This window comes from uncultured Pluralibacter sp. (assembly GCF_913775985.1).
GTDB lineage: Bacteria > Pseudomonadota > Gammaproteobacteria > Enterobacterales > Enterobacteriaceae > Pluralibacter.
Genome location: NZ_CAJYMB010000147.1, coordinates 517624 through 575294, shown reverse-complemented (window position 1 = coordinate 575294; position 57671 = coordinate 517624). Strand labels below are relative to the sequence as shown.

General features: G+C 58.4%; 51 protein-coding genes and 1 pseudogene (2 of these 52 only partly in view). 25 read left to right on the top strand and 27 right to left on the bottom strand.

The features are described from left to right. The 9 genes from bamA to rpsB all read right to left on the bottom strand — a co-directional run. Positions 1–663, bottom strand: partial view of an outer membrane protein assembly factor BamA gene (gene bamA / locus QZ766_RS20065; RefSeq protein ID WP_297206395.1) — the 5' end (the start) only. Its footprint begins 1743 nt before the window's first position; the window shows 663 of its 2406 coding nt (coding positions 1–663); its start codon is at positions 661–663; its stop codon lies off the left edge, out of view. A gap of 31 nt (positions 664–694) precedes the next feature. Then, entirely contained in the window at positions 695–2047 is a 1353-nt protein-coding gene (rseP, locus tag QZ766_RS20060) for a sigma E protease regulator RseP (RefSeq protein WP_297206393.1), read from the bottom strand. An 11-nt stretch (positions 2048–2058) separates the two neighbouring features. Further along, entirely contained in the window at positions 2059–2916 is an 858-nt protein-coding gene (gene cdsA / locus QZ766_RS20055; RefSeq protein WP_297206391.1) for a phosphatidate cytidylyltransferase, read from the bottom strand. A 12-nt stretch (positions 2917–2928) separates the two neighbouring features. Continuing rightward, positions 2929–3687: a (2E,6E)-farnesyl-diphosphate-specific ditrans,polycis-undecaprenyl-diphosphate synthase gene (gene ispU, locus QZ766_RS20050; RefSeq protein ID WP_297206388.1), complete on the bottom strand. Its 759-nt coding sequence runs from the start codon at positions 3685–3687 to the stop codon at positions 2929–2931. A gap of 186 nt (positions 3688–3873) precedes the next feature. Next, positions 3874–5070 carry a 1-deoxy-D-xylulose-5-phosphate reductoisomerase gene (gene ispC, locus QZ766_RS20045; protein ID WP_297206384.1) on the bottom strand — a complete coding sequence of 399 codons (1197 nt, stop codon included), beginning with the start codon at positions 5068–5070 and terminating at the stop codon, positions 3874–3876. A gap of 90 nt (positions 5071–5160) precedes the next feature. Next, a complete protein-coding gene (gene frr, locus QZ766_RS20040; protein WP_297206382.1) occupies positions 5161–5718 on the bottom strand; it encodes a ribosome recycling factor in 558 nt (185 codons plus the stop codon). A gap of 151 nt (positions 5719–5869) precedes the next feature. Continuing rightward, positions 5870–6595 carry a UMP kinase gene (gene pyrH / locus QZ766_RS20035; protein WP_297206379.1) on the bottom strand — a complete coding sequence of 242 codons (726 nt, stop codon included), beginning with the start codon at positions 6593–6595 and terminating at the stop codon, positions 5870–5872. Between the two features lie 169 nt (positions 6596–6764). Continuing rightward, on the bottom strand, positions 6765–7616 hold the full coding sequence (tsf, locus tag QZ766_RS20030; RefSeq protein WP_297206377.1) for a translation elongation factor Ts: 852 nt from the start codon (positions 7614–7616) through the stop codon (positions 6765–6767). 115 nt (positions 7617–7731) lie between these two features. Beyond that, positions 7732–8457, bottom strand: a complete 726-nt coding sequence (gene rpsB / locus QZ766_RS20025; protein ID WP_297206375.1) for a 30S ribosomal protein S2 — start codon at positions 8455–8457, stop codon at positions 7732–7734. Between the two features lie 313 nt (positions 8458–8770). Here rpsB and map point away from each other — a divergent pair, with 313 nt between their 5' ends. The 4 genes from map to QZ766_RS20005 all read left to right on the top strand — a co-directional run bounded on the left by map (position 8771) and on the right by QZ766_RS20005 (position 13650). Then, on the top strand, positions 8771–9565 hold the full coding sequence (gene map / locus QZ766_RS20020) for a type I methionyl aminopeptidase (protein WP_297206373.1): 795 nt from the start codon (positions 8771–8773) through the stop codon (positions 9563–9565). A 60-nt stretch (positions 9566–9625) separates the two neighbouring features. Next, the gene (gene glnD, locus QZ766_RS20015) at positions 9626–12289 is read left to right on the top strand and encodes a bifunctional uridylyltransferase/uridylyl-removing protein GlnD (RefSeq protein ID WP_297206370.1); all 2664 of its coding nucleotides are present in this window, start codon (positions 9626–9628) and stop codon (positions 12287–12289) included. 35 nt (positions 12290–12324) lie between these two features. Further along, complete coding sequence (gene dapD, locus QZ766_RS20010; RefSeq protein ID WP_297206368.1) at positions 12325–13149, top strand: 2,3,4,5-tetrahydropyridine-2,6-dicarboxylate N-succinyltransferase; 825 nt, start codon at positions 12325–12327, stop codon at positions 13147–13149. A 111-nt stretch (positions 13150–13260) separates the two neighbouring features. Beyond that, positions 13261–13650 carry a DUF3461 family protein gene (locus tag QZ766_RS20005; RefSeq protein ID WP_297206366.1) on the top strand — a complete coding sequence of 130 codons (390 nt, stop codon included), beginning with the start codon at positions 13261–13263 and terminating at the stop codon, positions 13648–13650. Positions 13651–13694: 44 nt separating this feature from the next. On the opposite strand, the gene degP is transcribed toward QZ766_RS20005, so the two are convergent. Then, positions 13695–15125, bottom strand: coding sequence for a serine endoprotease DegP (degP, locus tag QZ766_RS20000; protein WP_297206364.1), 1431 nt, complete (start codon positions 15123–15125; stop codon positions 13695–13697). Between the two features lie 226 nt (positions 15126–15351). Beyond that, positions 15352–16866, bottom strand: coding sequence for a dGTPase (dgt, locus tag QZ766_RS19995; RefSeq protein ID WP_297206362.1), 1515 nt, complete (start codon positions 16864–16866; stop codon positions 15352–15354). Positions 16867–16948: 82 nt separating this feature from the next. On the opposite strand from dgt, the gene mtnN reads away from it, so the two are divergent. Genes mtnN through QZ766_RS19980 form a run of 3 tightly spaced genes read left to right on the top strand, consistent with a single transcriptional unit; the run spans position 16949 to position 19078 of the window. Continuing rightward, a complete protein-coding gene (gene mtnN, locus QZ766_RS19990; RefSeq protein WP_297206359.1) occupies positions 16949–17647 on the top strand; it encodes a 5'-methylthioadenosine/S-adenosylhomocysteine nucleosidase in 699 nt (232 codons plus the stop codon). After that, positions 17640–18440, top strand: a complete 801-nt coding sequence (gene btuF, locus QZ766_RS19985) for a vitamin B12 ABC transporter substrate-binding protein BtuF (protein ID WP_297206356.1) — start codon at positions 17640–17642, stop codon at positions 18438–18440. Before mtnN ends, btuF begins: the two co-directional genes overlap by 8 nt. A gap of 14 nt (positions 18441–18454) precedes the next feature. Beyond that, entirely contained in the window at positions 18455–19078 is a 624-nt protein-coding gene (locus QZ766_RS19980) for a TRIC cation channel family protein (RefSeq protein ID WP_297206353.1), read from the top strand. 61 nt (positions 19079–19139) lie between these two features. On the opposite strand, the gene erpA is transcribed toward QZ766_RS19980, so the two are convergent. Continuing rightward, positions 19140–19484, bottom strand: a complete 345-nt coding sequence (gene erpA / locus QZ766_RS19975) for an iron-sulfur cluster insertion protein ErpA (RefSeq protein ID WP_297206352.1) — start codon at positions 19482–19484, stop codon at positions 19140–19142. Positions 19485–19564: 80 nt separating this feature from the next. After that, entirely contained in the window at positions 19565–20977 is a 1413-nt protein-coding gene (gene clcA, locus QZ766_RS19970) for a H(+)/Cl(-) exchange transporter ClcA (RefSeq protein ID WP_297206350.1), read from the bottom strand. Positions 20978–21158: 181 nt separating this feature from the next. Here clcA and hemL point away from each other — a divergent pair, with 181 nt between their 5' ends. Continuing rightward, positions 21159–22439 (top strand): glutamate-1-semialdehyde 2,1-aminomutase, encoded by a 1281-nt coding sequence (gene hemL, locus QZ766_RS19965; protein WP_297206348.1) that lies wholly within the window; start codon positions 21159–21161, stop codon positions 22437–22439. Between the two features lie 38 nt (positions 22440–22477). Here the strand turns inward: hemL and fhuB are convergent, their stop codons facing one another. The 6 genes from fhuB to hrpB all read right to left on the bottom strand — a co-directional run bounded on the left by fhuB (position 22478) and on the right by hrpB (position 33682). Further along, on the bottom strand, positions 22478–24454 hold the full coding sequence (gene fhuB / locus QZ766_RS19960; protein WP_297206345.1) for a Fe(3+)-hydroxamate ABC transporter permease FhuB: 1977 nt from the start codon (positions 24452–24454) through the stop codon (positions 22478–22480). Then, positions 24451–25341 (bottom strand): Fe(3+)-hydroxamate ABC transporter substrate-binding protein FhuD, encoded by an 891-nt coding sequence (gene fhuD / locus QZ766_RS19955; protein ID WP_297206494.1) that lies wholly within the window; start codon positions 25339–25341, stop codon positions 24451–24453. Before fhuD ends, fhuB begins: the two co-directional genes overlap by 4 nt. Then, on the bottom strand, positions 25341–26138 hold the full coding sequence (fhuC, locus tag QZ766_RS19950) for a Fe3+-hydroxamate ABC transporter ATP-binding protein FhuC (RefSeq protein WP_297206344.1): 798 nt from the start codon (positions 26136–26138) through the stop codon (positions 25341–25343). Before fhuC ends, fhuD begins: the two co-directional genes overlap by 1 nt. A gap of 50 nt (positions 26139–26188) precedes the next feature. Further along, the gene (gene fhuA / locus QZ766_RS19945) at positions 26189–28384 is read right to left on the bottom strand and encodes a ferrichrome porin FhuA (protein ID WP_297206341.1); all 2196 of its coding nucleotides are present in this window, start codon (positions 28382–28384) and stop codon (positions 26189–26191) included. 235 nt (positions 28385–28619) lie between these two features. After that, a complete protein-coding gene (gene mrcB, locus QZ766_RS19940; protein WP_297206338.1) occupies positions 28620–31154 on the bottom strand; it encodes a bifunctional glycosyl transferase/transpeptidase in 2535 nt (844 codons plus the stop codon). 98 nt (positions 31155–31252) lie between these two features. Next, positions 31253–33682, bottom strand: a complete 2430-nt coding sequence (hrpB, locus tag QZ766_RS19935) for an ATP-dependent helicase HrpB (protein ID WP_297206335.1) — start codon at positions 33680–33682, stop codon at positions 31253–31255. A 72-nt stretch (positions 33683–33754) separates the two neighbouring features. Between hrpB and thpR the strand changes: the two genes are divergently transcribed. The 9 genes and pseudogenes from thpR (at position 33755) to panD (ending at position 40733) form a co-directional block, all read left to right on the top strand. After that, on the top strand, positions 33755–34285 hold the full coding sequence (gene thpR / locus QZ766_RS19930) for an RNA 2',3'-cyclic phosphodiesterase (RefSeq protein WP_297206332.1): 531 nt from the start codon (positions 33755–33757) through the stop codon (positions 34283–34285). A gap of 10 nt (positions 34286–34295) precedes the next feature. After that, on the top strand, positions 34296–35000 hold the full coding sequence (gene sfsA / locus QZ766_RS19925) for a DNA/RNA nuclease SfsA (RefSeq protein WP_297206329.1): 705 nt from the start codon (positions 34296–34298) through the stop codon (positions 34998–35000). 176 nt (positions 35001–35176) lie between these two features. Further along, positions 35177–35632, top strand: a complete 456-nt coding sequence (dksA, locus tag QZ766_RS19920; RefSeq protein ID WP_297206326.1) for an RNA polymerase-binding protein DksA — start codon at positions 35177–35179, stop codon at positions 35630–35632. Positions 35633–35696: 64 nt separating this feature from the next. Further along, positions 35697–36576 (top strand): annotated as a pseudogene (gene gluQRS / locus QZ766_RS19915) (tRNA glutamyl-Q(34) synthetase GluQRS). 57 nt (positions 36577–36633) lie between these two features. Continuing rightward, entirely contained in the window at positions 36634–38031 is a 1398-nt protein-coding gene (pcnB, locus tag QZ766_RS19910) for a polynucleotide adenylyltransferase PcnB (RefSeq protein WP_297206492.1), read from the top strand. Continuing rightward, on the top strand, positions 38028–38507 hold the full coding sequence (gene folK / locus QZ766_RS19905; protein ID WP_297206324.1) for a 2-amino-4-hydroxy-6-hydroxymethyldihydropteridine diphosphokinase: 480 nt from the start codon (positions 38028–38030) through the stop codon (positions 38505–38507). The genes pcnB and folK overlap by 4 nt, the downstream gene beginning before the upstream one ends. Before the next feature lie 75 nt (positions 38508–38582). Next, positions 38583–39374 (top strand): 3-methyl-2-oxobutanoate hydroxymethyltransferase, encoded by a 792-nt coding sequence (gene panB / locus QZ766_RS19900; RefSeq protein ID WP_297206322.1) that lies wholly within the window; start codon positions 38583–38585, stop codon positions 39372–39374. A 10-nt stretch (positions 39375–39384) separates the two neighbouring features. Then, the gene (gene panC, locus QZ766_RS19895; RefSeq protein ID WP_297206320.1) at positions 39385–40245 is read left to right on the top strand and encodes a pantoate--beta-alanine ligase; all 861 of its coding nucleotides are present in this window, start codon (positions 39385–39387) and stop codon (positions 40243–40245) included. Between the two features lie 107 nt (positions 40246–40352). Then, positions 40353–40733: an aspartate 1-decarboxylase gene (panD, locus tag QZ766_RS19890; RefSeq protein WP_297206318.1), complete on the top strand. Its 381-nt coding sequence runs from the start codon at positions 40353–40355 to the stop codon at positions 40731–40733. 60 nt (positions 40734–40793) lie between these two features. Here panD and QZ766_RS19885 read toward each other — a convergent pair whose 3' ends face one another. The 3 genes from QZ766_RS19885 to QZ766_RS19875 form a co-directional block, all read right to left on the bottom strand. Beyond that, positions 40794–41234, bottom strand: coding sequence for a PTS sugar transporter subunit IIA (locus QZ766_RS19885; protein ID WP_297206316.1), 441 nt, complete (start codon positions 41232–41234; stop codon positions 40794–40796). Between the two features lie 100 nt (positions 41235–41334). Beyond that, entirely contained in the window at positions 41335–42105 is a 771-nt protein-coding gene (locus tag QZ766_RS19880; protein WP_297206314.1) for an ABC transporter permease, read from the bottom strand. Further along, positions 42102–43028, bottom strand: coding sequence for an ABC transporter ATP-binding protein (locus tag QZ766_RS19875; RefSeq protein ID WP_297206312.1), 927 nt, complete (start codon positions 43026–43028; stop codon positions 42102–42104). The genes QZ766_RS19880 and QZ766_RS19875 overlap by 4 nt, the downstream gene beginning before the upstream one ends. A gap of 105 nt (positions 43029–43133) precedes the next feature. Here QZ766_RS19875 and can point away from each other — a divergent pair, with 105 nt between their 5' ends. Beyond that, positions 43134–43796: a carbonate dehydratase gene (can, locus tag QZ766_RS19870; protein ID WP_297206310.1), complete on the top strand. Its 663-nt coding sequence runs from the start codon at positions 43134–43136 to the stop codon at positions 43794–43796. A 53-nt stretch (positions 43797–43849) separates the two neighbouring features. On the opposite strand, the gene hpt is transcribed toward can, so the two are convergent. After that, complete coding sequence (hpt, locus tag QZ766_RS19865; protein ID WP_297206307.1) at positions 43850–44389, bottom strand: hypoxanthine phosphoribosyltransferase; 540 nt, start codon at positions 44387–44389, stop codon at positions 43850–43852. A gap of 265 nt (positions 44390–44654) precedes the next feature. Here hpt and QZ766_RS19860 point away from each other — a divergent pair, with 265 nt between their 5' ends. From QZ766_RS19860 to QZ766_RS19845, 4 genes are all read left to right on the top strand, one after another. Further along, positions 44655–45353, top strand: a complete 699-nt coding sequence (locus QZ766_RS19860) for a 5'-nucleotidase, lipoprotein e(P4) family (protein ID WP_297206490.1) — start codon at positions 44655–44657, stop codon at positions 45351–45353. A gap of 170 nt (positions 45354–45523) precedes the next feature. Beyond that, complete coding sequence (locus QZ766_RS19855) at positions 45524–47914, top strand: glucose/quinate/shikimate family membrane-bound PQQ-dependent dehydrogenase (protein WP_297206304.1); 2391 nt, start codon at positions 45524–45526, stop codon at positions 47912–47914. 194 nt (positions 47915–48108) lie between these two features. Next, the gene (locus QZ766_RS19850; RefSeq protein WP_297206301.1) at positions 48109–50397 is read left to right on the top strand and encodes a TonB-dependent siderophore receptor; all 2289 of its coding nucleotides are present in this window, start codon (positions 48109–48111) and stop codon (positions 50395–50397) included. Positions 50398–50464: 67 nt separating this feature from the next. Continuing rightward, positions 50465–51391, top strand: coding sequence for an alpha/beta hydrolase-fold protein (locus QZ766_RS19845; protein ID WP_297206298.1), 927 nt, complete (start codon positions 50465–50467; stop codon positions 51389–51391). 49 nt (positions 51392–51440) lie between these two features. On the opposite strand, the gene cueO is transcribed toward QZ766_RS19845, so the two are convergent. Then, positions 51441–53048: a multicopper oxidase CueO gene (gene cueO / locus QZ766_RS19840; RefSeq protein ID WP_297206296.1), complete on the bottom strand. Its 1608-nt coding sequence runs from the start codon at positions 53046–53048 to the stop codon at positions 51441–51443. Between the two features lie 142 nt (positions 53049–53190). On the opposite strand from cueO, the gene QZ766_RS19835 reads away from it, so the two are divergent. The 3 genes from QZ766_RS19835 to speD all read left to right on the top strand — a co-directional run bounded on the left by QZ766_RS19835 (position 53191) and on the right by speD (position 55311). Next, positions 53191–53538: a YacC family pilotin-like protein gene (locus QZ766_RS19835; protein WP_297206294.1), complete on the top strand. Its 348-nt coding sequence runs from the start codon at positions 53191–53193 to the stop codon at positions 53536–53538. A gap of 106 nt (positions 53539–53644) precedes the next feature. Further along, the gene (speE, locus tag QZ766_RS19830; RefSeq protein ID WP_297206292.1) at positions 53645–54502 is read left to right on the top strand and encodes a polyamine aminopropyltransferase; all 858 of its coding nucleotides are present in this window, start codon (positions 53645–53647) and stop codon (positions 54500–54502) included. A gap of 14 nt (positions 54503–54516) precedes the next feature. Further along, complete coding sequence (speD, locus tag QZ766_RS19825; protein ID WP_297206289.1) at positions 54517–55311, top strand: adenosylmethionine decarboxylase; 795 nt, start codon at positions 54517–54519, stop codon at positions 55309–55311. Positions 55312–55399: 88 nt separating this feature from the next. On the opposite strand, the gene QZ766_RS19820 is transcribed toward speD, so the two are convergent. From QZ766_RS19820 to acnB, 3 genes are all read right to left on the bottom strand, one after another. Continuing rightward, positions 55400–56014: a YagU family protein gene (locus QZ766_RS19820; protein WP_297206287.1), complete on the bottom strand. Its 615-nt coding sequence runs from the start codon at positions 56012–56014 to the stop codon at positions 55400–55402. 180 nt (positions 56015–56194) lie between these two features. Beyond that, the gene (gene yacL, locus QZ766_RS19815; RefSeq protein ID WP_297206285.1) at positions 56195–56557 is read right to left on the bottom strand and encodes a protein YacL; all 363 of its coding nucleotides are present in this window, start codon (positions 56555–56557) and stop codon (positions 56195–56197) included. A 111-nt stretch (positions 56558–56668) separates the two neighbouring features. Next, positions 56669–57671 carry the end of a bifunctional aconitate hydratase 2/2-methylisocitrate dehydratase gene (gene acnB, locus QZ766_RS19810; protein ID WP_297206283.1) on the bottom strand. Its footprint extends 1595 nt past the window's final position, so 1003 of the gene's 2598 nt are visible here — the last part of the coding sequence; the start codon falls outside the window, past its right edge — the gene reads right to left on this strand; it ends in the stop codon at positions 56669–56671.

Below are 57671 nucleotides of genomic sequence, written 5' to 3'. Positions count from 1 at the left end.
GCCCGCAAGCTTCTGCTTCTGGTATTTGCGATCGCCCACCACGTTCCACCACGGTACTTCATCGCGGAGCTGGAAGTTAGAGAGCAGGTCATCGGTTGAGAACGCATGGTTGCCGACGATATTAATCTGCTCGATTTTCGCCGAGACGCCTTCCTGGAAGACCAGTTTTAAATCCACGCGGTTACGCGGAAGCGGCGTCACCACGGCTTTAACGCTGGCGCTGTATTTCCCTACGCTGTAGTAAAAGTCTTCAAGACCTTTCTCGATATCGCCAAGGGTCGTACGGTCAAGAGATTCACCCACGCGGACACCAGACGCCTCGAGGTTTTGCTTAAGCATGTCATCCTTCACCGATTTGTTACCGGAGAAGGTGATACTGGCAATAGTCGGACGCTCTTTAACCTGCACCAGCAGGTTATTACCGTCGCGCAGGACGCGGACGTCCTCGAAGTTGCCGGTGGCAAACAGCGCGCGGATGGTATTACTGATGTCTTCGTCTGTGACCGTGTCGCCTGGGCGAACGGGCATGCTGAGGAGGGCCGCACCAACAGCAACTCGCTGCAAGCCTTCGAAATGAATGTCCTTCACTACGAACCCGTCAGCACCGTATACGGTCGCGCTGCCGAACAGCAGCGACGCTATAAGCAACTTTTTCATCGCCATCGTTATTATGCGTTCTTCCTAACAAACTCTCTTACAACCGAGAGAAATCATTGAAAAGTGCAAGCCCCATTAACAACACCAGCAGTATTGAGCCAATGCGATAACTAAAGTCTTGAACTCGCTCGGATACCGGCCCGCCTTTCAGCTTTTCAATCGCCAAAAAGAGCAGATGACCCCCATCTAGCACGGGAAGCGGAAACAGGTTGATAATTCCCAGATTTACACTGATAAGCGCAAGGAACATCAGGTAGTAAATCAACCCAAACTCCGCAGACATCCCAGCCCCTTGAGCGATGGAAATCGGCCCACTGAGGTTGTTCAGTTTAACGTCACCGGTTATCAATTTTCCCAGCATCTGAACCGTCAACTTCATCAACTGCCAGGTTTTATCCGTGGCCTGAATGATGGCATTGAATGGTCCGTACTGGCGTACTGTCTTGTACTCTTCTGGCAGCGGGATAACTTTTGGAACTACACCCGCAAACCCTTCTGCCTTCCCTTTACCGGGTTTTGTATCTGGTATTAGCGTCAAAGACAAGGGGCTGCCCTGTCTTTCAATCTCGAGGCGCAGAGGTTTCCCCGGATTATCGCGCACCAGATTAACAAAAGTCATCCACTGTGTTAGCGGCTGACCCTCGACTTTAACGATCCTGTCGCCCGCTTGCAAACCTGCTTTTTGCGCCGCGGAGTCGGCCTGCACCTCGGCCAGTACAGAATCAATCTGCGGCCCGCGCGGTCGAATGCCCAGCGAAGCAACGGGATCCTCTTTATCAGGTTCAAATGCCCAGTGGCGCAAATCGAGGATTTTATCCTGGCGCTGCTGGCTGCCGAAAGGGGATACGGTGAGCGTTGTTTGCCCATCGCCAATTTTAGCCACCAGCTGGAGCCTGACCGCATCCCAATCAGGCGTTTCGATACCGTCCACGGCTTTAAGTTCCGTGTCGGATGAAATTTGTGCGTTTGCGGCAATAGAATCTGGCGCGACATCGGCGATAACCGGGCGAATGCCCGGAACGCCAATTAAGAAAACCAGCCAGTAAGCAAAGACGGCAAAGATGAAGTTGGCAATCGGGCCGGCGGCAATAATCGCCGCGCGCTGGCCTACGGTTTTATTATTGAACGCCTCATGACGCATCTGAGGAGAAACCGGCTCGACGCGCTCATCAAGCATTTTGACGTAGCCGCCCAGCGGAATTAGCGCGATGACAAACTCTGTGCCGCGGCGATCGACCCGGCGCCAGAGCGCTTTGCCAAAACCAATGGAAAAACGCTCTACGCGCACGCCGCAGCGGCGAGCAACCCAGAAGTGACCAAATTCATGCACGGTGATCAGCACACCTAGTGCAACAATGAATGCCGCCAGGTTCCAGAGAATGCTCAGCATAAACCCTTCCGTCAGAAAGTCCTGAACGCTAACAATAGCAAACAGGCAAAGACCGGAACTGCCGCCGTCAGGCTGTCAATTCGGTCAAGAATACCACCATGGCCCGGGATCAGATGACCGCTGTCTTTGATGCCCGCTTCCCGTTTAAACATGCTTTCCGTGAGATCGCCAAGCACAGAAGCCAGCGCGGCGACGATCGAACAAATGAGCAGCGTCGACGGCGCCACGTCAAGATTTGCCCACGCGCCGTAAATCCATGAGATAACGGCTGCGGTAAGTAACCCACCAAGAAAGCCCTGCCAGGTTTTACCCGGCGACACTTTCGGTGCCAGTTTGTGCTTACCAAACAGCTTGCCGAACATATAGGCACCGGAGTCCGCTCCCCAGACGAGGATCATGATGTAGAGCAGCCAGAAAGCACCGTTGTAATGATCGGTATCGTAGTGCCAGCCGCGCAGTACAATCATGCCCCAGAAGAAAGGGACAATGGTTAGGAGACCAAATACCAGCCGCAGCAGCGTTGAGCGATGCCAGAGCGTCGCTGAACCAGGATAAGTCAGTACCAGTATCAGTGCCGCACACCACCATCCCAGCGAGGCCCACAGAGAACCGGCTATCAAGGGATGATTAACATTTTGGTGGTACGCTGGCAGCCACAGCAGCATTGCCGCCAGCAGCAAGCCGCACAGGACAGCCAGCCAGACCCGCTGCGGGCGAGATTTAAATCCGCTCAGCTGCCCCCACTCCCACGCTGCCAGCATGCAGACGACCAGAGTGACAATAGCAAAACCGACCAGCGGCAGCAGGAACAGCGCCGCAATGACGACGGGGATTAAGATAAGCGCGGAAATCAGGCGATACTTCAGCAAAAGCAACCCCCGTCAGGCTTTTTCGTCACCAGGCTCTGTAGCGCCAAAACGACGCTCACGATTAGCAAAGGCATGCAGAGCACCTTTAAAGTCTTGTTCATCGAAATCAGGCCAGAGAACATCGGTAAAGTAAAGTTCCGCGTAGGCTATCTGCCACAGCAGGAAGTTACTGATGCGGTGTTCTCCGCCAGTCCTAATTACTAAATCAACGGGAGCCAGCTCATGCATGCAGATCTGCTGATTGAGCATATCTTCAGTGATCGCTTCGGGGGAAAGATGCCCCTGTTTGACCTGCTCAGCAAGGTGCTGCACGCCCTGGATAATATCCCAGCGCCCGCCGTAATTTGCGGCGATATTCAGCGTTAACCCGGTGTTGTTACTGGTCAAGGCTTCCGCTTTACGAATGCGCTCTTGCAGGCGGGCATTGAAGCGCCCGGTATCGCCAATAATGCGTAGACGTACGTTATGCCGGTGAAGGCTTTTCACCTCACTGTCCAGCGCCCAGACAAACAGCTCCATCAGCGCACTGACTTCCTGCGCAGGGCGATTCCAGTTTTCGCTGCTGAACGCGTAAAGCGTCAGTGCTTCAATACCATTATTCGCGGCAAAGGAGACTGAGCGGCGAACAGATTTTGCGCCGGCTTTGTGGCCGAAAGCGCGAATTTTTCCCTGTCTTTTCGCCCAGCGGCCGTTGCCATCCATAATGATGGCCACATGGCGACAGCCATGTTCCGGCAGACTTTCGCTGTTTAATTGATTGGCAGACAACATAACGCGTTATTAATCCATGAAAAGGAATTAGCGGTCCCGAAATACAAATAAATTGCGCAAAAAAGCCGTGCTGAATCACGGCTCACCCGATAATGCTCGCCTTATGGCGTGCTAAAGGGTGGCGCAGACTATAACACTGAAGCCCAGCGCTCACAAATAGCAGCGCGATTGGCAGGTGAATAATCATCAGCTTGAGAAGCGCGTCACTTCTGCATCCGCGCTTAGCCTTGCCTGCGCATCCACCGCCATAACTTCCTCTACGCTCGTCGGCTCGCGTACGTTGAGAGAGTCCAGTACGCCCTGATTAATGGCGGCGATATCAGTAAAGCGAATGCGGGAGGCTAAGAATGCCGCAACGCTAACTTCATTGGCCGCATTCAGCGCCGTGGTCGCTGCCTGGCCCTGCTCGAACGCCGCCATCGCCAGCTTAAGGCACGGGTAGCGCTGGTAATCAGGTGCGGTAAATGAAAGCTCGCCGGTAGTGAAGAAATCCAGCGGCTTAACACCTGATTTAACGCGCTCTGGCCAGCCCATGGTATGGGCTATCGGCGTACGCATATCAGGCTCACCAAGCTGGGCCAGAACGCTGCCGTCGCGATAGCGGACCATCGAGTGAATGACCGACTGCGGATGGATAATCACTTCCATTTGCGCCGCAGAAGCGTTAAACAGCCAGCGCGCTTCTATATATTCAAGACCTTTGTTCATCATGGTGGCGGAATCAACGGAGATTTTGCGCCCCATCGACCAGTTCGGATGCCTGCAGGCCTGATCCGGCGTCATATCGCGCAGGCTGGCCAGCGGAGCTTCACGGAATGGGCCACCAGACCCGGTGAGCAGGATCGACGATACGCCGTGCTGCTCAAGAGAAGCGTACCCCAGCTGCTGCTGAATTGTTTCCGGCAAACTCTGAAAAATAGCATTATGCTCGCTGTCCACCGGCAGCAGGCGCGCCCCGCTCTCCTTTACCGCGTCCATAAACAGACGCCCGCAGGTCACCAGCGACTCTTTGTTCGCCAAAAGGATAGTTTTGCCGGCACGGATCGCCGCAAGCGTTGGCAGCAGGCCGGCCGCACCGACAATCGCCGCCATCACCATATTCACATCATCCAGCGCGGCGACATCGCAGGCGGCCTGCTGTCCACTCAAAACCGATGTTTGACAGCCGCGCAGGCGCAGGAACTCGCTCAGCGTTCTGGCGCTCTGCGGATCGTCCATGACGGCAAAGCGCGGGGAGAACTCCAGGCACTGCTCGACCATTCGCTCAACGTTTTTACCCGCCGACAGTGCGACAACGGTAAAAGCGTCACGGTTATGCCGCACCACGTCGAGCGTGCTGCAGCCAATAGAGCCCGTTGAGCCCAGAACGGTTAAATACTTCATTGCTCATCCTGCTGAAGTCTGAAAAACAAAAACGCCGCCAGCAAACCCGAAGGTTTCCTGTACGGCGTTCACAAAATATCTTTCAAAAAATCAGAACTGCATCAGCTCTGCTTCTTTGTCCGCCAGCGCCGCATCAATTTTCTTGATAGCTGCATCGGTCATCTTCTGCACATCGTCCTGAGAGCGACGATCGTCATCTTCGCTGATCTCTTTCTCTTTCAGCAGTGCTTTCACTTTATCGTTAGCATCGCGGCGCACGTTGCGCACGGAAACGCGGCCCTGCTCGGCTTCACCGCGCACGACTTTGATGAGGTCTTTACGACGTTCTTCGGTCAGCGGCGGCAGCGGTACGCGGATATCGGTGCCCGCGGAGCTTGGGTTGAGGCCCAAATCGGAGGCCATAATGGCTTTCTCAACTGCCGCGCTGATAGAACGGTCAAATACGTTGATTTTCAGCGTGCGGGTATCTTCCACTGTGACGTTTGCCAGCTGGCGCAGCGGTGTCGGGGTACCGTAATACTCAACGGTAATACCGTCGAGCAGGCTCGGAGAGGCGCGGCCGGTACGTACTTTGCTGATTTGGTTTTTGAATGCTTCTACGCATTTTTCCATGCGAACTTCAGCATCTTTTCTGATGTCGTTAATCACGTTACGAATCCTTGGAAACTTGTCTCAGACAGGCTAAACCTGCGATACGCTAAGTATAGCCCCGTTTAATTCATCGCGAAGCGCAACAGACTTCGCGTAAAAAACCGCGGGTGTAGAGCGGAATCTTACCTGTATTTCCCGGCAACGGAAATTATTCCGTAATCAGCGTGCCTTCTTTTTCACCCATAACAACGCGACGCAGCGCGCCCGGTTTGTTCATGTTAAATACGCGAATCGGCAGTTTATGGTCGCGAGCCAGCGTGAAGGCTGCAAGATCCATGACTTTAAGCTCTTTATCCAGCACTTCAGCATAGGACAGCTGCTCGTACATGGTCGCAGAAGGATCTTTAGCCGGATCGGCGGTAAATACGCCATCAACTTTGGTCGCTTTCAGTACGACGTCCGCTTCGATTTCAATACCGCGCAGGCAGGCTGCAGAATCGGTAGTGAAGAACGGATTACCGGTACCTGCGGAAAGAATAACCACGCGATTGGCGCGCAGCAGGCTGATTGCCTCTGCCCAGCTGTAGTTATCGCAGACGCCATTCAGCGGAATGGCGGACATCAGGCGGGCGTTCACATAGGCGCGGTGGAGCGCATCGCGCATGGCCAGGCCATTCATGACCGTTGCCAGCATGCCCATGTGGTCGCCCACAACGCGGTTCATTCCCGCTTTTGCCAGGCCCGCACCACGGAAGAGGTTACCACCACCAATGACTACGCCAACCTGGATGCCCAGTTCGACCAGCTCTTTAATTTCCTGCGCCATACGGTCAAGAATGCTGGCATCGATGCCGAAGCCTTCAGTGCCCTGCAGTGCTTCGCCGCTAAGCTTAAGCAGAATGCGTTTGTAGACGGGTTTTGCATTGGTAGCCATTTTTCTTTCCTGGGACTGTCAACATTTGAAAGGGGATTAACTCACGCGACACAGCGTATGTCGCAAACCGGTACAAGACTATAGGAGACCGGCTAATTCTCGCATGACCAAGGTCAAGACGAAGGTCAAAAAGAAGCCGCCCTCAGGCGGCTCCTTTTCAACAAAAAAATTAAGACTGCTTGGACATCGCAGCAACTTCTGCTGCAAAGTCAGTCTCAACTTTCTCGATGCCTTCGCCCACTTCAAAGCGGATGAAGCCAGTTACGTCAGCGTTGTGCTCTTTCAGCAGCTGAGCAACAGTTTTGCTCGGGTCCATGACGAAAGCCTGACCGGTCAGAGAAACTTCGCCGGTGAATTTCTTCATGCGGCCTTCAACCATTTTCTCTGCGATTTCTTTCGGCTTACCGGACTGCATCGCGATGTCCAGCTGAACCTGGTACTCTTTGTTAACAACTTCAGCAGACACGTCTTCCGGCTTAACGAATTCCGGCTTGCTTGCAGCAATGTGCATCGCCAGCTGTTTAACCAGCTCTTCGTCAGCGCCTTTAGCAGCAACCAGAACGCCGATACGCGCGCCGTGCTGGTAAGAGCCCAGAACGTCACCTTCCAGAGAGGAAACGCGACGAATGTTGATGTTCTCACCGATTTTAGCAACCAGGGCAACGCGCTCTTCTTCGAACTGTGCTTTCAGAACGTCAACGTCGGTGATTTTTCCGGCAATGGCTGCGTCCAGAACTTTGTTAGCAAATGCCTGGAAACCAGCATCTTTAGCCACGAAGTCAGTCTGGCAGTTAACTTCCAGAATGATGCCGTAGGTGCCGTCGATCTTAGTGATGATTACGCCGTCAGCAGCAACGTTGCCTGCTTTTTTAGCCGCTTTGATCGCACCAGACTTACGCATGTTTTCGATTGCCAGCTCGATGTCGCCGTTTGCTTCGGTCAGCGCCTTTTTGCAATCCATCATGCCTGCGCCAGTACGTTCACGCAGCTCTTTTACCAGGGAAGCGGTAATTTCAGCCATTCTAAAATCCTCGGGGAATTGAGACCGCCCGGCGTAAAGCCAGACGGTATAAAAGTGAAAAAGGGGCCATCTAAGAGGCCCCTATCTATACCAGCTAATAAGGGCTTAAACCTTATTATTCAGCTTCTACGAAGCTTTCTTCAGCCTGGGAAGCCAGGTCCTGAGAACGGCCTTCGCGAACAGTCTGAGCAACAGCGTTCAGGTACAGAGTAACAGCGCGGATTGCGTCATCGTTACCCGGGATAACGAAGTCAACACCGTCCGGATCGGAGTTGGTATCAACGATAGAGAATACCGGGATACCCAGGTTGTTCGCTTCTTTGATAGCGATGTGCTCGTGATCGGCGTCGATAACAAACAGTGCGTCCGGCAGGCCGCCCATGTCTTTGATACCGCCCAGGCTGTTTTCCAGCTTGTCCAGCTCACGGGTGCGCATCAGCGCTTCTTTTTTGGTCAGTTTTTCGAAGGTGCCGTCCTGAGACTGAGTTTCCAGATCTTTCAGACGTTTGATGGACTGACGAACGGTTTTCCAGTTAGTCAGCATACCGCCCAGCCAGCGATGGTTCACGAAGAACTGGTCGCAGTTGGTTGCAGCTTCTTTAACCGCTTCGCTTGCAGCGCGCTTGGTACCAACGAAAAGGATTTTACCTTTACGAGAGGAGATCTTGCTCAGCTCAGCCAGGGCTTCGTTGAACATCGGTACAGTTTTCTCAAGGTTGATGATGTGAACTTTGTTACGCGCGCCGAAGATGAAAGGCTTCATTTTCGGGTTCCAGTAACGGGTCTGGTGACCAAAGTGAACACCAGCCTTGAGCATATCGCGCATGGAAACAGTTGCCATGTTTAAAACCTCTATAGAGTTAATTGGGGTTATGCCTCCACGTATCCCATACAACCGACCCCGAAGGGCACCCCGGCGTATGTGCCGATACGTGTGTGTTATTTACACAAAGTGAGAGTAGTGACCGATTCGCCTTTGATACAAATCGTATCAGTCGGCGCGCTTTATACCACAATTCGTACAGATAAACCAACTGTTGTTACTATTGCGTGCTGTTAATGATTCTCAATTTGGCAGGCCATACTCCAGACTGTTACCATTAAGGACACTCACTTTAAGTATTGCCGATAATCGGCCCTGATGGACAGAATTGATGGCTATCTCAATTAAGACACCTGAAGAAATTGAAAAAATGCGCGTCGCGGGCCGTCTGGCCGCCGACGTACTGGAGATGATCGAAGCGCACATTAAACCGGGCGTAAGCACCGGCGAGCTGGATAAAATCTGCAACGACTACATCGTTAACGAGCAGCACGCGGTCTCCGCCTGCCTCGGTTACCACGGTTTCCCTAAATCCGTCTGCATCTCTATTAATGAAGTGGTTTGCCACGGGATCCCGGACGACCAGAAACTGCTGAAAGATGGCGATATCGTTAATATCGACGTAACCGTGATCAAAGACGAATACCACGGCGACACCTCGAAGATGTTTATTGTCGGCAAGCCGACTATTCTCGGCGAGCGTCTGTGCCGCGTAACCCAGGAGAGCCTTTACCTGGCGCTGCGGATGGTAAAACCGGGCATCCGCCTGCGCACGCTGGGCGCCGCTATCCAGAAATATGCCGAAGGGGAAGGCTTCTCCGTGGTGCGCGAATACTGCGGCCACGGCATCGGCAAAGGCTTCCACGAAGAGCCGCAGGTGCTGCACTACGATGCTGACGACGGCGGCGTGGTGCTGCAGACCGGCATGACCTTTACCGTAGAGCCGATGGTTAATGCCGGCGACTACCGCATCCGCACCATGAAAGACGGCTGGACGGTGAAAACCAAAGACCGCAGCTTGTCGGCACAGTACGAGCATACTATTGTGGTCACGGATAACGGCTGCGAAATTCTGACGCTGCGAAAGGATGACACCATCCCGGCGATAATCTCGCACAACGACTAACAGAAAGCCGGCGCCAGCCGGCTTTTTTACGGGCAATCGCTTTTTCTTATGGGTGGCGCTATGAGTAATTCCTTTCCTGTTTCCACCGCAGTAACTCTTCCCGGTCAGCCTCCCCTGCCCGCCCGCTGGTGCGACGCGGAACTTAACCGTGCTGATATCAAAGCTTATCTCGACAGCTTCCAGCGCTGGCTGGGGGAGGCGTTTGATAACGGACTTTCCGCCGAGCAGCTTATTGTGGCCCGTACCGCCTATATCGATCAGCTGCTGCAGCGCCTGTGGCTGCACTACGGCTTCGGCAGCGTCGATGATGCGGCGCTGGTTGCCGTTGGCGGTTACGGGCGCGGCGAGCTTCATCCGCTCTCGGATATCGATCTGCTGATCCTCAGCCGGAAAAAGCTGACGGACGAGCAGGCGCAAAATGTCGGCGAACTGCTGACGCTGCTGTGGGATATCAAGCTGGAGGTTGGCCACAGCGTGCGCACGCTGGAGGAGTGCCTGCTGGAAGGACTCTCGGATCTCACTGTCGCCACCAACCTGGTGGAATCACGGCTGCTGATTGGCGACGTGGCCCTGTTTCTGGAGCTGCAGAAACATATTTTCAGCGATGGCTTCTGGCCGTCGGAGCGCTTTTTTGCCGCCAAAGTGGAAGAGCAGCGGGTGCGCCACCAGCGCTATCACGGCACCAGCTATAACCTTGAACCGGATATTAAAAGCAGCCCCGGCGGCCTGCGCGACATTCACACGCTGCAGTGGGTCGCCCGCCGCCATTTCGGCGCCACCTCGCTGGATGAGATGGTGGGTTTCGGTTTTCTGACCAAAGCGGAGCGCAACGAACTCAACGAGTGCCTGCACCTGCTCTGGCGCATCCGCTTCGCGCTGCATCTGGAAATTAACCGCTACGATAACCGCCTGCTGTTTGACCGACAGCTGAACGTCGCCCAGCGCCTGCGCTACAGCGGCGAAGGCAACCAGCCGGTCGAGCAGATGATGAAGGATTTTTATCGCGTCACGCGCCGGGTCGGCGAGCTGAACCAGATGCTGCTGCAGCTGTTCGATGAGGCAATACTGGCTCTGACCGCCGACGAAAAGCCCCGCCCGCTGGATGACGAATTTCAGCTGCGCGGCACCCTTATCGATCTGCGTGATGAAGACCTGTTTATGCGCGAGCCGCAGGCAATTATGCGCATGTTCGGGATCATGGTGCGCAACAGCAGCATTACCGGCATCTATTCCACAACCTTACGCCATCTGCGCCACGCTCGCCGTCACCTGCGCCAGCCGCTGTGCTACATCCCCGAAGCGCGGGCGATTTTTATCGGTATGCTGCGCCATCCCGGCGTGGTCAGCCGCGGCCTGCTGCCGATGCACCGGCACAGCGTGCTGTCGGCCTACATGCCCCAGTGGTCGCACATTGTCGGCCAGATGCAGTTTGACCTGTTTCACGCCTATACCGTGGACGAGCACACTCTGCGCGTCCTGTTAAAACTGGAGAGCTTTGCGCTGGAGGAGACCCGCTCGCGCCATCCGCTGTGCGTCGATCTCTGGCCGCGGCTGAATCAGCCCGAGCTGATTCTGATCGCCGCGCTGTTTCACGACATCGCCAAAGGGCGCGGCGGCGATCACTCGGTGCTCGGCGCCCAGGACGTACTGCAGTTTGCCGAGCTTCATGGCCTTAACTCCCGCGAAGCCCAGCTTGTTGCCTGGCTGGTACGCCATCATCTGCTGATGTCGGTCACCGCCCAGCGCCGCGACATCCAGGATCCGGAAGTGATCAAGCAGTTCGCCGGAGAGGTACAGACCGAGCACCGCCTGCGCTTCCTCGTGTGTCTCACCGTAGCGGACATTTGCGCCACCAATGAAACCCTGTGGAACAGCTGGAAGCAGAGCCTGCTGCGCGAGCTCTATTTCGCCACCGAGAAGCAGCTGCGGCGCGGGATGCAGAACGCGCCCGACATGCGTGAGCGGGTGCGCCACCACCAGCTGCAGGCCCTGGCGCTGCTGCGGATGGACAGCATTGACGAGAATGCGCTGCAGCGCATCTGGGCCCGCTGCCGGGCAAGCTACTTCGTGCGGCATACGCCCAACCAGCTGGCGTGGCACGCCCGCCACCTGCTCAATCACGATCTTAACCAGCCGATGATCCTGCTGAGCCCGCAGGCCACCCGCGGCGGCACCGAGATCTTTATCTGGAGTCCCGACCGGCCTTACCTGTTCGCCGCCGTGTGCGCCGAGCTGGATCGCCGCAACCTGAGCGTTCACGACGCGCAGATTTTTACCACCCGGGACGGCATGGCAATGGACAGCTTTATCGTACTGGAGCCCGACGGTAGCCCGCTCTCCGGCGACCGGCATACTGCGATCCGCCAGGGACTGGAGCAGGCCATCAGCCAGCGGACCTGGCAGCCGCCCGCGCCGCGCCGCCAGCAGTCGCGCCTGCGGCACTTTACCGTCGATACCGAGGTCAACTTCCTGCCGACGCATACCGATAAAAAGTCGTTTCTGGAGCTTATCGCTCTCGATCAACCGGGACTGCTGGCCCGCGTCGGTCAGGTCTTTGCCGACCTCGGTATTTCGCTGCACGGGGCCAGGATCACCACAATTGGTGAGCGAGTAGAAGATTTATTTATAATCGCCACTGCTGACCGGCGCGCCCTTAATAATGAGCTGCAGCAGGAAGTACAACAGCGGTTGACAGAGGCCCTTAATCCAAACGATAAAGGGTAACGTTTTTTTTAAAAGTGAAGAGAAAAGAGTAAACCATGCAGGAATTACAGAACGTTATTGAATCCGCTTTCGAGCGTCGCGCCGACATCACCCCGGCAAATGCAGACACCGCCACCCGCGAAGCGGTAAATAAAGTTATCGCTCTGCTGGATTCCGGCGCGCTGCGCGTGGCTGAAAAAATTGACGGCCAGTGGGTTACTCATCAGTGGCTGAAGAAGGCGGTTCTGCTCTCTTTCCGCATCAACGATAACCAGGTGATGGAAGGTGCTGAGAGCCGCTACTTCGATAAAGTCCCGATGAAATTTGCCGACTACGACGAAGCCCGCTTCCAGAAAGAAGGTTTCCGCGTAGTACCGCCGGCCGCCGTGCGCCAGGGCGCGCATATCGCCCGCAACACCGTGCTGATGCCGTCTTACGTCAATATCGGCGCCTTCGTGGATGAGGGTTCCATGGTCGATACCTGGGCGACTGTCGGTTCCTGCGCGCAGATCGGCAAGAACGTCCACCTCTCCGGCGGCGTCGGCATTGGCGGCGTGCTGGAGCCGCTGCAGGCGAACCCGACCATCATCGAAGACAACTGCTTTATCGGCGCCCGCTCTGAAATCGTTGAAGGCGTCATTGTTGAAGAGGGCTCGGTTATTTCGATGGGCGTTTACATCGGCCAGAGCACCAAAATCTACGATCGCGAAACCGGCGAAGTGTTCTACGGCCGCGTTCCGGCGGGCTCCGTAGTGGTTTCCGGTAACCTGCCGTCAAAAGACGGCAAATACAGCCTCTACTGCGCGGTGATCGTCAAGAAAGTGGACGCGAAAACCCGCGGCAAAGTGGGCATCAACGAACTGCTGCGCACCATTGACTGATTCGGGATGAGCGAAAGCGGGGCCAGCCCCGCTTTTTTTATGCCCGCGGCTGGCGAAAGTCGATTTTCACGTTAATTATTCAAAGGTTATGTTTGAATTAAGGATACCGACATGTACGACAATCTGAAAAGTTTAGGCATCTCTAACCCTGAAGAAATCGATCGTTACAGCCTCCGTCAGGAAGCCAACAACGATATCCTGAAAATCTACTTTCAGAAGGACAAGGGCGAGTTTTTTGCAAAAAGCGTTAAATTTAAATACCCGCGCCAGCGTAAAACCGTAGCGGCTGAGGGCATAGGCCAGGGCTATCGCGAAGTGCAGGAGATAAGCCCCAACCTGCGCTACATTATCGACGAGCTGGACAGCCTGTGCCAGCGGGACCGCACCGAAGTGGATTTGAAGCGTAAAATTCTTGACGATCTGCGCCATCTGGAAAGCGTGGTCGCCAATAAGATAACGGAAATTGAATCGGATCTGGAAAAGCTGACGCGCGGACGCTAGCGTCAGTAAAGCGCCCCTCCCGACCGGAAAGGGCGCTTGCTAGATTACTGCATCAGCAGATAGATAGTGCTGTCGCCGCGCTGAATGTTCAGCGCCAGAACCGACGGCTTGCTGTCGAGGATCTTGCGCAGATCGGCAATGTTTTTCACCGGCTGCTGGTTAGCCGCGATAATCACATCCCCTTTCTTCAGGCCAATCATCGCCGCCGGCGTGTTGCCCTTAACGCTGCTCACCGCCACGCCTTTATCAGCGCCTTTGTTACTCATCTCAGCACCTTCAATGCCTTTGAAGATGGTGCTGGAGTCAACCTGGGTGCTGCTGCTCTGCTGCAGTTCCAGCGTGACGCTCACCGGCTTACCGTCGCGCAGCAGGCCAAGCTCCACTTTGCTGCCAACCGGCATTGAACCGACCTGCGCGCGCAGCGCAGCAAAGCTGCTGATCGGCTTGTTGTTCAGAGTAGTGATGACGTCTCCGGCTTTAATGCCCGCTTTCGCCGCTGACGAGTTCGGCATCACCTGGCTTACGAATGCCCCGCGCTGGGCGTCGACCTTCATCGCTTTCGCGAGGTCGGAGCTCAGTTCGGTACCCATAATGCCCAGCTCACCGCGTTTCACCTGACCATATTTAACCATCTGCTCGGTCAGGCTCTGCACCATGTTGCTCGGAATAGCAAAGCCGATGCCGATGTTGCCGCCGTCCGGGGCGAGGATCGCGGTATTAATACCGATAAGTTCGCCGTTAAGGTTCACCAGCGCGCCGCCGGAGTTACCGCGGTTGATGGCGGCGTCAGTCTGGATAAAGTTTTCGTAGTTTTCCACGTTCAGCCCGCTGCGGCCCAGCGCGGACACGATGCCGGAGGTCACGGTTTCACCGAGGCCGAACGGGTTACCGATAGCCACGGTGTAGTCACCAACCCGCAGCGCGTCGGAGTCCGCCATCTTGATAGCGGTCAGGTTTTTCGGATCTTTAATCTGGATCAGCGCGATATCGGATCGCGGATCTTTGCCAACGACTTTGGCATCGAACTTACGACCGTCGCTGAGAGAGACTTTGATGGTAGTCGCGTTATCTACCACGTGGTTGTTGGTCACCACGTAGCCTTTTGCGGCATCAATGATTACGCCGGAACCCAGCGCCATAAATTTCTGCTTCTGCGCGCTGTCGTCACCGCCGGGACCTCCGCCCTGCTGGCAGAACGGCGAGCTCTGGAACGGCGAGCCGTCCTGGCAGAACGGGGAGTTATCACCGAAGAACTGCTGGAAGTTACGCGGCAGGCGCGGCGTATTTACCGACGTGCTGCCTTCAACGTTGATGCTGACCACGGACGGCATCACTTTTTCCAGCATCGGCGCCAGGCTCGGCATCTGCTGAGCAGTGGTGGCTGAAGACGCGGTTTCCGCTGCGGTTGCTAAAGGAGAAAGTGCCAGACTCAGGCTAAGCGCCAGCGCGCTCATTGCTAACGTTGTTTTTTTCATGTTGCTATCTCAGTCTCTATTCAAATCATTACAGGTACACACATCGTCGAATAAGCCGCCCTTGCGCGCCGGAGATTCCCACCCGGCATTCTGCGACAGCTTGCGTGATGTTGTGGATACATTGCTGCGTAGGTGATTTATCAGATTCATTTTATAGCGCGAAGTTCAGGATTTAAGTCTCTGGAAAAAGTAAAAAAATATTGTCCATCTTTACAAAACTCGCGACTTATTCCACGGCCATCAGCCGGCGGTATTCATCCCATGCGTAAAGATCGGTCATGCCACTGATATAATCCTGAATAAGGCGGCAGCGGTAATAAAACTCCAGCGCCGGAAAATCCACAGCGCTGCGGGAGAGCTTATTTACCGCCTCCACGTAAGCCAGCCGATGGCGAGTTGAAAGCTTCTGAAATAAGCGGCTCTCAATCGGTAACCGGCGCAGGCGCTCTTTTTCCACCAGCTCGCTAAAATCACTCAGCGACAGTTTCAGCAGCGGCTGATAAATATCCAGCAGCCCGCTGATAACCCGGTATCCCTGCAGCTCCAGCTGCTCAACGTCGGGATGGCTGAACACCTCTTTTACCGCAACGCTCTTATAAAGTTCGAGCAGCTGGCTATAATCGCTGTCGTCCTCCAGCAGCGCCTGATTGAAATTGCCGTCAAAAATTTGCGGCAGATTTTCGATAAAGCGGCGGGCGGCGTACGGCACCAGTTTATTCAGAGTATTGACCCGTAAATACATAAAGAACTGATCTTCCGCACTGCGGCTAAAGGAATTGGCGCGGGACTTTTCCCAGGCATTTTCCACCACCTGATCAAACAGCGAGCCTTTTTCGTGCGTGCCCCAGGCCTCATAAAGATGCTGATAAAGCTGGTCGACGCTAAATATGCGTTTTTCAACCGCGTCTTCAAGGTCGGCGACGCAGTAAGAGATATCGTCCGCGGCCTCCATGATCCAGGTCAGCGGGAATCGGCTGTAAGGCGCCAGCTCAAGTTCTTTACGCAGGCGCGCAATATAGGCTTCTTCCGCGAGGTAATAACCGGGCTTTTTCATCAGATAGCTGTAGCCCACGGGCGGTTCACCGCGCCACCAGGCCGGGCGGGTGTATTTCAGAATGCAGCCCACCTGCGCCCAGGTGAGGTTCATGCGCATCAGGGTATGCACCATGCGGATACCCTGCGCGTTGCCTTCAAACTGGCATAAATCCTGGCGGACCTTGCGCCGCAGCTCATTGAGAGACGCTTCGCCATCGCGCAGCAGCAGAGGCGAAACGGTACAGCGGTCGTTGCTCAGGGGCTGGCTGGCTGCATCGTCCGGCCACAGCCGCTGGCGGAACCAGTCATTGATCGCCGCCTCGCCAAAATGGCCGAACGGCGGGTTGCCGATGTCGTGCATCAGGCAGGCCATCTCGACCACGCTCTCAAACGGTCCGGTCAGCTCATCCAGCCCGTATGCTTCCAGCAGCTTCTGCTGCTTAAGGCGGCTCAGCACTTCCCGGGCGATATAGCGCCCGACCTGCTGCACTTCCATTGAGTGGGTCAGCCGGGTACGTACCGACGCGTTGCGCTCCAGCGGAAACACCTGGGTTTTCTGCTGCAGCCGCCGGATGGCCGGTGAATTGATGATGCGCCCGCGATCGCTTTCAAAGATGCGCAGGATCTCGTACTCGGTCGCCGCGGTTTGCAAAGCGCGGTAGCGCCGACCCCAGTTAATCTTTTTACGGAAATCCATTGTAGCCATAGCCTCTCCCGGTCCGGAAATGCGCATCCTCTGGGCGCATGATAAACTATGCCTTTAATCCTGACACATCGCGAGTAAATCTATGAAAATCGGCATTATTGGCGCAATGGAACAAGAAGTGGCGCTACTGCGCGACAAAATTGACAACCGCCAGACGCTCACCCTCGGCGGCAGCGAAATTTATACCGGCCAGCTGAACGGCGTTGACGTGGCGCTGCTGAAGTCAGGGATTGGCAAAGTCGCGGCGGCAATGGGCGCGGCGCTGCTGCTGGACCACTTCAAGCCGGACATTGTTATCAATACCGGCTCCGCAGGCGGGCTGGCCTCGACGCTCAAGGTTGGCGACATTGTAGTATCCGACGAAGCCCGCTATCACGATGCCGACGTTACCGCCTTTGGTTACGAGTACGGCCAGATGGCCGGCTGCCCGGCAGCCTTTGCTGCCGATCCGAAACTGGTGGCGGCGGCAGAAACCTGCATCGGCGAGCTTAACCTCAACGCCGTTCGCGGCCTGATTGTCAGCGGCGATGCCTTTATCAACGGCTCCGTCGCGCTGGCAAAAATCCGCCACAACTTCCCGCAGGCGGTGGCCGTCGAAATGGAAGCTACCGCAATCGCCCACGTCTGCCACAACTTCGGCGTTCCCTTTGTGGTAGTGCGCGCTATCTCCGACGTAGCCGACCAGCAGTCGCACATCAGCTTCGACGAGTTCCTTACCGTAGCGGCCAGCCAGTCAAGCCTGATGGTTGAAGCGCTGGTCCAGAAACTGGCGCATGGCTAAATCCTGCACCCGGACGCTTATCGCCCTGCTGATGCTGCTTCCGGCGTGGCTGCTTGCCGCGCCGAGAGTCATCAGCCTCTCTCCCGCCAATACCGAACTGGCCTTCGCCGCCGGCATTACGCCGCTGGCGGTCAGCGACTATTCTGATTACCCGCCGCAGGCCGCCGGTATCGAACGGGTAGCAAGCTGGCAGGGAATTAACATTGAGCGCATTCTTGCCCTGAAGCCTGACGTCGTGCTCGCCTGGCGCAGCGGCAACCCCGAACGCCAGGTAAATCAGCTGCGCGCGCTCGGCATAAAGGTGCTGTGGATTGAGGCCGGTAGCGTCGAGAGCATTGCCGATGCCATCGTTCAGCTGGCGGCCTGGAGCCCGCAGCCGCAAAAAGCCCGCGAAACCGCGCGGGCAATGCTGAACGATCTTCACCGCCTGCAGGCGCGTTATCAACGCGGTGACAAAAAGCGCGTTTTTATGCAGTTTGGCCTCACGCCACTGTTTACCAGTAATAAAGACTCCATTCAGAACCAGATATTGCAGACCTGCGGCGCAGAAAACATCTTCGCCGACAGCCCCGTCCCCTGGCCGCAGATTAGCCGCGAGCAGGTGTTAACCCGCCACCCGCAGGCGATTGTCGCCGCTGGCGATAGCGCTACTGCGGCGAATATTCGCCAGTTTTGGCACGATCAGCTTAAGATCCCGGTGATTACCGTCAATCGCGACTGGTTCGAGCGCGCTTCGCCGCGTATTATCCTCGCCGCAGAACAACTTTGCGCCGCGCTGGCGCAGCTTAACTAACGGGAAACAGGTTAATGCTCGTCTACTGGCTGGATATTGTGGGAACCGCCGTGTTTGCGATCTCTGGCGTGCTGCTGGCCGGCAAGCTGCGGATGGATCCGTTCGGCGTGCTGGTGCTCGGGGTCGTTACCGCCGTTGGCGGGGGCACCATTCGCGATATGGCGCTGGCCCACGGTCCGGTTTTCTGGGTCAAAGATCCGACCGATCTGGTGGTGGCGATGATCACCAGCATGCTGACCATTCTGCTGGTGCGCCAGCCGCGCAGAATGCCGAAGTGGATGCTGCCGGTACTGGACGCCGTCGGCCTGGCGGTATTCGTCGGCATCGGCGTTAACAAGGCCTTTCTCGCCGGTACCGGCCCGCTGGTGGCGGTCTGCATGGGCGTGGTCACCGGCGTGGGCGGCGGCATTATCCGCGACGTGCTGGCCCGCGAGGTGCCGATGATCCTGCGCACCGAAATCTACGCCACGGCCTGCATCGCGGGCGGCATAGTGCACGCCACGGCGCACTATACCTTCGGCATGCCGCTGGAAAACGCCTCAATGCTCGGCATGCTGGTGACGCTGGCGATCCGTCTGGCGGCGATTTACTGGCACCTGAAGCTGCCGACATTTGCGCTGGATGATAAAATTCGCTGAGGTGTTGCTGAGAGAGGAACTCCCCTGCCCGGCGCGCTGGCCGGGCAAGAGACGGTACTGATCAGACGCTGAACGAGGAGCCGCAGCCGCAGGTGCTTTTGGCGTTCGGGTTGGTCACGATAAAGCGCGAACCTTCCAGACCTTCGGTGTAATCCACCGAACCGCCGACCAGATACTGCAGGCTCATCGGATCAACCACCAGGCCAACCCCCTGCTTCTCGATGGTCATATCGCCGTCGTTGACCTGATCGTCAAAGGTAAAGCCATACTGAAAACCGCTGCAGCCGCCGCCGGTAATGTAGACGCGCAGTTTCAGGTTCGGATTATCTTCATCGGCAATCAGGTTCTTTACTTTACTGGCCGCTGCATCGGTAAACTGCAGGGGCAGCGCTACGTCATCGCTCATTTCTTACTCCCGGTTATTCAGCATCTGGCGATACTTTAGCCAGATATAATTAGCCATTATCCGACACGCAACCCGATCGTTCAAGTGGTCTGCCCGGCAATCGGCTTCTCCTGCTGTGCCTTTTCGGCATTTTGCTTTGCCAGCGTGCGCGCCAGAATTGTCGAGTACAGCGGCTTGCCGCCGAGAAACTGCGCCAGCAGGGTAGCGCCGAGGCAGGTAATAATCATCGGCAAAATGAGCTGATAGTTATCGGTCATCTCCAGCACCAGCACGATCCCGGTAAGCGGCGCACGCACCGAGGCCGCGAACAGCGCCCCCATCCCGGCAATGGCGAAGGTGCCCGCCTGTAAATGATAGGCCGGGAACCAGACTGCCGCCGCCATGCCGAAGGCGGTACCCAGCAGCGTACCCAGCGCCAGCATTGGCGCAAAAATGCCGCCCGGCGCGCCGGAGGAGAAGCACAGCAGGGTAGTGACTACCCGGGCAACGAAAATAAAGATCAGCAGACCGACGCCGTACTTGCCCGCGGCGGCAATGGGGATCAGATCGAAACCGCCTCCCGCCGCCTCCGGCTCAATCAGCCCGAGTACGCCGCACAGTCCGCCCAGCAGGCCGCCAATCAGCACCCACTTTGTGATATCGCCGCCGTGTATGCGCTGGAACATATCCTGGGTGCGCAGCACCAGAAAATTAAACAGCGGTCCGACGCAGCCAAAAATCATGCCCAGTATCAGATACAGCCACAGCGTGTTGACCGGCGCATCGGTGAGCTTGCCCACTTCAATGACCGCGCTTTCGCCATTGAAGATACGAAAGACCACGCAGGACATGATCACGCCGATAAATACGGCTTTGATGGAGATAAGGTTGTAGCGAAACTGCGGGCGCATCTCTTCGAGAATAAACAGGATCCCGGCCAGCGGGGCGTTAAACGCCGCCGTCAGACCCGCCGCCGCGCCGGTGGCCAGCAACGTATGGCGAGCCTCAGGTTTGCGCATGCGGAAAATATCCAGCACCATCCGCCCGACGTTACCGCCGAGCTGCACCGTCGGCCCTTCGCGCCCCAGCACCATGCCGGCGCCGAGGGTCCCCATCCCGCCGATGAATTTCACCGGAATGACCCGCCACCAGCGCACCGGCCGCAGTTCCTCCAGCGCCCCTTCAATTTCGGGAATGCCGGAGCCGCCCGCCTCTGGCGCAAAGCGGCGCATCAGCCAGTAGCCAACCATCGCCAGCAGTCCGGAGAGGATAAACGCCAGCGGCCAGACCAGAATGCTGTTGGTGTGCACCAGCGCATCGACACGCACGGTCTGCACCCAGTGGACGGCGCGCTCAAACCCCACGCCGACCAGCCCCGCCAGCGTGCCGACGACGGCGGCCATCAGCAACACCGCCAGCGGCGTCTTGTCCCTTTGTACCAGCCGACGCACCGCATCGCCGCGCCGCAGCCGGATAATTTGTTGTGACTCAAAAGAGGGAGTATTTGCTTTCATGCCATTATCATTTATTGGTAATACAATTTTCGCAGGACGCATTGTAACCAGCGTCGCGCGGCGCGTCGTCAAAAAAATGCCTCTCTCCCGGATTGTTTCAATTGGGCAAAACTTTCATAACTCGCCGGGAATAACTTAGAATAGTTGGCTAACACGCTTTCAACGAACCAGGAACCTCGCCATGAGTAAATCTGAGAATCTCTACAGCGCCGCCCGTAATCTGATCCCCGGCGGCGTCAACTCACCGGTACGCGCGTTTACCGGCGTCGGCGGCACGCCGCTGTTTATCGAGCGCGCCGACGGCGCTTATCTGTATGACGTTGATAGCAAAGCCTATATTGACTATGTGGGCTCGTGGGGCCCGATGGTGCTGGGGCATAACCACCCGGCCATTCGCAACGCGGTGATTGAAGCCGCAGAGCGCGGCCTGAGCTTTGGCGCGCCGACTGAAATGGAAGTAAAAATGGCGGAGCTGGTCACCGAGCTGGTGCCGACCATGGATATGGTGCGGATGGTGAACTCCGGGACCGAAGCGACCATGAGCGCGATCCGCCTCGCCCGCGGTTTTACCGGCCGGGATAAAATCATCAAGTTTGAAGGCTGCTACCACGGCCACGCCGACTGCCTGCTGGTTAAAGCGGGATCCGGGGCGCTGACCCTCGGCCAGCCGAACTCCCCGGGCGTACCGGCGGATTTCGCAAAGCACACTCTGACCTGCACCTATAACGATCTGGACTCCGTACGCGCCGCCTTCGAGCAGTATCCGCAGGAGATCGCCTGCATCATCGTTGAGCCGGTAGCGGGCAACATGAACTGCATTCCGCCGCAGCCCGGCTTCCTGCAGGGTCTGCGCGCCCTGTGCGACGAATTTGGCGCGCTGCTGATCATCGACGAAGTGATGACCGGCTTCCGCGTGGCGCTGGCGGGCGCGCAGGACTACTACAACGTGGTTCCCGATCTGACCTGCCTCGGCAAAATCATCGGCGGCGGCATGCCGGTGGGCGCTTTCGGCGGCCGCCGCGAGGTGATGGAAGCTATCGCCCCGACCGGCCCGGTATACCAGGCCGGTACGCTTTCCGGTAACCCGATTGCGATGGCGGCCGGTTTTGCCTGCCTGAATGAAGTAGCTCAGCCCGGCGTGCATGAAACCCTGACCGCCCTGACCAACCAGCTGGCAGAAGGCCTGCTGGAGGCGGCAGCAGAAGCCAATATCCCGCTGGTGGTTAACAACGTGGGCGGCATGTTCGGCATTTTCTTTACCGATGCCAAAACCGTAACCTGCTATCAGGACGTGGTGAAATGCGACGTGGAACGCTTCAAGCGCTTCTTCCACCTGATGCTTGAGGAAGGCGTCTATCTGGCGCCGTCGGCGTTTGAGGCAGGCTTTATGTCCGTGGCGCACAGCGAAGAGGACATTAACCGCACCATCGACGCGGCTCGTAAAGCATTCGCTCAGCTCTAAAATCAGCGCCCTCACCTCCCGGTGAGGGCCAGTCCTGTCTAGCGGCTCTGCTTGCGCAGAAGGTAGATAAAGTACGGCGCGCCGATAAAGGTCGACAGCAGGCCTGCCGGGATCTGGTAGGGAAACAGCACCATCCGCCCGCACCAGTCCGCCAGCACCAGCAAAATCCCCCCCGCCAGCGCCGACACGATAATGTGCGGCATCGCCCGCCGGAATCCCATCATCCGCGCAATGTGCGGCGCCATCAGCCCGACGAAGCTCAGCGGCCCGATAGTCATGGTTGCCGCCGCCGTCAGCCCGGCAGACAGCAGCAGTAGCCCGATCCGCGAAGGCGTTAGCGCCATCCCCACCGCCCGCGCGGTTTCCCCGCCGAGCGGCAGCACCGTCAGCCAGCGGCGGCACAGCGGGGTCAGCAACAGCAGAACCAGCATCACCGCGCCGGTGTACAGTGCCTGCTGGTAGGTCGCGCTGTAGGTCGAACCGGAGATCCAGGTCAGGATCTGCGCCATACGCGGATCGCCGCTGGCCTGCAGCAGCATCAGCAGCATGGTGAACGCGGTACTGAGCGCCATCCCGGCCAGCAGCATTCGGTGCGGCGAAAATCCGCCGCGTCCGGCAGCGATCATAATCACCAGCAGCGTCGCCGCCGCGCCCAGGCTGCCGGCCGGCAGCAGCCAGCCGAACGCATTGCCGGAGACGAAAAACAGCATCAGCACCACGCCAAACGCCGCACCGGAGGAGATCCCCAGTACTTCCGGGCTCGCCATCGGGTTTCCGGTTAAGCGCTGAATAATGCAGCCCGCTACCGCCAGCATCATCCCGGCCATCAGCGCCGCCAGCACGCGCGGAGCGCGCCACGGCAGCAGCGCCTGCAGCTGCTCGCTGCTGGCCCAGTACCATCCTTGCGCCCCGCGCCCCAGCGACAGGGCAATAACGACCGCCAGCAGCAGCAGCGCCAGCCCGGCCAGCGCCCAGATGAGCACCCGCTGGCGCTCGGCGCGCGGATTGTCGGCGGCGTTCATCACCGGAGCACTAATGCTGCGCAGGCGCGGCAGCAGCCACAGCAGCAGCGGCGCGCCGAGCAGCGCGGTCACCGAGCCGGTAGAGACTTCCATCCACACGCTGGAGAGCCAGAGGATAATCTGATCTGACAGCCACAGCAGCAGCGCGCCGATCAGCGGTGCCAGCAGCAGGCGGGCCAGCAGACGCCGCGCGCCGAGCAGCTTCGCCAGCAGCGGGGCAAACAGGCCGATAAAACCGATAATGCCCACCGCGTTGACCAGCAGCGCGCTGATAACGATTGCCAGCGTCAGCGCCGCCAGCCGGGCCAGCGAGAGCGCCAGGCCGAGATTACGGGCCACGCCGTCGTCCAGCCCCATCAGGGTCAGCGGGCGCAGCAGAGCCAGCGTCAGCATCGCGCCGCCGAGCAGCTGCGGCCACAAATGCTGCACCACCCGCCAGTCGCTCTGGGTCAGAGTGCCGCTGCTCCACAAAAACATGCTCTGCAGGCTATCGTGAAAAAAGAGCGCCAGCAGCTGGTTTATCGCCCCGCAGTACATACTCACTACCAGCCCCGCCAGGATCAGCGTCACCGGCGAGAGGCGCTTGCCCCAGGAGACGCCAAAGACCAGCAGCCCGACCAGACACGCGCCAATCAGCGCCGCGGCCTGCCCGCTGCCGGGGATCGCCCACAGGGTTGTTACGGTGATGCCCAGCTGCGCCCCGGTCGCAACGCCGAGGGTTGTCGGCTCCGCCAGCGGATTGCGCAGTACCTGCTGAAACAGCACGCCCGCCAGCCCCAGCCCGGCGCCGACCAGCAGGGAAATCGCCAGCCGGGGCAGCAGGCTATAGTGAAACAGCATCTGGCGGATGCTGTCGACATCCGGATGGAGAAGCGCCTGCGGCCACTGGGCGCGCGGCAGCGCCTGCCCGAGGTTGTGCCAGCTCAGCCAGCACGCCGCGCCGGCCAGAACCAGCAGCAGAAACGCCGGAAAACGCGCGATGCGGTGGCTCATGCCTGACCTCCCAGCGCGCGGTCGAGAATGCGGATAAAGTTCATCACCGACAGCGTTGATCCGTAGAACCACACCGCCGGCACAAACTGGAGACGCCGCTGGCGCACAAAGGGCATCGCCTGCCACAGCGGCGTGGAGGTCAGCGCCTGCACGTCGGCATCGTTGCCGTGTTCAAAGCACAGAACGTCAGCGTCTCTGAAGCCCCCGAGCCGGTCGATGCCCACCACTTCGCTGCCCCAGAAGTTGGTTTCTCCCTGCCAGGCGTTCACGATGCCGTATTCATCGAGGATCGGCTGAAACAGACCATTACGGCCGAAGACCAGCACGTGGCGGGCATCCAGCACCGAGATCAGCAGCAGCGGGCGCCCGCCGCGGCCGGCAAAGCGGGGCTTGTAGCTCGCCACAAAGCTGTCGAACTGGCTAAGGTGCTGCTGCGCCCTGCCCTCCAGCCCCAGCAGCTGCCCCATCTCCGCCAGCGAGCGGCGCGCCATCTGCAGCGGCTGCCTGCCGTCGCTGAAATTAAATCCCCGGCCAGGCGCAATGCGCGCCAGCGTCGACGCCGCCGGACCGTAGCCGGCAGACCAGAACAGATAAGAGGGTTTAAGCTCGGTCAGCAGCTCAAGATTGGGCTCGGTGCGCAGCCCGACGTCCACCACCGAATCCGGCAGCGCCGGCTGGTTAACCCACAGCCGGTAGTTGGGAATATCGGCAACGCCGTAGGGCGTCACGCCCAGCGTCAACAGCAGCTCGACCGGCAGCCACTCCAGCGCCACGATGCGGCTGAGATCGACGCTGCCTGCCCGGGCTTTCATGACCGGCAGCAGCAATGGAGAAAAGGCCATTGCCGCCAGAAGGCGGCGGCGGCTGAGTGAGGGAAAGTCGTTCATCACAGTACAAAACTTACCGGGGCCGCGCCTGCCGGATGCGGCAGGATCCCCATCGGAATGCCGTAGATCTTTTCAAGAACCTCGGCGCGCATCAGCGCTTCCGGGGTGCCCTGGGCGATCATTTCCCCGCCGCGCAGCGCCACCAGGTAGTCACAGTAGCGGGCGGCCATATTGATATCGTGCAGCACCGCGATAACTGTCAGGCCGCGCTGCTGGCTGAGGCGGTGTACCAGCGCCAGAACGTCAACCTGGTGGGCGATGTCCAGCGCCGAAGTGGGTTCGTCGAGCAGCAGGCAGCGGCTGTCCTGCGCCACCAGCATCGCTATCCACGCCCGCTGGCGCTCGCCGCCGGACAGGCTGTCCACCAGCCGGTGCGCCAGCGGCTTGAGGCCCACCAGCGCAATGGCCTCTTCCACCTTCTCCCTGTCCGCCGCGCCGAAGCGCCCCAGCGCGCCGTGCCACGGATAGCGCCCGATCGCCACCAGCTCGCGCACGGTCATCCCTTCCGCCGGAGGAAGCTGCTGGGGCAGGTAGGCAACCTTGCGGGCAAAGGATTTGCTGCTCCAGCTCGCCAGCGGCTGGGCGTCGAGCAGGATCTCGCCCTCCGTTGGCGGCTGGTGGCGGCCGAGCATTTTCAGCAGCGTGGATTTTCCGGAGCCGTTGTGGCCAATCAGCCCGGTAACTTTGCCGGCCGGAAAGGTGAGCGACAGCGGATGCAAAAGGGTGCGGCCCGGCACGCGAAAGGTGGTGTCGCGCAGGGCGAAGGTGGTGTCTGAGGGGGAAATGGTTTCTGGCATAGTGGTCCAGCGTAATAAAAAAGGGCGCGCCGGGCGCGCCCGTTAGCCGATTAGAAACTGAAAGTGGCGGTTCCCGTTATCTGACGCTCGGCGCCCCAGTAGCACGCATAGTCGCGATAGCAGCTGGAGACGTATTTGCGGTTAAACAGGTTATTGACGTTAACCCCGACCGACGAGCCCGGCAGGCCGAGGCGCGCCAGATCGTATTTCACGGTGGCGTCGGCAACGGTGTAGCTGGAGACACTGAAAGATTTATTGGTTTTTTCACCCGTGGTGTAGAAACTGGATGAAGAACCTACATAGCGTCCACCGGCACCAACGGTCAGACCGCTGAGTGCAGTTTCATGGAAGGTGTAATCCGCCCACAGAGATGCCATATTGCGCGGTACTTCGGCAGGGCGCATATGATCGTAAGTATTATCTTCGGTGTATTTAACATCGGTATAGCTATAGGCGGCAGTAACATTGACGTCTGCCGTTAGCGCCGCTTTAGCCTCCAGTTCGAGCCCACGCGAGCGCATTTTACCGCCCTGCAACGTAAAGCCAATATGGTCAGGATCGGAGGTCAGGTTCTTGTCTTTTTTAATCTGAAAGACCGATGCGGTCAGGCTGACAGGCATATCTTTCGGCAGATATTTAACGCCTGCCTCATACTGTTTGCCGCGTGATGGGTCAAAAGTTTTCGCTGTGTAGGAACGCCCGCCGTTAGGCTCAAACGACTCGCTATAGCTGAAATACGGTGCGATACCGTTATCAAATACGTAATTTAAACCGCCGCGCCAGGTAAAGGCTTCATCGCGATTTAAGTCACGGGAATCTGAGCTACGGTTAAACGTGCTGGTCTTCAGGAAATCATAACGTCCGCCCAGTGTCAGCACCCATTTATCCCATTCGGCCTGGTCCTGCGCATATAGCCCGGTTTGCTCCAGCCGGTTGAGAACCTGATAAGGGAAATTAGGGATAATATTGGCGCTGCCGTGCCGTTTGTGCGTCATATCAACCGGATCGGCGGAGCCGTACATCGCATCCACATCATTACGGCTGCGCATGTAATCCACGCCGGTTAGCAGGGTATGCTCGACTGCGCCCGTATCGAATTTACTTTGAAGCTGCGTATCGACGTTAAAATCTGCCAAATCTTCGTCAGAACGTACGTACGCGCGCGAAATTTGAGCGGGGGCAATATAGCCGTTGCCGTATACCGAGCGATACAGCGTATGCACCCGCGTATAGCGTAGGTTCTGGCGCACGGTGAAAGTATCGTTGAAGGCGTGGCTAAACGCGTAGCCCACCATCTGCTGGCGGCGCTCCATCTTGTTGTCCGGATCGCCTTCGTTGAAATCTTTCGGCAGCTTGTGGCTGTGGCCGTTCGCGTCCACGTATGGCACCACGGTGCCTTGGCGCGGTAGCCAGCCGTAGTAGCCGGCCTGCGGATCGCTCTGGAAGTTGCTCAGGAAGGTAAAATCGGTATTGGCATCCGGCCGCCAGCTGAACGACGGTGCAATGGCGTAGCGCTTCGATTTCACATCATTCTGCTGTGCGTTCTCCTGCTTGCCGAGGCCGGTCAGGCGGTAAGACCACACGCCCGCGTCGTCAATGGCGTCGCTAAAGTCAAAGCCCGTCTGCCACAGGCTGTGGGAGCCGGCCTTAAACTGGATCAGCCGCAGCGGCTCGGTGGTCGGGCGCTTGCTGACCATGCTGACGACGCCGCCGGGGTTGCTGTTGCCGTACAGCACCGATACCGGGCCGCGCATCAGCTCCACGCGCTCGAGGAACCAGGGATCCATTGACACTTCGGAGTAGTTATTGCCCTGCAGCTTGATGCCGTCCAGGTACTGGTTAGTGTTCACCGTGGTCGGCGAAGTGAATCCGCGAATGGAAACCACATCATAGGTATTTGAACTACCGCGGGTGGCGAAGACCCCTGGCGTATAGCTCAGCGCCTCTTTGACCGTTTCCGGCTGGCGCATATCCATTTCCTGGCGCGTTACAACGGAGATCGACTGCGGCGTTTTCTCGATAGGAGTATCGGTTTTGGTGGCGGTGGCAGTGCGTTTTGCCGCGATGGTCGCCGCCGGTCCCCAGGCGCTCTCTTGCGGAGCCGCTGAGGTCACTACCAGAGTTTCTTCTGCCGATTTATCTGCTGCGTGTGCATAAGCGGACATACCGCCAGCCGCTGCGGCAACGAAGACCGCCAGTTTGTGCAAGGCCATGCGGCCAGGCTTATCAAGATTGAGACGCGCCATGGGTTTTCTCTAATGGATATGGATTGAACGAGAACGTAAACGAGAATAATTATTATGACTGCCGGATAATAGGCGATGGGGGTTTGTGATGGCAAGCACAAGCGATCCCCAACTTTACTGAGGGTTCAGTAAATAACCACTTTTAATGAATGGTTTAATTTTAAGGCGGCGCAGTAAAGCAAAGACAAAAAAAAACGGGCATCCCGAAACCGGAATGCCCGCTGCGCTTTCGCGGTTAGTTACCGCCGAACATATCCTTGATCCAGCCGGCAACGCCGTCGCTTTTCTCTTTTTGCGGCTGCTGCTGTTGCTGTTGCTGTTGCGGCTGCTGAGGCTGCGACGACTGATCGAACGGATTGCCGCTCTGCGGCTGCATCGCCTGGCTCTGCTGGCAGAGCGCGTCCGGGTTGGTGGTCCAGACCGGCAGCTGGCGCATTCCGCCGCCGCCGCAGACAAAGTAGCCGTTATCGTCCACGCCCATATTGACGATATCTTCCGGCGGGGTCAGATCCAGCGGGATCGGCGACTGATTGGCCAGATAGCGCTGGTAGATCGACATCGCACCGCTGGCACCATACAGCTTGGTCGGCTGGTTGTTATCGCGCCCCACCCAGGTGATCGCCACTTCGCGACCGTCAATACCGGCAAACCAGGTATCCACGTTGTTGTTGGTGGTCCCGGTTTTACCCGCCAGGTGCAGACCCGGATATTTCGCGCCCAGCTGGCGGCCGGTGCCGCGCTGAACCACCTGCTGCATGGTCCACAGCGTCATGTAGGCCGCCTGCGCCGGAACGGCGCGCTCGGCCTGCGGATAACTCTGGTACAGCACGGTGCCGTCTTCGGCAATCACCGAGCGCAGCGCGGACAGCGTCGCGCGATTGCCGCCGCTGGCGATGGTCTGGAACGCCTGCGCCACTTCAATCGGCGTCAGGTTAAGCGCCCCCAGCAGCATCGCCGGAACCGGGTGCAGCTGGTCTTTTGGCACGCCGAGCTTCTGCCAGGTATCGGTTACCGCTGGCAGCCCTAGGGCCAGACCGAGGTTTACCGTTGGCACGTTCATCGAGCGCGTAAGCGCGTCCACCAGCATTACCTGGCCACTGAAGCGGTGATCGTCGTTCTGCGGTGACCAGGACTTGCCTCCGGGAACCGGGATCGAGATCGGCGCATCGGCGATCCAGGTATTCAGCCGGTAGGTATTTGGCTGGCTCAGCGCCGTCAGGTAGGTCGCCGGCTTCGCCAGCGAGCCAATCGAGCGGCGCGCCTGCATCGCGCGGTTGTAGCCGGCGAACTGCGGCTCGGCGCCGCCCACCATCGCGCGGACTTCGCCGGTATAGCGATCGACAATCACCATCGCCGTCTCAAGATCGCTCAGCCTGCGCTGCTTCTTGAGGATCGGAATGCCTTCGGTCGCCGCTTTTTCGGCCGCGTCCTGCGCCACGGAGTCAAAGGTGGTGAAAATCTTCACCCCGGAGAGATCTTTGACTTTATCGCCAAGCTTGGCGTTCAGCTCCTGACGCACCATCTGCATAAAGGCAGGCTGCGGAGAGATAACGCCGCCGCGCGGCTGCACGCCCAGCGGCCGGGCGCTGAGCATATCGTACAGCTCCTGGTCGATAACCTTCTGCTGCTGCAACAGGCGCAGAACCAGGTTGCGACGCTCCAGCGCCAGCTTCGGATTGCGCCACGGATTATAGATAGAGGCGCCCTTCACCATGCCGACCAGCAGCGCCTGCTGATCGAGGCTCAGCTCCTCAACCGGGCGGCCAAAATAGTACAGGCTCGCCAGCGGGAAGCCGCGGATCTCGTTGTCGCCGCTCTGGCCGAGATACACCTCGTTCATGTACAGCTCGAGAATACGGTCCTTGCTGTAGCGGCCGTCAACGATCAGCGCCATGTAGGCTTCGTTAGCCTTGCGCCAGTATGAGCGTTCGCTGCTGAGGAACAGGTTTTTCACCAGCTGCTGGGTCAGGGTACTTGCTCCCTGCACCGTGCGGCCCGCCATCAGGTTAGCCAGCACCGCGCGCCCCATTGAGTAGAAGCTGATGCCGTCATGCTCGTAGAAGTGGCGGTCTTCGGTGGCAATCAGCGTATCCACCAGCAGGTCCGGGAAGCCGCTGCGCGGCACGAACAGCCGCTGCTCGCCGTTCGGCGACGACATCATGGTGATCAGGCGCGGATCGAGGCGGAAGAAACCGAACTGGCGGTTGTTTTCCATGTTGGTGATGCTGTCCAGCCTGTTGCCGTCAAAGGTCAGACGCGCGCGCACCTGGCCCTCTTTGCTGTCCGGAAAATCAAACGGGCGGCGGATCATCTCGATGCTGTGGGCCTGGACGGTAAACTCTCCCGGGCGGGTCATCGCCGTCACCTGGCGATACTGCGTTGCCGTCAGCAGGCGCACCATCTCGTTCTTGCTGATGGACATATCCGGCTCAAGATTGACCATCCGGCCATAGACTGCCGCCGGCAGCTGCCAGACTTTGCCGTCAATGCGGTGGCGGATCTTTTGATCGAGATAGACGCCGTAAATGGCGATCAGCACCGCGAAAATGATGCCCAGCTTAACCAGCAGCCAGAACCAGCCGTGCTTGCGGCGCGGCTTGCCGCCCTTGCCTTTTCCTTTACGCGACATGGGCTTCGGATCCTCATCGTCGTATTCATACTCGTCGTCGTACTCGTCATCCCCGAGTTGACGACGGCTTACTTTTTGCTTCGCCGGACGGGCAGGTTTTTTCCCTTTACGCCCAATCGGCTCGCGGTCATTCCCCGCCATGCTTTCTCTCCGCAATGTTCAGGCATAAGCGCCCGATTCTCATCTCCTCCACCCGCGGGCGGAAGAAGAAATCTCTCAAAATTTCCGGCAGTGCCGGCTCACGAATATTTTTTGGTCCGCCGCGTCGGCGCGGTGTTCGCCGGATCGGCGGGCCAGACGTGCTTCGGATAGCGGCCCTTCATCTCTTTTTGCACCTCGCGATAGGTGCCGGCCCAGAAGGCGCTTAAGTCGCGCGTTATCTGCAGCGGACGCTGGGCGGGCGAAAGCAGCTCCAGCAACAGCGCCACGCGGCCGTCGGCAATCGCGGGCGTTACCGCCTCGCCAAACATCTCCTGCATCCTGACCGACAGGACGGGAGGTTTATCAAGATCATAGCGTAGCGCAATACGGCTTCCGGTGGGCACAGTGTAATGCGTGGGCAGCGCACTATCCAGCCGCTGCCGTAATGACCAGGGCAGCAGCCCCTGCAAAGCCTGAGCAATATTCAGCGCCTTGAGCGCTTTCAGGGAGTGAACCCCCGCCATCTGCGGCAGTAGCCAGCTTTCCAGGTTCGCCAGCAGCCCTTCATCCGAAACGTCCGGCCACGCCGCTTCCGGCAGCCAGCGTGCGGCGCACTGGATTCGCAGTCGAAGCTGTTCGGCTTCTGCGTTCCAGCCGAGCACCCCAAGCCCTTTATCGCGAATGCCGTTGAGCATCGCCCGGTGCAGCTCCTCTTCGGAGGGTTTTGCCAGCGGCTGAACTTTGACGGTCAGCTGGCCGATGCGGCTGCGGCGCCAGGCTTTGAGCGTGCCCTGCGCCTCGTCCCACTCCACGGTGTCCGACTGGCTCAGCAGCTGCGGCGCGTCGGCAATGAGTGCGTCGATATCCAGCGGCAGCGCCAGCAGCATGCGCGCGTCCGGCGACTGGCTGCCCTGCAGCAGCAGCGGGGCAATTAGCCACTCGTGGCGGCCCAGCGCATCGTCGGCGTCCAGCACCGCACCGGTGCCGTTTGCCAGCTGATAGCGCCCTTCCTGACCGCGGCGGCGGGCAATGCGGTCGGCAAAGCCGTGAACCAGCAGCGGCGCGATGCGTCCGGCGTCCGGCTGTCCCGCCGCGCCCTCGAGCCGCTGAAGCAGCGCCCTCGCCCGCTGCTGCCAGGCGGGCTGGCTGCGGGAGAATGCAACGCCGAGATCGACACTGCCGCGCCGGGGCGGCTCTTCAAGAATAGCGGCCAGTTTTGCCGCCGTAGCCCGGTCATCGGCGGTCTCTGCCGCCGCCAGCACCGCCGCGAGGCGCGGATCGTTGCCGAGGCTCGCCATCTTCTGCCCGAACGCCGTCAGGCGCTGGCCGTCGAACGCGCCGAGCTGAGACAGCAGCCGGCGGGCGGCTGCCAGATTCGCCTCGGGCGGTGCGTCCAGCCAGCGCAGCTCCGCCGGATCCCGACAGCCCCACTGCAGCAGCTCCAGCAGCAGACCGCAGAGATCGCTTTGCAGGATCTCCGGCTCGCCTTGCGCCGCGGCCCGTTCCGCCTGCTCTTTCCCGAGCAGATGCACACAGATCCCCGGCTCAAGTCGCCCGGCGCGACCGGCGCGCTGGGTCATTGAAGCCTGGCTAACGCGCTGGGTGACCAGACGGGTCAGGCCAGCCCGCGGATCGAAACGGGCAACGCGCTCCTGGGCGCTGTCTACCACCAGCCGAATGCCTTCGATAGTCAGGCTGGTCTCGGCGATGTTGGTGGCCAGTACCACTTTGCGTGTGCCCTTCGGGGCCGGAAGGATCGCCCGGCGCTGCTCGGCAAGCGGCAGCGCGCCGTACAGCGGGCAGAGCGCCACGTCGGCACTAACCCGTGTTGCCAGCTGCTCGTGCACCCGCTGTATCTCCCCGACGCCGGGCAGGAACAGCAGCAGCGAGCCGGATTCTTCGCGCAGCAGATCGGCAGTGGCAATTGCCACCGCTTCATCAAAACGCTGATGGGTGGGAAGAGAGAGATAGCGGCGATCAACGGGAAACGCCCTGCCTTCGGAGGCAATCACCGGCGCGTCGGGGAGTAAAGTCTGTAACCGGACATTATCCAGCGTGGCGGACATGATAAGCAGCCTGAGGTCGTCCCGCAGCCCCTGCTGCACGTCGAGCAGCAGCGCCAGTGCCAGATCCGCCTGCAGGCTGCGTTCGTGAAACTCATCAAGGATCACCAGCCCAACGCCGGCAAGTTCCGGATCCCGCTGCAGCATCCGGGTGAGGATGCCCTCAGTCACCACCTCCAGGCGGGTATTTTTGCCGACGCAGGTTTCAGCGCGCATCCGGTAGCCGACGGTTTCGCCGGGCTTCTCGCCGAGCAGCTCCGCCAGCCGCTGGGCCACGTTGCGCGCCGCCAGCCGGCGCGGCTCCAGCAGCAGAATTTTGCCGTCAACCGCGCCGTGCTGCAGGATTTGCAGCGGCAGCCAGGTGGATTTCCCCGCGCCGGTGGGCGCGTTAAGCAGCACCTGCGGCGCGGCGCTCAGCGCCTGAAGAAGGTCGGAAAGAATGGCGGCAACGGGCAAAGAGGACACTGACGGCTCCGGAGATGGCTTTACGAAGCCTCGCATTGTAGCATTGGCCGGAATCATTACCGAGTCTCCGTTATGTCCGAGTCTAAACAGCTTTTTTTCGCCCTTTCGCTCCCCGATGAGATCCAGCAGCAGATTATAAGCTGGCGCGCGGCAAGCTTCGCCGACGGCGCTGGCCGCCCTGTGGCAGCGGCCAATCTGCACCTGACGCTGGCATTCCTCGGCGAGGTAAGCCCGGAGAAGCAGCGGGCACTGTCGGCGATGGCCGGGCGCATCCGCCAGCCGGGCTTTACCTTAACCCTCGACGATGCCGGGCAGTGGCTGCGCTCGCGGGTGGTGTGGCTCGGCACGCGTCAGCCGCCCCGCGGCCTGCTGCAGCTGGCTAATATGTTACGGGCGCAGGCGGCGCGCAGCGGCTGCTATCAGAGCCCGCGCCCGTTCCATCCGCATATTACTCTGCTGCGCGATGCCGCCAGTGCCGTGGCGATCCCGCCGCCGGGGTTTCGCTGGTCAGTGCCGGTGAGCGGATTTTCGCTATATCAGTCACATTTCGCCCGGGGACGCACCCGCTACGTCCAGCTGGAGCACTGGTCGCTTACCGAATAAGGAAACTGGCATGCTATTTTCACCCCCGCTACAGCCCGCCCGCCTGATTAAGCGCTACAAGCGTTTTCTGGCGGACGTCATCACCCCGTCGGGCGAAGCGCTGACCCTGCACTGCCCGAACACCGGCGCGATGACCGGCTGCGCCGTGCCGGGCGATACCGTGTGGTACTCCACCTCAGAGAGCAAGACGCGAAAATATCCCCACACCTGGGAGATCACCGAGACTGCCGGCGGGGATTTTATCTGCGTCAATACCCTGCGGGCCAACACGCTGGCTAAAGAAGCTATCGCCGAAGGTCAAATTTCAGAACTTGCTGGTTATAGTCAGCTAAGAAGTGAAGTTAAATACGGCGCCGAACGCAGCCGGATCGACGTGATGCTGCAGGCGCAAGGGCGACCTGACTGCTATATTGAAGTGAAATCAGTGACGTTAGCAGAGAAAGATCAGGGCTATTTTCCCGATGCGGTTACCGCTCGTGGTCAAAAGCATCTGCGCGAGCTGATGAGCGTGGCGGCCGATGGCGATCGCGCCGTACTGCTGTTTGCGGTGCTTCACTCCGCCATTACCCGTTTTGCACCCGCGCGCCATATCGATCCTGTGTACGCGCAGTTATTAAAAGAAGCATACGACAAGGGCGTAGAGGTGCTGGCCTATAAAGCGGCGCTCTCTGCAGAGAGGATAACGCTGAAGGAACCGCTGGATATCGTGCTATAAACAGCGGGCTGTTCGGGTAACAATTGAACGGTTCGCGTGCGCAAATACGCCGTTCCTCACAGGGTTGTCAAGTGTAACGTTTAGATAATTGCTATCCGGAAAAGCATCTGCTATTTATAGCGGCCTGATTTTTTCCCCCACACGGGGATCGATAGTGCGTGTTAAGGAGAAGCAACATGCAAGAAGGGCAAATCCGTAAAACATCGTCCCTGAGTATTCTCGCCATCGCTGGGGTGGAGCCGTATCAAGAGAAGCCAGGCGAAGAGTATATGAACGACGCCCAGCTGGCGCACTTCAGGCGTATTCTTGAAGCGTGGCGTAACCAACTCAGGGATGAAGTGGATCGTACAGTCAGCCATATGCAGGATGAAGCTGCCAACTTCCCGGATCCGGTAGACAGAGCCGCCCAGGAAGAAGAGTTCAGCCTGGAACTGCGTAACCGCGATCGTGAACGCAAGCTTATTAAAAAGATCGAAAAAACGCTGAAGAAGGTCGAAGACGAAGATTTCGGCTACTGCGAATCCTGCGGCGTCGAGATCGGCATTCGCCGTCTGGAAGCTCGTCCGACAGCCGATCTGTGCATCGACTGCAAAACGCTGGCGGAAATTCGCGAAAAACAGATGGCTGGCTAATTTTTTAGCAAGCATTCACTTTTCACAGGCGGGAGCACTCTCCCGCCTTATTTATTTTTAGATTATGGAAAACAGTGACTATATCGGGCGCTTCGCGCCTTCTCCCTCCGGCGAGCTGCACTTCGGTTCGCTGATTGCGGCGCTCGGCAGCTATCTGCAGGCCCGCGCGCGCCGCGGCCGCTGGCTGGTGCGCATTGAAGATATCGATCCTCCCCGTGAAGTTCCCGGTGCCGCCGACGCGATTCTGCGCCAGCTGGAACATTACGGCCTGCGCTGGGACGGCGAGGTCATGTGGCAGTCCCGTCGCCACGATGCCTATCGCGAGCGGCTGGCGTGGCTGAAAGCGCAGGGCCTGTGCTACTACTGCACCTGCACCCGGGCGCGCATACAGAGCGTTGGCGGCACGTATGACGGACATTGCCGCGATCTGCAGCTCGGCCCGGAAAACGCCGCCCTGCGCCTGCGCCAGACCCGCCCGGTACTCGGCTTTCACGATCGCCTGCGCGGTGACATCACTACCGACGAGAAGCTGGCCCGGGAAGACTTTATCATCCACCGTCGGGACGGCCTGTTCGCCTACAACCTGGCGGTCGTGGTGGATGACCACAGCCAGGGCGTAACAGAGATCGTGCGCGGCGCCGATCTTATCGAGCCTACCGTGCGCCAGATTTCACTCTATCAGCACTTCGGCTGGCAGCCGCCGGACTATATTCACCTGCCTCTGGCGCTCAACGCCGACGGCAATAAACTGTCGAAACAGAATCACGCCCCGGCGCTTCCCACCGGCGATCCGCGCCCGGAAATCGTTCGTGCCCTGCGCTTTCTGAATCAGGCAGTTGCCGAAGAGTGGCAGGATTTGACGCTGGATGCGCTACTTGAACACGCGGTGGCTGGCTGGACGCTTGTAAATCCGCCATTCTCAAACGGCTCGCGCTGAGCTATGATTAGCCGCTATTTTTTTGTCTCTAATCCGACGACTGATACGATAACCGAGGTGCAACATTTTTACCCGAGTCGCTAATTTTTGCCGCAAGGTGCTAACCCGTGATGAAAACGGGGCTGAAACCGTCGATGAAAAACCTGAAATGACGGTCATTCCGCGTGAGCAGCACGCTATTTCCCGCAAAGATATCAGTGAAAATGCGCTCAAGGTTCTCTACCGCCTGAATAAAGCGGGCTACGAGGCGTATCTCGTTGGCGGCGGCGTGCGCGATCTGCTGCTGGGCAAAAAGCCGAAAGATTTTGACGTGACCACCAGCGCCACGCCGGAGCAGGTGCGCAAGCTGTTTCGCAACTGCCGCCTGATTGGCCGCCGCTTCCGCCTGGCCCACGTGATGTTCGGTCCGGAAATCATTGAAGTCGCCACCTTCCGCGGACACCACGACGGTTCGCCTGCGGATCGCGCCACCTCCCAGCGCGGCCAGAACGGTATGCTGCTGCGCGATAACATCTTCGGCTCCATTGAAGAAGACGCCCAGCGCCGCGACTTCACCATCAACAGCCTTTACTACAGCGTGGCCGACTTTACGGTACGCGACTACGTCGGCGGCATGCGCGATCTGCAGCAGGGCGTGATTCGCCTGATTGGCGATCCGGAAACCCGCTATCGTGAAGATCCGGTGCGCATGCTGCGCGCCGTGCGCTTTGCGGCCAAGCTGAACATGCGCATCAGCCCGGACAGCGCCGAGCCGATCCCGCGTCTGGCCACTCTGATTAACGACGTACCGCCGGCGCGCCTGTTTGAAGAATCCCTGAAGCTGCTACAGGCCGGCTACGGCTATGAGACCTGGAAGCTGCTGTGCGAATATAGCCTGATCCAGCCGCTGTTCCCGACCATCACCCGCTATTTCACCGAAAGCGGCGATAGTCCGATGGAGCGCATTATCGATCAGGTGCTGCGCAATACCGATAACCGCATTCACAACGACATGCGCGTGAATCCGGCTTTCCTGTTTGCCGCCCTGTTCTGGTATCCGCAGCTGGAAACGGCCCAGCGGATTGCGCAGGAGAGCGGCCTGGCCTACCTCGACGCCTTTGCGTTGGCCATGAACGACGTGCTGGACGAAGCCTGCAAGTCGCTGGCTATTCCGAAGCGCATTACCACGCTTATCCGTGATATCTGGCAGCTACAGCTGCGGATGTCGCGCCGCCAGGGCAAGCGCGCCTGGAAGCTGATGGAGCATCCGAAATTCCGCGCCGCCTACGATCTGATGGCGCTGCGTGCCGAAGTGGAAAACAACAGCGAACTGCAGCGTCTTACCCAGTGGTGGGGCGAGTTTCAGGTTGCGGCGCCGCCGGCGCAGAAAGATATGCTCAACGGCCTGGACGACGAACCTGCCGCCCGCCGCCGCCATCGCCGCCCGCGCAAGCGCACTCCGCGTCGCGAAGGCAGCGCGTGAACAGGGTCTATATCGCCATTGGCAGCAATCTGGCTTCGCCGCTCGATCAGGTGAACGCCGCGATTGCCGCACTCGGCGATATTCCTCAAAGCCGCACGGCTGCCGTTTCATCGTTTTACCGCACCCCGCCGCTGGGGCCGCAGGACCAGCCCGATTATCTCAACGCCGCGCTGGCGCTGGACACCGATCTTGAGCCTGAAGCGCTGCTTGACCACACCCAGCGTATCGAGCTGCAGCAGGGACGGGTTCGTAAGGCAGAGCGCTGGGGCCCGCGCACGCTGGATCTCGATATGATGCTGTTTGGCGATCGGATTATCGACACGCCGCGCCTGACGGTGCCCCATTACGACATGCACAACCGCGGCTTTATGCTCTGGCCGCTGGCGGAGATCGCCCCCTATTTGCGCTTTCCTGACGGAACCACTCTGCGCGAGCGGCTGGACATTCTTGCCTGCGCAAAACCCCACCGCTGGTAGTCCTTAAAACCGTTGCCCCGGGCATTACGCCTGATACAATGCCGCAGGTTCCAACTTTGGCTATCAGGAATTCCGATGAAACCCACCACGATTTCCCTTCTGCAAAAGTGCAAACAGGAAAAAACGCGCTTCGCCACCATCACTGCCTATGACTTCAGCTTTGCGAAGCTGTTTGCCGACGCGGGCATCAGCGTAATGCTGATTGGCGATTCGCTGGGCATGACGGTTCAGGGGCACGACTCTACGCTGCCGGTGACCGTTGAGGATATTGCCTACCACACCCGCGCGGTGCGCCGCGGTGCGCCAAACGCGCTGCTGCTCGCCGACCTGCCGTTTATGGCTTACGCAACGCCGGAGCAGGCGTTTGATAACGCCGCTGTAGTGATGCGCGCCGGTGCCAACATGGTGAAAATTGAAGGCGGTGCGTGGCTGGTGGAGACGGTCAAAATGCTGACCGAGCGGGCGGTGCCGGTTTGCGGCCATCTGGGCCTGACGCCGCAGTCGGTCAACGTCTTCGGGGGCTACAAGGTTCAGGGACGCGGCGACGCGGCCCAGGTACTGTTTGACGATGCCCTGGCGCTTGAAGCCGCCGGCGCCCAGCTGCTGGTGCTGGAGTGCGTTCCGGTTGAGCTCGCCCGGCGGATCACCGAGGCGCTGCGTATTCCGGTTATCGGCATCGGCGCCGGCAATGTCACCGACGGACAGATCCTGGTGATGCACGACGCCTTCGGCATTACCGGCGGCCACATTCCAAAATTTGCTAAAAACTTCCTCGTCGGAGCGAACGACATGCGCGCTGCGGTACAGCAGTATATTGCCGAAGTAGAGTCCGGGGCCTATCCGGGCGAAGAACACAGTTTCCATTAAGGAGTTTGTTGTGTTGATAATCGAAACCCTGCCGCTGCTGCGCCAGCATATCCGCCGCCTGCATTCAGAAGGCAAGCGCATCGCGCTGGTGCCGACAATGGGTAACCTGCACGACGGGCATATGAAGCTGGTGGACGAAGCCCGCGCCCGCGCTGATGTTGTAGTAGTAAGCGTGTTCGTGAATCCGATGCAGTTCGATCGCCCGGACGACCTTGCCCGCTATCCGCGCACCCTGCAGGAAGACAGCGAAAAGCTAAACAAACGCAAAGTCGAGCTGGTGTTCGCCCCGGCCCCGGCGGATATCTATCCGCAGGGTACCGACGGCCAGACGTTCGTGGACGTGCCGGGCCTGTCAACCATGCTGGAAGGTGCCAGCCGCCCGGGCCACTTCCGCGGCGTCTCCACCATCGTCAGCAAGCTGTTCAATATGGTGCAGCCGGACGTTGCCTGCTTCGGCGAGAAAGATTTCCAGCAGCTGGCGCTGATCCGCAAGATGGCGGCCGATATGAGCTACGATATTGAGATTGTCGGCGTACCTATCGTGCGGGCGAAAGATGGCCTGGCGCTCAGCTCCCGCAACGGCTACCTGACCGCCGACCAGCGTAAAATTGCCCCCGGCCTGCATAAGGTAATGACCGGCATGGCCGCGAAGCTGCAAAACGGCGAGCGCGCGCTGGAGGAGATTATTGCTCTCGCCGCGCAGGAGCTGAACGATAAAGGCTTTCGCGCTGACGATATTCAGATCCGCGACGCCGACAACCTGCTTGAGCTGACGGACAGCAGCCCGCGGGCGGTGATTCTGATGGCGGCATGGCTCGGCCAGGCGCGCCTCATTGATAATAAAGTGTTGGAATTAGCGCCGCAGGATTAGGCTAACACCGGGCAGGATGCTGATTGTATACGCCCGGCGGCGAGCGTCAGCCGGGTTAACGAAGGCCGGAGCTTCCGGTATGACACCTGAACGATAAAGGTAACGTTATGATTCGCACTATGCTGCAGGGCAAACTCCACCGCGTTAAAGTCACCCAGGCGGACCTGCATTATGAAGGCTCCTGCGCCATCGACCAGGACTTCCTCGACGCGGCGGGCATCCTCGAAAACGAAGCGATTGATATCTGGAACGTCAGCAACGGCAAGCGTTTCTCCACTTACGCCATCGCCGCCGAGCGCGGTTCGCGGATTATCTCCGTTAACGGCGCCGCGGCCCACTGCGCCGCCGTCGGCGACATTGTGATTATCGCAAGCTTCGTCACCATGCCGGATGAAGAAGCGCGGGCGTGGCGGCCAAAAGTGGCCTATTTCGAAGGGGATAACGAAATGAAACGCACCGCCAAAGCCATCCCGGTGCAGGTAGCCTGACAATCTCTCATCGCGGCTGGCTTCCGGCCAGCCGCTCTCCCTCCCCAGCCCACAAATAGCCTAGCTGGAATAAAGGTCGTGAAGTAAAACGAACGGCGGGTTTTTCTGCTGCTGGTGCCAGAGGCTGCTTACGCCCTCTTCGCCCAGCGCCATCACCGCATCGCGAAATGCGGCACTGTCGAGGGTGGTACGCAGGGGAAGCATCTTTTCCAGTAACGAATAGCTGATGCCTGAGATAACTTCGCAGCTGGGGTGTTTATGGCTCATTAGCGCGGCGGTGCGGTAAGGCGCTTCGCCAGATTTGTCGGTGAGGAAGATAACGCCGTCGCCGGAATCAGTCTGATGCAGCGCGTCACACATCATGCGGCTGAGCATGTTGCTGCTCAGGCCCTGCCAAAAGTTAATAGCCCGGCACTGGGTCTGCGGCCCAAACTGCTTTTCCAGACGATCCAACAACTCTTGCGCGCTGTCGTTATGACAGGCAATAACCCAACCCAACATTGCATGGCTCCTCAACGGGCAAACAGTGTAGCCAGTTGGGGAGCCGCGCGAGGTGCGTTCGATCAAACTTACCTCTCCCGGGGTAGGGAGAGGTTGCCGGCTAGCTGCGCAGACCGCGTCCGCGCTGAATGAGTGACCAGCAAAACAGGTAGAAGACGGCGATAAAAATAACCAGCACGCCGACGGTAGTGACCAGCGGGACATCGGTAATACCGAGGAAACCAAAGCGGAAGCCGCTGATCATATAGACGATAGGATTCAGATGCGACAGCGCCTGCCAGACCGGCGGCAGCAGGGTCAGCGAGTAAAATACCCCACCGAGATAGGTCAGCGGCGTCAGCACGAAGGTTGGGATCAGGCTGATATCGTCGAAGGTTTTGGCAAAGACCGCGTTGAGCAGCCCGGCAAGGGAAAACAGAATCGACGTCAGCAGCAGCGTTAAAGCGACAAACAGCCACGAATGGACCTGAAACGGCACGAAAAACAGCGATACCGCAGTGACCAGAATCCCAACGCACAGGCCGCGCGCCACGCCGCCGCCCACATAGCCGGCGATGATAACGTGAGTCGGCACCGGCGCCACCAGCAGCTCTTCAATGTTGCGCTGGAACTTGGCGCTGAAAAACGAAGCGGCCACGTTTGCGTAGGAGTTGGTAATCACCGACATCATGATCAGGCCCGGAACGATAAACTGCATATAGCTGAAACCGTGCATCTCGCCGATGCGCGATCCGATCAGGTTACCAAAGATAATAAAGTAAAGGGTCATGGTGATGACCGGCGGCACCAGCGTCTGGATCCAGATACGCATAAAGCGGTGGATCTCTTTGGCCCAGATACTCTTTAACGCCACCCAATACAGCTGCATCATGCCTGCTCTCCTGACTTAGTGTGAACCAGCGTGACGAACAGCTCTTCCAGTCGATTGGCCTTGTTACGCATACTTAAAACCTGCACGCCCTGATCGCTCAGCTGCGTAAATACATTGTTAATGCCCTGCTCGCGCAGCACTTCCACTTCCAGCGTGGCGGTATCCACCAGCCGGTACTGGTAGCCCTGAAGGGTCGGCAGCGCGCCATTTGGCGCCAGATCGAGGATAAAGGTCTCCGACTTCAGCTTCGACAGCAGATTTTTCATCGACGTGTTTTCCACCAGCGCGCCGTGCTGAATAATGCCGATATTGCGGCACAGCATCTCCGCCTCTTCCAGATAGTGGGTAGTGAGAATAATGGTGGTGCCGCTGTTATTGAGATCTTTCAGGAAGGTCCACATGGAGCGGCGCAGTTCGATATCAACCCCGGCAGTCGGCTCATCGAGAATAAGCAGCTTCGGCTCATGCATTAGCGCCCGGGCAATCATCAGCCGGCGCTTCATACCGCCGGATAGCATCCGCGCACGTTCGTTACGTTTCCCCCACAGATCGAGCTGGTTCAGGTATTTTTCACTGCGCTCAATCGCTTCTTTACGCTCAACGCCGTAATAGCCGGCCTGATTGACCACTATTTGCTGCACGGTTTCAAACGGGTTGAAGTTGAACTCCTGCGGGACCAGCCCGAGCTGGCGCTTGGCGTTAACCACGTCCTTATCCAGGCTGTAGCCGAAGACGTTAACCTCGCCGGAGGTTTTGTTGACCAGCGAGCTGACAATACCGATGGTGGTTGATTTACCCGCGCCATTTGGCCCGAGGAGCGCATAGAAGTCGCCGGCTTCGACCTGGAGGTCGATTCCGCGCAGCGCCTGAACGCCGCCGGGGTAGGTTTTTTTCAGATTTTTCAGTTCTAATGCAATGGTCATTCCAGTTCTCTTTTTAGGGTCTTGCGTCGCTGTATGGTTTTCAACAGGGCCAAGTTGACCTATATTAGCGCAACGAAATTGTTCGGTTACAGGTTGTTAACTTCCATGAAAGATATAGATACACTCATCAGCAACAACGCACTATGGTCAAAGATGCTGGTGGAAGAGGATCCCGGTTTTTTCGCAAAACTGGCGCAGGCGCAGAAACCGCGCTTTCTATGGATTGGATGTTCTGATAGCCGCGTTCCTGCTGAACGCCTCACCGGCCTTGAGCCTGGCGAACTTTTTGTTCACCGCAACGTAGCCAATCTGGTTATTCACACCGACCTCAACTGCCTCTCAGTCGTCCAGTATGCTGTCGACGTCCTTGAAGTTGAGCATATCATCATCTGCGGCCACTACGGCTGCGGCGGCGTGCAGGCGGCGGTTGAAAACCCGGAGCTGGGTCTGATTAACAACTGGCTGCTGCACATCCGCGACATCTGGTTCAAACACAGCTCGCTGCTGGGCGAAATGCCTGAAGAGCGTCGTCTGGATACGCTGTGCGAGCTGAACGTCATGGAGCAGGTGTATAACCTGGGCCACTCAACGATTATGCAGTCCGCCTGGAAACGCGGCCAGAAGGTCACTCTTCACGGCTGGGCCTACGGCATTCATGACGGCCTGCTGCGCGATCTCGACGTGACCGCCACCACCCGCGAAAGCCTGGAACAGCACTACCGCAAAGGGATCTCAAACCTGCGCCTGAAACACGCCAATCATAAATAATAAAATCCCGATAGCCGCTGGCTATCGGGCATCTCTTCCGGCATTCGCCGCGCTTACGCTTCCTGCATCACCACTTTGCCAACGTACGGCAGATGGCGATAGTGCTGAGCATAGTCAATCCCGTAGCCCACTACGAACTCATCCGGAATCGAGAAACCAACAAACTCAACCGGCACTTCAACTTCGCGACGGCTCGGCTTATCAAGCAGGGTACAAATCGCCAGCGACTTCGGCTCGCGCAGGCGCAGGATCTCGCGCACGCGGGAAAGCGTATTGCCGGAGTCGATAATGTCTTCGACGATCAGCACGTCTTTGCCGCGAATATCTTCGTCCAGATCCTTGAGGATTTTTACATCGCGGGTGGTGGACATACCGCTGCCGTAGCTGGAGGCCGTCATAAAGTCCACTTCGTGCGCGACCTGCACTTCCCGGCACAGATCCGCCATAAACATAAATGAACCGCGCAGCAGGCCAACCAGCACCATTTCGCTGCCGCTGTCCCGATAGCGTTCGCTGATCTCGCGCCCCAGTTCAGCAATGCGGGCTTTAATCTCCGCTTCGGGGATCATCACTTCAACAGTATGCTTCTTCATTACAATATCTCACTGATTTTAATCAGTTAAATCCACAAATCACCCTGTATTTTCGCAGATTGAACGAAAGCACAAGCGGCCATAAAGGCGGCGAGTATAGCGCATTGACGACCAGAGTTAAAAAAGTGTCGCCTGGCGGCCAGCCGCTCCGCCGCAGCACTGTCATTATCCTGCCATAACGCACCGTTATGCTTTCGCCACTTTTAACGAAACCTCAGGGGAAAAAATGCATCCTACGCTAAAAACCATGCTTTTCGCCGCACCGATGCTGGTGGGCGCGCAGGCGTTCGCCGCCGACCGCACGCTGTGCGAGCCGCAAACGTATGAAATGGCGCTGCGCTATCAGCAGCAGTCGGCAGAAATCATGGCACTGCAGCTGCAAACCTATCGCTTTGCCACTGAGCGCTTTAAGGAGAAAGTGAAAACGTTGCCCGCGCCGGAAAAAGCCGCGGTGGTGCTGGATCTTGATGAAACCGTGATTGATAACACGCCGCTGCTGATGCACGACGTTAAAAACTGTCACGACTATACCGCCTGGGATACCTGGAGCGGCTGGGAGAAAAGCGGAAAGCCGGCCCTTATTCCCGGCGCGAAGGCTTTTCTGGAGGAGGTCGACCGCCAGCATGTGGCGATTTATTACGTCTCCGACCGCACCCAGGCCAACAAGCAGGCGACGCTGAATACGCTAAAGTCGCTGGGCCTGCCGCAAGTTTCAGACGCGAGCGTGCTGCTTGATACCGACTCGAAGGAGGTACGCCGCCAGAGCATCCTGAAAACCCACCGCATCATTATGCTGTTTGGCGACAGCCTGCCGGACTTCGCCGCCCAGTTTAAAAACAAAGAATCCACCCAGTCCCAGCGCAAGCGGGTCAGCGCCAGCGCCGAACACTTTGGCGACGACTGGATGGTACTGCCCAATGCCGCCTACGGCGCATGGTCGAAAGCGCCTCTCAATGGCGAATAGCCCCCTCTTCACAGAATCTCCCTTCAGCTGTTGTTGTGGCCAGGTCAGGTACGGGCGCACCGCGCCCGTCGAAAACATTTAACTGAAAAGCAACATTTGTGACAACGATCGCAATATACAAAACTATACTTAGTGATTACAAAAATCTAACCACTAACAGGGACTCATTTATGGCTGAAACATTTCCACGGCGCCCCGGGCTTCTGGTGAAGCTTACCGCACTTTTCGCGGCGCTTAGCGGGCTCTATCTGCTTATCGGCGGAGCGTGGCTCGTCGCAGTGGGCGGCTCCTGGTATTACCCGATTGCCGGGCTGGCACTGCTCGGCGTGACAATTAAATTGTGGTACGGCAAACGCTCGGCGCTGTGGCTTTACGCGCTGATCCTGCTGGTCACCATGATTTGGGGCGTCTGGGAAGTTGGCTTTGATTTCTGGGCACTTACCCCGCGCGCCGACGTGCTGGTGGTATTTGGCATCTGGCTGATCCTGCCATTCGTCTGGCGCCGCCTGGCCCTGCCCTCCTCCGGTGCAGTTGGTGCGCTGGTGGTGGCGCTGCTGATAAGCGGCGGTATCCTGACCTGGGCCGGCTTTAACGATCCGCAGGAAATTAACGGCACCCTGAGCGCTGATGCCTCGCCCGCGACGCCGATTTCTCAGGTTGCCGACGGCGACTGGCCCGCTTACGGCCGCAATCAGGAAGGCCAGCGCTGGTCTCCGCTCAAGCAGATCAACGCCGATAACGTTCACAACCTGAAAGAAGCCTGGGTTTTCCGCACCGGCGATCTGAAGCAGAAAAACGATCCGGGTGAAATCACCAACGAAGTGACGCCCATTAAAGTGGGCGATACGCTGTATCTGTGCACCGCCCACCAGCGCCTTTTCGCACTCGATGCAGCGACGGGTAAAGAGAAATGGCACTTCGATCCGCAGTTGAACAGCAATCCAACGTTCCAGCACGTCACCTGCCGCGGGGTGTCCTATCACGAAGCCAAAGCCGACAGCGCTCCCGCTGACGCGGTGGCCGACTGCCCGCGCCGCATCCTGCTGCCGGTAAACGACGGTCGCCTGTTCGCAGTGAATGCCGACAGCGGCAAGCTGTGCGAAACCTTCGCCAATAAAGGCGTACTCAATCTGCAGGCAAACCAGCCGGTAACCACGCCGGGAATGTATGAACCCACTTCGCCGCCGATCGTCACCGATAAAACGATTGTGATTGCCGGTGCCGTGACCGATAACTTCTCCACCCGTGAAGCCTCCGGCGTTATTCGCGGATTCGACGTAAACACCGGCAAGCTGCTGTGGGCCTTCGATCCGGGTGCCAAAGACCCGAACGCCATTCCTGATGATCAGCACAGCTTCACCACTAACTCGCCGAACTCCTGGGCGCCGTCGGCCTACGACGCGAAGCTGGATCTGGTTTATCTGCCAATGGGCGTCACCACGCCGGATATCTGGGGCGGCAACCGCACGCCGGAACAGGAACGCTACGCCAGCTCGCTACTGGCGCTGAATGCCACCACCGGCAAGCTGGTGTGGCACTATCAGACCGTACATCACGACCTGTGGGATATGGATCTGCCTTCCCAGCCGACGCTGGCGGACGTTACCGTTGACGGCAAAACCGTCCCGGTTATCTACGTGCCGGCGAAAACCGGTAACCTGTTCGTACTGGATCGCCGCAACGGCCAGCCGGTGGTACCCGCACCGGAGAAACCCGTGCCGCAGGGCGCGGCAAAAGGCGATCGCCTGAGCCCGACGCAGCCGTTCTCCGATCTCAGCTTCCGTCCTAAGCAGAATCTCTCGGGCGCGGACATGTGGGGCGCCACGATGTTTGACCAGCTGATGTGCCGGGTTATTTTCCACAAGCTGCGCTACGAAGGGATTTTCACCCCGCCGTCCGAGCAGGGTACGCTGGTGTTCCCGGGTAACCTGGGAATGTTCGAGTGGGGCGGGATCTCGGTCGATCCTGACCGCCAGGTCGCCGTGGCGAACCCAATGGCGCTGCCGTTCGTCTCCCGCCTGATCCCGCGCGGTCCGGGCAACCCGATGGAGCCGCCGAAAGATGCCAAAGGTTCCGGTACCGAGAGCGGCATCCAGCCGCAGTACGGCGTGCCTTACGGCGTTACGCTCAATCCGTTCCTGTCGCCAATCGGCCTGCCGTGCAAACAGCCGGCCTGGGGCTATATTTCCGCGCTGGATCTGAAAACCAACAAGATTGCGTGGAAGAAGCGTATCGGTACCCCTACGGACAACCTCGGCTTCCCGCTGCCGTTCAAGCTGCCGTTTAATATGGGCATGCCGATGCTGGGCGGACCGATGTCTACCGCCGGCAACGTGCTGTTTATCGGCGCCACCGCCGATAACTACCTGCGCGCTTACAATATGAGTAACGGCAAGCGCCTGTGGGAAGGCCGCCTGCCTGCAGGCGGACAGGCCACGCCGATGACCTACGAGGTGAATGGCAAGCAGTACGTTGTCATTTCAGCGGGCGGTCACGGCTCGTTTGGTACCAAAATGGGCGACTACATTGTTGCCTACGCCCTGCCGGACGACGCTAAGTAATTAGCCCTTTTTCCCGCCGCTTTCGGGCGGCGGGAAAAGATTTAATCCTGCCGTATCTCCCCTCCATTTATGTCTTTCTTTTTCCCTTTGTTCCTTTTTATTTCCGTGACTGTTACATTATTGTTATCGATAATAATTATCATTATATTGTTTATTCTCATTTCTATTTAATATGGACGAGAATCAATAACACAATGAAAAATATCTATAAATATTCCGTAATCGCTTCATTGATTACGTGCAGCACAGGGATCCCTTTTGCCTTGGCAGAAGACACATCAGCAACCACCGCTCAGCAGGAGACCGACAGTTCAGCAGCAAAAAAAACCAGCAAGCGCGATACCACAGAAGCAGAGAAAGAGAGTAATGAAGAAAAGATGGTCGTCACCGCGCGCCAGCAAACCTTGCAGCAGCCCGGCGTATCGATTATTGACAGCGAAGCTATCAAAAAACGGCCCATCCACCGCGACGTATCGGAAATTATCCGCACCATGCCCGGCGTAAATCTCACCGGCAACTCGACCAGCGGCCAGCGCGGAAACGATCGGCAGATTGATATCCGCGGGATGGGGCCGGAAAACACCCTGATTCTGGTCGACGGCATGCCGGTAAGCAGTAAAAACTCGGTGCGCTACGGCTGGCGGGGCGAACGCGACTCCCGCGGCGACAGCAACTGGGTGCCGCCCGAAATGATTGACCGCATCGAAGTGATCCGCGGCCCGGCAGCGGCGATGTACGGCAACGGCGCGATGGGCGGGGTCGTTAACATTATCACCAAGCAGCCGACCAAAACGTGGCACGGTACCTTTAACACCTACCTCGACGCGCCGGAGCACAAAAAAGAGGGGGCGACAAAGCGCTACAACGCCAGCCTGTTCGGCGGCCTGACGGATACGCTCAGCATGAAGCTCTACGGTAACTGGAGTAAAACCCAGGCCGACGCCCGCGATATTAACGAAGGCCACGAATCGCTGCGCACTGGCAGAAACGCCGGTCAGTATCCCGGCGGCCGCGAAGGGGTGCTGAATAAGAATATTAACGGCTCTCTGCGCTGGGAATTTATGCCGATGCAGGCCCTGGAGCTGGAGGGCGGCTTTAGCCGCCAGGGGAACCGCTACGCGGGCGATACCCAAAACAACAATACCAATGCGCTGGTTGAGAGCAAGTACGGCCGCGAGACCAATATTATTTATCGCCAGACTCTGGCCCTGAAATATACCGGCGCCTGGGATAACGGCATTACCACCAGCAACTATCTGCAGTTCGAAAAAACCCGCAACCACCGCATCAATGAAGGCCTTGCGGGCGGCGTCGAGGGGATGTTCGACTCTCCCGGCTTCTCGACTATCACCCTGAATGACACGAACGCCCACACTGAAGTTAATATTCCGTTTAACCAGTGGGTAAGTCAGACGCTGACGATGGGCGCGGACTACAGTCATCAGGCGATGAAAGATCCCACGTCCAACAGCTTTAACGCCTCCGCAAACCCGATTCCTGGCCTGCCCTCCACGGGACGCAGCGAATACAGCTCAACGGACATCTACGGTATTTACAGCGAGGATAATATCGATTTGACCGACAGCACCCGCCTGACGCCGGGCGTGCGCTTCAACCATCAGGACAAAACCGGCAGCAACGTCAGCCCGTCGCTGAACCTTTCTCAGGGGCTCGGGGAGGACTTTACGCTGAAAATGGGGATTGCCCGGGCGTGGAAGGCGCCAAATCTGTATCAGACTAACCCCAACTATCTGCTGTACAGCAACGGCAACGGCTGTCCGGACAGGAACCGCTGCTATTTGCAGGGCAGTAAGGATCTGGATCCGGAAACCAGCGTCAATAAAGAGATCGGCATTGAATATAAGCACGATGATGTTCAGGCCGGCCTGACCTATTACCGCAACGATTACCACAACAAAATCGAGGCCAGCACGACCCCCGCCTATCCGCTTAATCGCAACACCAACGTTTACAACTGGGAAAACGTGAAAAAAGCGGTAGTTCAGGGGCTTGAAGGTTCGTTCAACTTCCCGATTGGCGATAGAGTGACGATGAACAACAACCTCACCTATATGATCGAGAACAAGAACAAGAAAACCCACGATTATCTGTCCATTATTCCCAAATATACGCTCAACTCGACGCTGGACTGGCAGGCAACCGACAAGCTGGCGCTGCAGAGCACCCTGACCTGGTACGGCAAGCAGAAGCCTAAAAAGTACGACAGCGATGGGCAAAGGGCTACCGGCAGCGAAAAATGGCAGGTCTCGCCTTACAGCATCGTGGGCCTGAGCGGCATCTACACCCTCACCAAAGCCATTGACGTTACCGCCGGGGTAGACAACGTGTTCGACAAGCGCCACTTCCGCCGGGGCAACGCGGTGACCGCGGGTACCGGCGCCAATATCTCATACGGCGCCGGGGCGCAGACTTATAACGAGTCTGGCCGCATCTACTACATGGAGGTGGGCGTCCACTTCTGATAAACCGCGCGGCGGTAAGTCTCTTCCGCCGCGCAGCCGTCTTTCACTCCAACATGGGCGAACTGCAATGCGTTTTCTTTCACATCACCGGCAGCGGACTCTGCCGCGGGCAACGGCCTTTTTTCTGGCGCTTCTCTTTACCGGTCTGGCGCACGCCAGGCCGAACATGACGCCGCTCGGACCGAATATCGCCGATAAGGGCTCCGCGCTCTACCACTTCACCATTAACACCTTCGACTCCGCCGACGGCCAGCGCCACTACAAAGTCTGGACCGCCGTACCGAATAAAAAGCCGCCCGCCGCCGGGTATCCCGTTCTGTGGACGCTGGACGGCAACGCGGTGATGAATCATCTTTCGGACAAGCTGCTGAGCGAGCTTTCCGCCGGGACGCCGCCGGTTATCGTCGCGGTGGGCTACCAAACCAATCTGCCCTTTGATGTTTACGCCCGGGCCTGGGACTATACGCCGCCGGTAGCGGGCGGTGACAGTATGACGGTGCACGGCAGAAAAGGCGGCGGCGACGCGGCGTTTCAGGCGCTGATTGAAAACACCCTCGCGCCGGTGGCTGAAAAAGGCATTCCGCTGAATACAGCCCACCGCGCCATCTGGGGACACTCGCTGGGAGGCATTTTCGCCCTCGATACTTACTACCGCTCGCCCTTTTTCAGCCGGATATACGCCACCAGCCCGTCGCTGAGTCAGAACTATATTAGCCTGGTAACCCGGCTGAAGACGGCTGACGCCGGCCGCCTGTCAGGAAAGCAGCTGCTGGTGATTGAAGGGAGCTGGCCCGCCAGCCGGAACCCGCAGGTGCCGGAGCCGGCAAGTATTGAGGGGATCCGCAGCGTGCTGGCCGGGCTGAGCGCCCGCGGCCTTCCTGCCCGGCTGGTGCAGTACCCTACGCTATCTCACGGCGAGATGTTTTCCGTTGGCCTGGAGCTGGCGCTGCGGGATGTCGCCGGGGTAAGTACCGCTGCCGGGGGCGAAAAATAAGCGCGTTCGTATGGCGGCTGAACGCCGCCATACGGGAGATTCGCCCGCGCTATACGGTAAAGCCGAGCATCATCCCGGTGTCTTCGTGCTCCAGCAGGTGGCAGTGGGCCATGTACATTTGCTCCTTCGCCGCGGGATGATCGAATTTCACCAGCACTTCGCTGACGCCGCCCTCCACGCGCACCGTATCCTTCCAGCCGGCGCGGTGCGCCGCGGGCGGCGTACCATTTTCTGACAGAATGCGGAACTGGGTACCGTGAATATGGAACGGGTGCAGCATCATGTCGCCCTCTCCGGAAATCAGCCAGCGCTCGTGCTGAGCGCGGGCGGCCGCAAACATCGGTGCATCCATGTTAAACGCTCTGCCGTTAATGGTATTGGCATTGTAGAAGTCGAATCCGCCGGCGCCGTGATGCATTTGTCCCATTGCGCTGTGGCTTTGCATGTTCATGCTGCTATTGCCGTGCATGTTCATACCCTCGTGGCCCTGCATGTTCATGCCGCCGTGGCCGTGCATCTCCATCCCGCCCATTGCCTGTTGACCATATTTTTTCATCAGCGCCTGCATGCCCATCATATCGAGCATCGGGTCCATCGCCAGCTGCAGCCGGCGCTGGGTCAGCTCCTCCAGCGGCGGCAGCGCGGGAATAGTGGCCAGCGTATCCGGCAGTTTCCCTGAAGCCTGGATCACCAGCGGCTGAACGCGCAGTACCGGCACCGGAGCGTCAAAGGGCGCAATGGACATGCCCATCTGGCTTACCGGCAACGTCACAATATCAAAGGGCCTGCCGTCGCGTGTGTCGACCAGCACCTCAAAACGTTCGCCCATCAGCATCGGCAGTTCGTTTAGCTTGACCGGCTCGGCCAGCAGGCCGCCGTCGCTGGCAATGACGTACAGCGGGCGGTTGTCGCTGGCGGCAATATTCAGCGAGCGGGCGTTGCAGCCGTTGAGCAGGCGCAGGCGCAGCCAGCCGCGCGGCGTGGCATGCTCGGGATACAGGGCACCGTTAGTCAGCAGCGTATCGCCAAACCAGCCGACGGCGGCGGTCATCACGTCCAGCTGATAATCGATCTGCCCACCGGCGGTAAAGCGCTTGTCCTGAATAATCACCGGCACGTCGTCAATGCCCCACTGCTTCGGCAGCAGGAGCTTGCGCAGGGCGAGATCTTCGATCAGCACCAGTCCCGCCAGCCCCATGGCGACCTGATGACCGGTTTTACCGTGCTGGTGCGGGTGTAGCCAGCAGGTCGCCGCCCGCTGGGTCGGGGTGAAACTGACCGTGCGGCTGGCGCCGGGCTTAATCACGCCCTGCGGGCCGCCGTCCACCTCACCAGGCACTTCCAGCCCGTGCCAGTGGACGGTGGTTGCTTCGGTAAGGTGATTATTGATTTGAACGGTAACCGCTTTCCCCTGCTGCAGGCGCAGCGCGGGCCCGAGCAGGCTACCGTTGTAGCCCCAGGTTGTCGCCCGGTTATCGCCAAACGTGGTGGTTCCGCTGCGGATATCCAGCACCAGATGACTGTTGGCGTCCGGCAGCATCTCCGGCGGAATAGGGAGCGGAGGACGGCTCGCTGCCAGCGCACGCTGGCTCCAAAGCGGCAGGGCGCTGGTAATGCCGAGCGCAGTAGCCAGCTTGATAAATTCACGACGTTGCATGTTCACATCCTTAGATCTGTGATGACGTTTTGAGCTTAGCCCCTGCCCTTAGCGGAAGGTCAAGTAAAAGCGCGCCAGAAAGGTCTGCGCAAGCATTTGAAGTATGCTAATGTTGAGTTTCGTGCGTTCAACGGTAAAAGAAATGAAAACGTTTTTCAGAACTGTGCTGTTCGGTGCACTGTTCGCATTTTCCGCCAGCAGCTTTGCGCTGAGCGAGTCCGAGGCTGAGGATATGGCCGATTTGACGGCAGTATTTGTATTTCTGAAAAACGACTGCGGCTACCAGAATCTCCCCAATCAGCAGATCCGCCGCGCGCTGATCTTCTTTGCCCAGCAGAACCAGTGGGATCTCAGTAATTACGAGGCTTTCAATATGAAGGCGCTCGGCGAAGACAGCTACCGCGATCTTAGCGGCATCCGCATTCCCACCCCTAAAAAATGCAAGGCGCTCGCCCGCGACTCCCTGAGCCTGCTCGCCTACGTTAAGTAAAATAACCGCCGCCTCCTGCTGAGATAATGACCGTGCATCCACGGTCGTTGTTAGCTATCATGTTGCGCCCGTTTTGTAAGGGTGTTAACAGAGGAGGTATCAGCCCATGACCGATAACAAGGTGTGGCACGAAACGCTGCACAACCAGTTTGGTCAGTATTTTTCCGTGGATAACGTTCTGTACCACGAAAAAACCGATCATCAGGATCTGATCATCTTTGAAAACGCCGCCTTTGGCCGCGTGATGGCTCTCGACGGCGTGGTGCAGACCACCGAGCGCGACGAATTTATCTACCACGAAATGCTCACTCACGTGCCGCTGCTGGCGCACGGTCAGGCGAAGCACGTGCTGATCGTCGGCGGCGGCGATGGCGCAATGCTGCGTGAAGTCAGCCGCCACGCCGGCGTTGAAAGCATTACGATGGTTGAGATTGATGCGGGCGTGGTCTCCTTTTGCCGCCAGTACCTGCCCAACCACAGCGCCGGTAGCTTCGACGATCCGCGCTTCACGCTGGTGATTGACGACGGCGTCAATTTTGTTAACCAGACCGCGCAAACCTTCGACGTGATCATCTCCGACTGCACCGATCCTGTCGGCCCCGGTGAAAGCCTGTTCACCTCCGCATTTTACGAAGGCTGCAAGCGCTGCCTCAACCCCGGCGGGATCTTCGTCGCCCAGAACGGCGTCTGCTTCCTGCAGCAGGATGAAGCCATCGACAGCCATCGCAAGCTCGGCAACTACTTCGGCGACGTCAGCTTCTACCAGGCGGCGATCCCAACCTACTACGGCGGCATCATGACCTTCGCCTGGGCCACGGATAACCCCGCCCTGCGCCACCTGTCTGCGGAGATTATTCAGGCCCGCTTTCACCGCAGCGGCCTGCGCTGTCGTTACTACAACGCGGCCATCCACGCGGCGGCCTTTGCCCTTCCACAGTATCTGCAGGACGCGCTGTCCAACTAAGGAGGTGAGCCAAATTGAAAAAACTGAAGCTGCACGGCTTTAATAATCTGACCAAAAGCCTGAGTTTTTGTATTTACGATATCTGCTACGCCAAAACCGCCGAGGAGCGGGACGGCTACATCGCCTATATCGACGAACTCTATAACGCCAATCGCCTGACGGAAATCTTGTCAGAGACCTGCTCCATCATCGGTGCAAACATCCTTAATATTGCCCGCCAGGACTACGAGCCGCAGGGTGCCAGCGTCACCATTCTGGTGAGCGAAGAGCCGGTCGATCCTAAACTGGTGGATCCCACCGAGCACCCCGGCCCGCTGCCGGAGGCGGTGGTCGCCCATCTCGATAAGAGCCATATCTGCGTGCATACCTACCCGGAAAGCCACCCGGAAGGCGGGCTCTGCACCTTTCGCGCCGATATCGAAGTTTCAACCTGCGGCGTTATCTCTCCGCTCAACGCGCTGAACTATCTGATCCACCAGCTGGAATCGGATATCGTCACTATCGACTACCGGGTGCGCGGCTTCACCCGCGATCTGAACGGCGTGAAGCACTTCATTGATCACGAAATTAACTCGATTCAAAACTTTATGTCCGACGACATGAAGTCGCTGTACGACATGATGGATGTGAACGTCTATCAGGAGAATCTCTTCCATACCAAAATGCTGCTGAAAGAGTTCGATCTGCAGCACTATATGTTCCACACCCGGCCGGAAGATCTCAGCGAAGAAGAGCGCGGGATCATTACCGATCTGCTGTGGAAAGAGATGCGCGAGATTTATTACGGGCGAAATATCCCGGTGATGTAGCGGTAGTGAATAACGACACCTGCGGGTGTCGTTTTTATTTCAACCCGGATAGATAACAATGGCGCACGCGGCACCATTGCAGGAATACTTATCGGTTTGCGCCGAGCGGAATTTCGGGATCCGGCTCGTGGGTCATTCTGTTGCGCAGATCGCGGCGAATAATTTCAATCGACCAGAACCACACCAGGTGCCCTATTATTTCAGAGACGTTTTCATACCACGGCAGCGTAAACAGCGGCGGCGTCAGGCCCATCAGCGGGAATGAAATCATATGCACAAACAGCTGCGCCAGCGCGCCCGCCAGTAAGCCCTGCCAGAGTTTGATTTTCGGAAAGACTTCGGCAACGACGCAATAGCCCACCGCAAAAACAATCGAAAAGATAATATGCGTCACGCCGACCCAGTTAAACACGTGCCCGGCGAAGGTATAAACCGCGGCGTTAGGATCGGCCATCCCGATCCAGTCGCGCAGAAAAATATAGGGCGGATTAAGAAAGTTTCGCGAGCAGTCGATGTGCTCCGCGGCACGGATCAGCGACTCCGGCCCGCAGGCGCTGGTAAACATATCCACCGGGCTGCGCGGCGGGAGTGGCACTTCAGCGCCCCATTTAACAAACGCAGAAACAATCCCTGCAATGAGGCCAATAAAAGCGGCCAGGCCGTAGCGCCTGCGCACAGGCGGCGTCATTTCAAATAAATTCATAAACATCCCTCTTAAAGTTTAAGAATACCCCTTGAGAGGTAACTTTATCTTTTCGTTTCAGAGATGTAAAAACGTTAAAGAACCGTAAAGATGCGTTGGCGCAAGGATACAGCGCGGTTAATCTATTGACGTGCGCCAAATCACACTTTATAGGCCACCGGTTTTATGGCTCAACACGGCTCAGCGCTCCGCCAGAAAACGCCGGTAGCCGGCCACCACCGCCAGAAAATCCTCTACGCCGCACAAGGAGAGGCTCTCCTCGTCGTAATAGCTCATCCCCTCTTCCATTTCGTCGCCGGTGAAATCGAGCTGGTTGGCGCGGATCATGATCTCTTCGCCGTCCATCCACAGGGTGTACTCATGGCCTACCCGCTGCCAGGCGCGTTCGGTACCCTTAAGGTCTGCAGCGGCCTGCTCAACCTCATCCAGCAGCGCAAGATTGTCTTTCACTTCTTCGTTAAACCAGTGGCCGACGGCCTCGTGATCCATTGACATGCGCACTTTTACCACGCCGGTGACGTCGCGCAAAAACTCGTATTCCATGATGCTTTCCTCAACAAAACGAGGGTTAATTATCGCAGCTGGCGGGGAGAAAAAAAGCGGCGGGCAAAATAAAACCCTCTCCCGGGCGGGAGAGGGTTTCAGGGGCAGAGATTATACCGCGGTCTGGAAGATAACGCCGTCGGCTTTCTCGGTGTATTCAGAAAGCTTATCGAAGTTCAGATAGCGATAGGTGTCCGCCGCGGTTTCGTCCACTTTGGAGGTGTAGGTCAGATACTCTTCCGGCGTCGGCAGCTTGCCGAGCAGGGCAGCAACCGCCGCCAGCTCAGCAGAAGCCAGGTAGACGTTGGCGCCGTTGCCGAGGCGGTTCGGGAAGTTACGGGTTGAGGTGGAAACCACCGTCGCGCCGTCGGCGACCCGCGCCTGGTTGCCCATGCACAGCGAGCAGCCCGGGATCTCGACCCGCGCGCCGCTCTTGCCAAAGATGCTGTAGTAGCCCTCTTCGGTGAGCTGCGCGGCGTCCATTTTGGTCGGCGGTGCAACCCACAGGCGGGTCGGCAGCTGGCCTTTGTAGCTGTCCAGCAGCTTGCCCGCCGCGCGGAAGTGGCCGATGTTGGTCATGCAGGAACCGATAAAGACTTCGTCGATTTTATTGCCCTGCACGTCAGAGAGCAGGCGCGCATCGTCCGGATCGTTCGGCGCGCACAGGATAGGCTCTTTGATGTCCGCCAGATCGATATCGATCACCGCTGCATATTCTGCATCGGCATCGCCTTCCAGCAGCTGCGGATCCGCCAGCCATTTCTCCATGCCTTCAACGCGGCGCTCGAGGGTGCGGCGATCGCCGTAACCTTCTGCGATCATCCACTTCAGCAGCACGATGTTGGAGTTGAGGTACTCGATAATCGGCGCCTGATCCAGCTTGATGGTGCAGCCCGCGGCTGAACGCTCGGCGGAAGCATCGGACAGTTCGAAAGCCTGTTCGACTTTAAGATCCGGCAGGCCTTCAATTTCCAGGATGCGGCCGGAGAAGATGTTTTTCTTACCCTTCTTCTCAACGGTCAGCAGGCCCTGCTTGATGGCGTACAGCGGGATAGCGTGCACCAGATCGCGCAGGGTGATCCCCGGCTGCATTTTGCCCTTAAAGCGCACCAGC

Coding starts and splice junctions, on each gene's coding strand:
- pyrH (WP_297206379.1), bottom strand. CDS start 6,595: ATGGCTACCAATGCAAAACCCGTCTACAAACGCATTCTGCTTAAGCTT.
- sfsA (WP_297206329.1), top strand. CDS start 34,296: ATGCTATTTTCACCCCCGCTACAGCCCGCCCGCCTGATTAAGCGCTAC.
- rpsB (WP_297206375.1), bottom strand. CDS start 8,457: ATGGCAACTGTTTCCATGCGCGATATGCTCAAGGCTGGTGTTCACTTT.
- dksA (WP_297206326.1), top strand. CDS start 35,177: ATGCAAGAAGGGCAAATCCGTAAAACATCGTCCCTGAGTATTCTCGCC.
- hemL (WP_297206348.1), top strand. CDS start 21,159: ATGAGTAAATCTGAGAATCTCTACAGCGCCGCCCGTAATCTGATCCCC.
- can (WP_297206310.1), top strand. CDS start 43,134: ATGAAAGATATAGATACACTCATCAGCAACAACGCACTATGGTCAAAG.
- clcA (WP_297206350.1), bottom strand. CDS start 20,977: ATGAAAGCAAATACTCCCTCTTTTGAGTCACAACAAATTATCCGGCTG.
- QZ766_RS19875 (WP_297206312.1), bottom strand. CDS start 43,028: ATGACCATTGCATTAGAACTGAAAAATCTGAAAAAAACCTACCCCGGC.
- QZ766_RS19980 (WP_297206353.1), top strand. CDS start 18,455: ATGCTCGTCTACTGGCTGGATATTGTGGGAACCGCCGTGTTTGCGATC.
- hpt (WP_297206307.1), bottom strand. CDS start 44,389: ATGAAGAAGCATACTGTTGAAGTGATGATCCCCGAAGCGGAGATTAAA.
- fhuA (WP_297206341.1), bottom strand. CDS start 28,384: ATGGCGCGTCTCAATCTTGATAAGCCTGGCCGCATGGCCTTGCACAAA.
- QZ766_RS19860 (WP_297206490.1), top strand. CDS start 44,655: ATGCTGGTGGGCGCGCAGGCGTTCGCCGCCGACCGCACGCTGTGCGAG.
- btuF (WP_297206356.1), top strand. CDS start 17,640: ATGGCTAAATCCTGCACCCGGACGCTTATCGCCCTGCTGATGCTGCTT.
- QZ766_RS19835 (WP_297206294.1), top strand. CDS start 53,191: ATGAAAACGTTTTTCAGAACTGTGCTGTTCGGTGCACTGTTCGCATTT.
- QZ766_RS20005 (WP_297206366.1), top strand. CDS start 13,261: ATGTACGACAATCTGAAAAGTTTAGGCATCTCTAACCCTGAAGAAATC.
- ispU (WP_297206388.1), bottom strand. CDS start 3,687: ATGTTGTCTGCCAATCAATTAAACAGCGAAAGTCTGCCGGAACATGGC.
- rseP (WP_297206393.1), bottom strand. CDS start 2,047: ATGCTGAGCATTCTCTGGAACCTGGCGGCATTCATTGTTGCACTAGGT.
- erpA (WP_297206352.1), bottom strand. CDS start 19,484: ATGAGCGATGACGTAGCGCTGCCCCTGCAGTTTACCGATGCAGCGGCC.
- panB (WP_297206322.1), top strand. CDS start 38,583: ATGAAACCCACCACGATTTCCCTTCTGCAAAAGTGCAAACAGGAAAAA.
- panD (WP_297206318.1), top strand. CDS start 40,353: ATGATTCGCACTATGCTGCAGGGCAAACTCCACCGCGTTAAAGTCACC.
- degP (WP_297206364.1), bottom strand. CDS start 15,125: ATGAAAAAAACAACGTTAGCAATGAGCGCGCTGGCGCTTAGCCTGAGT.
- QZ766_RS19880 (WP_297206314.1), bottom strand. CDS start 42,105: ATGATGCAGCTGTATTGGGTGGCGTTAAAGAGTATCTGGGCCAAAGAG.
- mrcB (WP_297206338.1), bottom strand. CDS start 31,154: ATGGCGGGGAATGACCGCGAGCCGATTGGGCGTAAAGGGAAAAAACCT.
- speE (WP_297206292.1), top strand. CDS start 53,645: ATGACCGATAACAAGGTGTGGCACGAAACGCTGCACAACCAGTTTGGT.
- fhuB (WP_297206345.1), bottom strand. CDS start 24,454: ATGAGCCACCGCATCGCGCGTTTTCCGGCGTTTCTGCTGCTGGTTCTG.
- map (WP_297206373.1), top strand. CDS start 8,771: ATGGCTATCTCAATTAAGACACCTGAAGAAATTGAAAAAATGCGCGTC.
- QZ766_RS19845 (WP_297206298.1), top strand. CDS start 50,465: ATGCGTTTTCTTTCACATCACCGGCAGCGGACTCTGCCGCGGGCAACG.
- QZ766_RS19850 (WP_297206301.1), top strand. CDS start 48,109: ATGAAAAATATCTATAAATATTCCGTAATCGCTTCATTGATTACGTGC.
- glnD (WP_297206370.1), top strand. CDS start 9,626: ATGAGTAATTCCTTTCCTGTTTCCACCGCAGTAACTCTTCCCGGTCAG.
- cueO (WP_297206296.1), bottom strand. CDS start 53,048: ATGCAACGTCGTGAATTTATCAAGCTGGCTACTGCGCTCGGCATTACC.
- dgt (WP_297206362.1), bottom strand. CDS start 16,866: ATGGCTACAATGGATTTCCGTAAAAAGATTAACTGGGGTCGGCGCTAC.
- tsf (WP_297206377.1), bottom strand. CDS start 7,616: ATGGCTGAAATTACCGCTTCCCTGGTAAAAGAGCTGCGTGAACGTACT.
- mtnN (WP_297206359.1), top strand. CDS start 16,949: ATGAAAATCGGCATTATTGGCGCAATGGAACAAGAAGTGGCGCTACTG.
- QZ766_RS19820 (WP_297206287.1), bottom strand. CDS start 56,014: ATGAATTTATTTGAAATGACGCCGCCTGTGCGCAGGCGCTACGGCCTG.
- yacL (WP_297206285.1), bottom strand. CDS start 56,557: ATGGAATACGAGTTTTTGCGCGACGTCACCGGCGTGGTAAAAGTGCGC.
- thpR (WP_297206332.1), top strand. CDS start 33,755: ATGTCCGAGTCTAAACAGCTTTTTTTCGCCCTTTCGCTCCCCGATGAG.
- QZ766_RS19855 (WP_297206304.1), top strand. CDS start 45,524: ATGGCTGAAACATTTCCACGGCGCCCCGGGCTTCTGGTGAAGCTTACC.
- ispC (WP_297206384.1), bottom strand. CDS start 5,070: ATGAAGTATTTAACCGTTCTGGGCTCAACGGGCTCTATTGGCTGCAGC.
- QZ766_RS19885 (WP_297206316.1), bottom strand. CDS start 41,234: ATGTTGGGTTGGGTTATTGCCTGTCATAACGACAGCGCGCAAGAGTTG.
- fhuC (WP_297206344.1), bottom strand. CDS start 26,138: ATGCCAGAAACCATTTCCCCCTCAGACACCACCTTCGCCCTGCGCGAC.
- dapD (WP_297206368.1), top strand. CDS start 12,325: ATGCAGGAATTACAGAACGTTATTGAATCCGCTTTCGAGCGTCGCGCC.
- fhuD (WP_297206494.1), bottom strand. CDS start 25,341: ATGAACGACTTTCCCTCACTCAGCCGCCGCCGCCTTCTGGCGGCAATG.